Raw genomic sequence first — 55,401 nt, forward strand, 5'->3', positions numbered from 1 at the left:
CCCTCTGCATGGGCGCTTCCTCTGCCATGGCAGTGACCATCACCCCGACCAACACGGCGTTTTCCGCCACCGGTGTGTCGGTGGTCAAGCCGAATGCCTTCCTCCCTGCCGTGACCTGCAACGTGCAATTCATCGGCACCACCAACAACAACAACACCGCCACCATCAACAGCGTGAACATCACCGGTGGCGGCTTCTGCGGCGCCGCAAGTGCGGCGGGCCTGCCCTGGACCCTGAGCGCCACCAGCACCACCACCGGCACCGTCAGCGGTGTGAAGTTCACCGTGGCTGGTGTCAACTGCAGCTCCTCGCCGGTGACCGTGAACGGTGCCTGGAGCAACGCCGCCAACACCCTGACCCTGACTCCCAACCAGAAGGTGGGCACCTGCACCATCCAGAGCCTGTCGGTGAGCCCGAATCCGGCCTTCACCGTGCTGCCCTGATGGCGCCGGCCCTTCCCCTGGCGGGAAGGGCCGTTTCCAGCGATCCAACCCCATAACAATTGCGCGTACCCCGTACGCCCCGAGGCGAGTGCCCCGAACGAACGCCGGCCGATGAGCGGTTGTACGTCGAATGACTCGGAAGTCCGCCATCGGATGCACCAGCGCACAACAATAAGAACCCAGGAGTTGTCATGAAGCCGTCTGTCCCGTCATCCCAACGTAACGCCCCCGTCCTGCGCCGCTCGCTGCTCAGTCTCGCCGTGGTCGGTGTCCTGCTCGGCGTCCAGCAGGCCGAGGCCGGTGCCTTCGCCGTGCCCACCTACGGCACCCCCGGTTGGGGCCGCGCCTTTGCCGGTGGCTCGCTGTGGCACAACGACCCCGCAGCCGCCTACAACAACCCGGCGGCCATGGCCTTCATCGAGCGACCGGTGGGGCAGGTGTCGGCGATCTATGCCGATATCGACATGAAATTCAAAGGCCAGGCCTATGACTACATGGGCAATCCCCGGGTTGACACCCTCGATGCAGGGGCAGGCACGACCCAGGAGCTAGGCGATGGTGGCAATGGCGGATTCAGCAAGTGGCTGCCCACCCAGTTTCTGGTGATCCCTCTGGGCGATCGGTTTGCCTTCGGTCTGGGCCAGGTGGTGCCGATGGGGATGCGCAGCACCTGGGACAAGAACTTCAAAGGCAAGGACTTTGCCCTGGACACCAAGATCGAGACGGCTGCCCTGGCTGGCTCGCTGTCCTTCAAGATCGATGACCAATGGGCCGTGGGTGCCGGCGTGGTGATTCAGCGCACTCAGGGCTTCGTCGGCCAGAACATCGACCTGTATGCCGCTGCGGGCGCAGCAGGCGGGGCCATGGCTGGCTCGCCGTCGGGCCTGACCAAGGCTGAGATGAGGGTCAAGGTCGACAACGTCTCGCCCGGCTGGTTCGCCAGCGTGGCGTGGAAGCCGACCGCTGCCGACACCTTGGGCCTGACCTACCACGCCCGGATCAAGAATGAGCTGGACGGCAAGTACAACTTCCACTTCAACGATGCCGATGGACTGGGCGGTTTCGATTCTCCGGCACTGATCGACAGCGGCATCATCGATCTGGCCTACCCCGGCCTGAGCCTGAAAAGTGCCGGCGATCACGCCGAGTCCCGCATGGACATCCCGGCCATGGCGGTCCTCGACTGGGTCCACGACTTCAACGACAGCTTCAGCCTGGGCGCCAGCGTCACCTGGACCCAGTGGTCGTCGTTCGAGTCCCTCAAGCTCAAGTCCCACGGCAACCTGATCGTCGACATTCCCTACAACTACAAGGACACCTGGATGTACTCGCTGGGCGGTGACTACCGCCTCAACGACCAGTTGACCCTGCGGGCGGGCGTGGCGCTGGACCAGACGCCGACCCGCAACTCCACCCGCGATGCGCGCATCCCGGATGGCGACCGGACCTTCGTTTCCCTTGGTGGTAGCTACCGCTTCGGCTTCGACCCGAACCTCAGCGTGGACATGGCGTACTCCCGCCAGTTCGTCGACGAGGGCCGCCTGCGCACCGTCAACCAGCCGCGCCTCGGTGGCGGCCGCATGGACGGCAAGGTCGACGCCAAGGGCCAGGTCTTCAGCGTTTCGGCCACCTACCTGTTCTAAGTCGCGGTCCCCCCGCGTCATACCCCTCACGGCCCGGTTCCCGGGGCATCGGGCCGATCCGGAACAGTAAGTGGACGTTTGGGCAGGCCGATCACCCGTGTCCTCACCACGGGTGGGCCTGCCTTTTTTTACGTTCCGGGCTTCCCATGCTGCAGCCGAAGCCCGGCGGGGACGGATCCTCGCCCTCAGGGGCGCTGCGGATGCACCGACTGGCCGAACTGATTGCCCATGCGCACCGACGTCGCCGCCGGCGTGGCCAGGCCCATCTGGCCGGGCGCGCTGCGCTCCAGGGGTGAGCGCTGCATCGCGGCATTGCGCCGGGCGGCTTCTTCGCCCTCGGGGTTGGCCAACCTTTCGGTCAGGCATTCGTAGGACAGCGCCTTGTAGCCGTTGACTTCCACGTCCACGCAGCCGCCGTTGCGCGGGGCGTCGTCGGCCAGGGCCGGGACGGCGACCAGCAGGGCCAGGGTGCAGAACAGGGTACGCATGTGAACCTCCGGGAAAGGGGTATGGCAGCGACTCTACGCAAATCCCCGGGCCGCGCCAGCGATGGTTTTCTTGCAGGTTCCATCACACAAATGACATGAACGGCCGTCAGCATGACCCGCTAATCGGGACGACAGTGCCCGGACGTTCAGCGTGGGTCGTTCACCCTATGTCTAACCGGGTCATGGCCGGGTTTTGCCTGCTGGCGGCGTGCTGGATGCTGGTGGCCAGCACCCTGTGCCGGGCCGAGGCGCCGGAGCGCCAGGTGGACTTCGACATCCCGGCCCAGCCGTTGGCGGCGGCGCTGGATCGCTATGGCACCGCCACCGGCCTGGCCGTGCTGGTCGACCGGGAGCTGACACGGGGGCGTCGTTCGGCGCCGCTGAGGGGCCGCTATGGCCTTCGCCAGGGATTGGAGCGGCTGTTGGCGGGCACCGGGCTGATGGCACTGCACGCCGGGAACGAGGGGTTCACCCTGGCACCGGCCCGCCTGGCGTCGACGGCTGCGTCACGCACGGCCCAGGCCCCGCGCGGCGTGGGCAGCTTCGCCCGGGTGCTGCAGACGGCCCTGGGCCGGGCACTGTGCACCGAGCCGCTGACCCGGCCCGGCCACTACCGCGCTGCGCTGCAGCTGTGGATCGGACGGGGCGGGCGGGTCGAGCACAGCCGCCTGCTGGCCAGCACCGGTGACCTGATGCGTGATGCGGCGCTGGTGGAGCGCCTGAGGGACATGAGGACAGACAGGGCGCCGCCCTCGTCGCTGCCGCAGCCGATCACGGTGCTGGTGGTGCCGGAGTCGGCCGCCGGCATGGAGTGCGAAACGTGGATGAACGCGGCGGGAACATGAACGACAAGACCCCCGGCCGGCTGCTGCGGGTCTTCCTGGCCTCGTACGAGCAGTTCCGGGTGCGCCTGCGTCGCCGCCTGGGGTCCGACGACCTGGCTGGCGACGTGCTCCACGAGACCTACCTGCGGGTCGGGCGCATGGACGAGCCCGAGGACCTGCAACGCCCCGACGCCTACCTCTACCGCATGGCGCTCAACGTGGCGGCCGACCGCCGCGCCCAGGACGCGCGACTGCTGACCGGCGCCGAGGTGCAAGTGCTGCTGGAAAGCGTCGAAGAGCCCCGCGACCCGGCAGCGATCGTCGGCGGCCAGGTGGAAATCCTCGCCCTGGTCGAGGCGCTGGCCGAACTCAGCCCGCGCCGCCGGCAGATCCTGGTGGCCTCGCGCATGGAGGAGGTCCCGCACCAGGAGCTGGCCCGGCGCTTCAACATCTCCACCCGCACGGTGGAGAAGGAACTGAAGGCCGCCCTGGCGCATTGCGCCGGCCGGCTGGAAAGAAAAGTGGTGCAGCGGTTCGGTCCCGGCGCCGGAAAACAGTCCTAGGAACAGGCACGCGCCGAATCGATTACCCAACCCGAGTCCCCGCGCTTGAACGACGACCTCCAGCCCCTGACCGACTCCGACGGCCGCCACCCCCTGCGGGACGAAGCCCATGCCTGGTTGCTGCGCCTCACCTCGGGCGAAGCCACCGGGCGCGATGCCGAGGCCTTTCGCCAGTGGTGCGCGCGCAGCACCGCTCATGCAGCCGCGTTCCGCCAGGTCCATGGCCTGTGGCAGGCCCTGGGGCCGGCGGTCGAGCGCCTGGCCTCGCCAGCCGCGCCGGTGATTCCGCTGCCATCCCGTCGCATTGGTCGACGCGCTTTCCTCGGGGGCGCCATCGCGGCCTCGGTGGCGCTGGTCATGCTGCGGCCTGCCTTGCACGACCGAGGTGACTACAGCACCGCCGTGGGTGAGCAGCGCCGCATCGAAGCGGGCGAGGGGCTGGTGCTGGAGCTGAACACCGACACCCGCATCAAGCGGCAGGCGACGGGTGCCGGCCGGGTGAACCTGGAAGTGCTCGAAGGCGAAGTGGACGTACTGGCCCGCGTGCCGGTGCGGATCCTCGCTGCCGGCGGCACGGTGGATGCCCAGGGCGCGCGCTTCAACCTGCGTGCGCGGGAAGGCCAGGTGTGCGTCACCTGCCTGGCAGGCGACCTCTCACTGGTGCTGCAGGGCCACGCCCTGGTGCTCCCGGCGGGGCGCCAGCTGCGTTACGACCCGCAGCAGCGGGGCGAGCCGCAGCCCTTCGACGCGGAGCAGGTCACCGCCTGGCGACGGCAGATGCTGGTGTTCGACGACACCCCGCTGGCCGAGGTGATCGACGAGATCAACCGCTACCGACCCGGGATGATCCTGCTGCTCAATGCCCAGCTCGGCCAGCGCCGGGTGCAGGCCCGCTTCCGCCTTGATCAGTTGGCCCAGGTGGCGGGGTTGATCCGCGATGCCTACGGCGCCCGGGTGGCCGAGCTGCCGGGTGGGGTGTTGCTGGTCGGCTAGCGCTTCAGCGTGGCGTGAGCAGTGCCTTGATGTGCCCGTCCAGTTGCTTCTGCTGGCTGATCCGCTGGTCGGCCTCACGAAGGATGGCGACGGCAGCGGCTGTGGCCTCCGGGTGGTGGCGCAGCGACAGGCAGGTCACGTCCATCCAGATGCAGTCGCCATCGGCCTTGCGCACCTGGACGTAGCCGACTTTTTTCGTGCGAGGTCTCCCAGCAGGCATGCACTGCCGGCCATCTCCTCGGGTGAGGCCAGCAGCAGGCTGCAGTGGCGACCGAGCACCTCGTCCGGCCCATAGCCCAGCAACTCCAGCAGGGGTGGGTTGGCAGAAGCGATCAGACCGTTGGCCTGGGTGTAGAGCAACGGCAGTTGCAGGCGCAGGGCGTCTGCCAACTGGGTGTCCGGTGGGGTGGCTGGTTTGTTCGGGTCGTCCACGTCGTTCTCCCCTCGGGTGTGCTTGCAGGGCGCCTGGCCCGGTTCAACGGGCCTGCAGGGTGCTGGTGAAGCGCTGGATGGTGTCGACCACCCGCTGGGCGCCGTCCTGGATGCTCTGGATGGCTCGGCCTGCTTCGTGGGCCAGCTGCACGCCCTGGTCCACCTTGTCGCAGCTCTCGCGCATGCTGCTGACGGCTTCCTGGGCCAGCTCATGGTTGCGCTTGACCACTTCGACGATCTCCTCGGTGGCCCGTGCGGTGCGGGCTGCGAGGTTGCGCACCTCGTCGGCCACCACCGCAAAGCCCCGGCCCTGTTCGCCGGCGCGTGCTGCTTCGATGGCGGCATTGAGGGCCAGCAGGTTGGTCTGGTCGGCGATGCCACGGATGGACTGCACGATGCTGTTGATCACGTCGGACTGCTGGCTCACCGCGCCGATGCGTTCGGCGGCATGGTTCAGTTCGCCGGCGATGCCCTGGACCAGCGCCACGGTGCGGTTCACCACCTCCGCGCCGCCCTGGGCCTCGGCATCGGTCTGTCGCGCGGTGTCGTACGCCACATGGGCAGCTTCTGATTCGGCTTGCTGCTCCAGCACCTCGGCGGTGATGTCGGAGGCGAACTTGACGATCTTGTACAGCTTGCCCCGGGTGTCGAAGACCGGGTTGTAGCTGGCCTCCAGCCAGATCACATTGCCGTGGCGATTGCGCCGTTCGAAGCGCCCGCTGACGTATTCCCCCCGATTCAACCGCTGCCAGAACTGCTGGTAGGCCGGACTGCCGGACTCTTCATGGGAGCAGAAGATCCGATGGTGCTGGCCGACCACCTCCTGTTTGCGGTAGCCGGTAACGGCGAGGAAGTTCTCGTTGGCGGCGACCACCTCGCCAGCCGGGTTGAACTCGATCACCGCCATGGAGCGGTTGATGGCGTTGATGATCGCGTCCTCCTCGTGCTCATGCAGGAGGTTGGCGCTGATGTCGGTGGCCAGCTTGATCACCTTGGTGACCCGCCCGGAAGCATCGCGCACCGGGTTGTAGGTGGCCTCCAGCCACACATCGCGCCCTTGCTTGTCCAGCCGCAGGAAGCGTTCGCGGATGAACTCGCCCTGGGCCAACCGCTCCCAGAAGCGCCGGTATTCGACGCTGTTAGCCAGTTCCGGCTCGCAGAACATGCGGTGGTGCCGGCCGACGATCTCGTCCAGGCGGTAGCCCATGGTGCGCAGGAAGTTGTCGTTGGCCTTGACGATGGTGCCGTCGGGCAGGAACTCGATGATGGCCTGCGATCGCTCCAGTGCTTCGCGAAGGGCCTGGGCTTCTGCCAGCTCCTCCTGGCATCGGACCAGTTCTTGCTTGATGGCTGCACTGAACAGAATCATCTTGTTTGCTCCAGACGGGACGCCGGGTATGCGGGGGCACACCGATCGATTCAAAAGGGCCCACCGGCACCGGCGACGGAGTGGGGAAGTCGCCGACGACGTGTCGATGGGCCGCGAACTCAGGGGCGGTCGCCCCTCAGGATGTAGGCCGGGATCTGCTCCAGGGGGATTTCCCGGTGCACCGCGTCCAGCTTGCGGGCCTCCTTGGGCATGCCGTAGACCACGCAGGTGGCTTCGTCCTGCCCGAGGGTGTAGGCCCCGGCCTCGTACATTTCCCGCAGCCCGCGGGCACCGTCGTCGCCCATGCCGGTCATGATGATGCCGGTGGCGTTGGCCCCCGCCGCGCGGGCGGCTGAGCGGAACAGCACGTCCACCGAAGGCTTGTGCCGGGACACCGGCGGGCCGTCGACGATGTCCACCACGTATTGCGCACCGTTGCGCTTGAGCAGCATGTGGCGGCCACCGGGGGCGATCAGCGCACGGCCCGGAATCACCCGGTCGCCATGGCGCGCCTCGCGCACCTCGATCTGGCACAGGGCGTCCAGTCTCGCGGCGAAGGCCGCGGTGAACTTCTCTGGCATGTGCTGGACGATGACGATGCCCGGGCAGACCCGGGGCAGGGCGGTGAGCACCTGCTCCAGGGCCTGGGTGCCGCCGGTGGAGGTGCCCAGGGCGACGATGCGTTCGGTGGTGCGGGTCATGGCGGCTGGCCCGCCAGCCGGCAGGATGGCGTCGGCGGTGAGCTTGGGCGCCAGGGCGGGTGCAGGGGCCGATGCGCTGCCGGGCATGCGCTTGAGGCGGGCCTGCGATGCAGCCTTGATGGCGCTCACCAGCTCTTCGGTGGCCTCGACGAGGAACTGGCGCAGGTTGCCCTGGGGCTTGGTGACGATGGCCACGGCACCGGCGGCCAGGGCCTCCATGGTGGTGGCCGCGCCTTTCTCGGTCAGGGTCGAGCAGATCACCACCGGTGTGGGGTGCTCGGCCATCAGCTTTTTCAGGAAGGAGATGCCGTCCATGCGCGGCATCTCCACGTCCAGCACGATCACGTCCGGCCAGTTGCGGTTCATCCGCTCCAGGGCGAACAGCGGGTCGGCGGCTGCGCCGATCACCTCGATGCCACTGTGGCCGGACAGGCTGCCGGTCAGTACCTGTCTCACGACTGCGGAGTCGTCGACGATCATCACCTTGATCTTGTTCATGGCGAGCAGGCCTCGTAGCGCCGACTGGCAAGTTGTTGCGGATTGGGGTGGCGGAGCGCGATGTTGCCGCTCCACACGTCGAAGATCAGGTTGCGGTAGCCCTCGCCGCCCACATGGCGGGCGTGGCAGGTGAGGCCATGGGCGGCCAGCAGGGCCAGGCCGGCCTCGATGTTCTGCTGGCCGATGTGCCGGCGCTCGCGGGCGCCGAGCATGTTGCCGCCGCCGAACAGGCTGATGCGGTAGTCCTTGGCGCGGGTGCCGCTGTTGTGGATCTCCTGCAGCAGCTGGTGCAGGGCGGCATCGGCGTAGCGCCCGTCCGGTTCCACCCCGGGGTGGCGGCAGGCCGGCAGCATGTAGTGGCACATGCCCCCCAGGAGCGCCTCGCGGTGCCAGAGCACGATGGAGACGCAGGAGCCCAGCAGCGTGCGCAGGCGGGTGTAGCGGTCGCCGAAGTACAACTCGCCCGGTTGCAGGAACACCTCGATGACGCCCTTGGGCTTACGCATGGGGCCTCCGGTAGATCGAAGGGCGTACGGATTGCAGCTCTTCGCTGATGCCGTTGAGGCTTTCCGAATGGCTGACCAGGAAATAGCCCCCCGGACGCAGGCGCGCGCACAGCCGTTGCACCACCTGGCGCTTGGTGTCGGCGTCGAAGTAGATCATCACGTTGCGCAGGAAAATCACGTCGAACACGCCCACGTCCGGCAGCGTGTTGTTGAGGTTGATCTGGCGAAACTGCACACGGCGCTTGAGGGCCGGGTCCAGGGTGAACAGCCCCTCGTTGCTGCCGGTGCCCCGCAGGCAGAAGCGCTGGCGCAGGTTGCCGGGGATGCCTTCGGCGTCCTCCAGCGGGTAGAGCCCGGCCCGGGCCTTGTCGAGGATGCGCGTGCTTATGTCCGAGGCGAGGATCTCCCAGGGGCGGCTTGCAACGGCATCGGCCAGCAGCAGGGCCAGGGTGTAGGGCTCCTCGCCGCTGGAGCAGGCAGCGCTCCAGATGCGCAGCGGGCCGCTGCCGCTGCGCAGCTCGGTGCCCAGCTTCTCGCGCAGGAACTCGAAGTGCTTGGGCTCGCGGAAGAAGTAGGTCTCGTTGGTGGTGAGCAGGTCGACGGCGATCTGCAGCTCCTCCTTGTCCTTCATCAGCAACTGGTAGTAGTCGCCGTAGCTGTCCAGGCCGAAATGGCGCAGGCGCTTGTTCAGCCGGCCGGCGATGAGCTGGCGCTTGGCCTCCGACATGGCGATGCCGGCGATCTCGTGGATCATTCCGCGGAACTGCTGGAACTCGCGGTTGGAGAGGCTGAGATCGGTCATGGCGGGCTCCTGTTCAGGCCGACTGTTGCAGGTCACTGGCGTTGCCGACGTCGGCCAGGCGTTGCAGATCATCCAGGGACAGCGCCTGGCCGATGTTCAACAGCACCACCAGGTGGCCGTCGAGCTTGGCCATGCCGTGGATGAAGTCGGTGCGGATGCGGGCACCGAAGCGGGGGGCCGGCTCGATGTCCTGGGCGGCGATCTCGATCACGGCGTTAACCGCTTCGACGACGATGCCCATCACCTGGCGCAGCTCATCACGCTCCACTTCCAGGATGACGATGCAGCTGCGGCGGCCGATGACGGTCTGACCGGCGCCGAAGCGCTGGCGCAGGTCCATGATCGGGACGACCCCACCGCGCAGGTTGATCACCCCCAGCACGCAGGACGGCATCATCGGCACCGGGGTCAGGTGGCCGTATTCGATGATCTCGCGGACGCTGCGGGTGCCGACGGCGAACACTTCGTCGGCCAGGGTGAAGGTCAGGTACTGCTGGGGCGCATCCGGCTGGGTAGCGTCGCCGGGGCGGCTGAAGAAGCTGGACATGCTTCGCTCCTGGGGGCACCGGTGGGTGCCCCGGTCACGGTATCGAGAGGTCGGGTCAGTGCTGGAAGCGGACGAAGCCAGCCGGTACCGCGTCGTCGAAGTCACTGTCGCTTTCGTCAACGACCGGGCGGGAGACCTTGCGCGCCGCACTCGCCTTGCCCTTGGCGCCGACATCACGGCCGCCCTTGCCACCGTTGTTGACCTTGAAGAAGTCCATCAGCTGTTGCAGCTGCTCGGCCTGGCCGCTCATTTCCTCGGCGGTGGCGGCCAGCTCCTCGGCGGAGGAGGCGGACTGCTGGGTGATCTCGCTGAGCTGGCTCATCGCCGTGTTGATCTGGCTGACGCCGGTGGTCTGCTCTTCCGAGGCGGCGGCGATCTCCTGTACCAGGTCGGAGGTCTTGGCGATGGAGGGCACCATCTGGTCCAGCAGGGTGCCGGCGCGTTCGGCGAGGGACACGCTGCTCTTGGCCACTTCGCTGATCTCCTGGGCGGCCACCTGGCTGCGTTCGGCCAGCTTGCGCACCTCGGCGGCCACTACCGCGAAGCCCTTGCCGTGTTCACCGGCCCGTGCGGCCTCGATGGCGGCGTTGAGCGCCAGCAGGTTGGTCTGGTAGGCGATGTCGTCGACGATGCTGATCTTCTCGGCGATGGTCTTCATGGCCGACACGGTGTCGCGCACGGCCTGGCCACCTTCGTTGGCCTCGCGGGCGGCCTTGCCGGCCATGCCGTCGGTGACCTTGGCGTTCTCGGTGTTCTGCGCGATGGAGGCGGACATCTGCTCCATCGAGGCACTGGTTTCTTCCACCGAAGCTGCTTGCTCCGAGGCGCCCTGGCTCATGCTCTGGGCGGTGGCGGAGATTTCCTCCGAGGCGCTGCTCAGGGAGTCGGCGTTGCTGCGTACTTCACCGATGATCTGGCCGAGCTTCTCCACCATGGTCTTGATTGCGGCGAGCATGCTGCTGGTATCGCCAGGCTTGGTGTCCACGGTGGTGGTCAGGTCGCCGGCGGCGATGCGGCTGACCACATCGGCGGCGTAGGCCGGTTCACCACCCAGTTGGCGCAGCAGGTTGCGGGTGATCAGGCCGCCTATCAGCCCGATCACGATCAGGGTGATGACGGACACGGTGATGGAGATCAGCGTGGCCTGCTGGCGAGTGGCCTCGGCGCTGAGACCCGCGTCATTGGCCATCTTCACGTTGTAGTCACGGTGCTTGTTCAGTGTGTCTCGCAGCGGATTGATGACGTTCAGGGTGAGGTGGATCATCCCGTCACGGGCTTGCTCGTTCTGGTTGGTACGCGACAGCACCAGGACCGCCTCGGCGCCTTGCAGGAACTCGCTGATGCCCTTGCGATCAGCGTCCAGCAGTTGCCGGTCCTCATCATCGGCGAGCAACTTGGCGTAGTCGTCGATGGCGACCTGGATGTCATCGCGGTTGGTTTTGATGGTGGCGTCGATCTCCGCCATGGTCTTGTCGTCAGTGGTGAGGATGTGGGTGTAGACCAGTTGGACCTGGGTGTTGACCGCATTACGCAGCTTGTTCAAGGCCACGATGCTCGGGACCGAGTTGACGTTGGCGAAGTTGGCTGCGGTGTAGACCTGGTTCATCTGCTGGTAGGCGATCCCGGAGAGCAGGATGATGCCGAGCAGGGCGGACATCACCAGGAGGATCATTTTTTTGCTGATGGTCATTTTCAGGACTCCTGTGCGCGTCTGCGCAATCAGACGAGGGACAGTCGGGGGGTGTTGCGCTGGCCGGCCAGGGCGGCGATCTGGTCGACGTTCAGCACCTGCTCCATGCGCAGCAGGGTGAGAAAGCGTTCGTCCACACGGGCGAGGTCTTCGATGTATTCCGGGGGTACGCGGCTGCCGAAGGCCGGGGCCTGGCGCAGGGCGGGCGGCTCGATCTCGGCGACGGCGGTGACGGCATCCACCAGGGCGCCCATCAACTGGGCCTCTTCGCCGTCCTGCAGTTCGATGATGACGATGCAGGTGCGCGGGCCCAGTTCGGTGCTGCCGAGGCCGAAGCGCTCGGCGAGGTCGATGATCGGCACCACGGCGCCGCGCAGATTGATCACCCCGCGCACCAGCGGCGGCATCATCGGCACCTGGGTGATGGCGTGGAATTCGAGGATCTCCCGCACGTAGCGGGTGGCGACACCGAACAGGTCACGGCCGACCCGGAAGGTCAGGTACTGGCGTTGTTCTTCGCCTGATTGCAATGCGAGGTCGAGGTTCATGGTGTTCAGCTCCTGAAGCGGATGAAACCGCCTTCCTGTTCATCACCCTGGAGCGACGAGTTGCTGCGGTGAGAAGGCGATACCGAGTACGAAGACCGGGAAGCGCTGGCTGATCCATTTGAAGTGTTCAACTGGAAGAACCGCATCAGGTCCTGCAGGTTGGTGGACTGCACGGTCATCTCTTCGGAGGTGGCTGCAAGCTGTTCCGAGGCGGCGGCGTTCTGCTGGGTGATGTCACTGAGCTGTGTCATGGCGTCACTGATCTGGTTGACGCCAGTGGTTTGCTCTTCCGAGGCAGCAGAGATTTCCTGGACCAAGTCGGAGGTCTTGGTGATCGAGGGCAGCATCTGGTCGAGCAGGGTGCCGGCGCGTTCGGCCAGGGAGACGCTGCTCTTGGCCACTTCGCTGATCTCCTGGGCGGCCACCTGGCTGCGTTCGGCCAGCTTGCGCACCTCGGCGGCGACCACCGCGAAGCCTTTGCCGTGTTCGCCTGCTCGGGCAGCCTCGATGGCGGCGTTGAGGGCCAGCAGGTTGGTCTGGTAGGCGATGTCGTCGACGATGCTGATCTTGTCGGCGATGGTCTTCATGGCTGACACGGTGTCGCGTACGGCCTGGCCACCTTCGTTGGCTTCCCGAGCAGCCTTGCCGGCCATGCCGTCGGTGATCTTGGCGTTCTCGGTGTTCTGGCTGATGGAGGCGGACATCTGTTCCATGGCGGCGCTGGTCTCTTCCACCGAGGCGGCCTGGCTGGAAGCGGCTTGGCTCAGGTTCTGTGCCGTAGCGGAGATTTCTTCAGCGGCGCTGCTGAGCATGCTGGTGGACTGGTGTACCTGGCCGATCACGTCGGCGAGCTTGCGCACCGTGGTATTGAGTGACTGCTGCAGTTCGTCGAGGTGACCGTTGTAGCGTCCGCTCATGGTGCGGGTCAGGTCGCCATCGGCCAGCCCCTCGATGACGCTCATGGCTTCACGCAGTGGGGCAATGATGGCCTCCAGTGTGTCGTTGATACCGTTGACGATGCGGCGGAAGTCCCCCTGGTGCCGGCCGGCGTCGGCACGCACATCGAGGCGGCCGTCCAGGGCGGCCTGGCTGAGCATCTGGGTGTCTTCGATCAGCGCCCGGATGTTGCCGCGCAGGGTCTCGATGGTGTCGTTGATGAAGGCTTTCTTGCCCGGGAACTGCTCCAGCGGTGCGGTGAGGTCGCCTTCGCCGAAGGACTTGACGCAGGCCATGGCCTTCTTCTTCACGCTGATATGCCCGGCGACCATCGCGTTGATACCGCGGGCGATCTCGGCGTAACTGCCCTGGAAGCGTGCAGCGTCGATCACCACATCGATGTCACCCTTGTCGTGCTCGTCGGACATGTGGCGCATTTCGCTCATCAGGCCGGTGATGTTGCGGCGCAAGGTCTCGATGTTGTCGTTGATGAAGGCCTTCTTGCCGGGGAAGGATTCCAAAGGAGCGCTCAGGTCGCCTTCGGCGATGGAGCGGACGCAGGCCATGGCCTTCTTCTTCACCTCGATGTGGCTGGCCACCAGTGCATTGATGCCTTGGGAAACCTCACCGTAGAGGCCGGGAAGCCGGGTGTTCAGGATGACGTCGATATCCCCGCGTGCATGCTCGTCGCAGACGTGCCGGAGGTCCTGGGCAAGCCCATCAATCTGGGTTCCGATCTGGTGCAGGTGGTCGCGCAGAGATCCGCTGGTGGCTGGACTAGCGGGTCTTGCAATGGTCTCTCCGCGTGACAGCTGCTCGGCGAGTGCCAGCAAAGCCTGGGGTTCGTCACCCAGCTTGCGAGCCAGTGTGCCGTGCAGATACAGCCCCTGAACGCCTACGGCAACGGCTGCCAGAATGGCCAGCGGCACAGCGGTGCTGGAGGCCAGGCCCGAAGCCAGGGCGAGTAACGCGAGTACGGCGGTTGTGGTCAGGGCCAGGATGCGGAGAGAGAGGTTCATTGCAGGGCACTCCTCGGTTGGTTGGGCTGGCTGGCGCCGGGGCGGCCAGGCTGCGCGAACTGGGCGAGCAGGCCGGGGATGTCGAGGATCAGCGCCACCGCGCCGCTGCCGAGGATGGTGAAGCCGGACAGCGACGGGACCTGTCCGAAGACCTTGCCGAGGGGCTTGATGACGGTCTGGAACTCGCCGTGGAGCTGGTCCACCACCAGGCCGGCGCGGACCCCGGCGTAGCTGACCACCACCACGTTCTCCCGGCGGGGCCGCAGGCTGGCTTCCTCGAACAGGTTGCGCAGGCGGATGAAGGGCAGCACGTCGCCGCGCAGGTCCAACTGGTCGAGGTCGTCCAGGTCGCTGCTGGGCAGCTCGATGCATTCCTCCACCATGTCCAGGGGCACCACGTAGCTGGAGCTGCCGACGCCGATCAGGAAGCCGTCGATGATGGCCAGGGTCAGCGGCAGGCGGATGCGTACGCAGGTGCCGGCGCCCAGTTGGCTGTCCAGCTCCACCGTGCCGCGCAGGGCGGTGATGTTGCGCTTGACCACGTCCATGCCGACGCCGCGGCCGGAGAGGTTGCTGATCTGGTCGGCGGTGGAGAAGCCGGGCTCGAAGATCAGGTTGAAGGTGTCCTTGTCCGAGAGCTGCTGGCCTTCGGTGATCAGGCCGCGCTGCACGGCCTTGGCGAGGATCTTCTGCGGGTTGAGGCCGCCGCCGTCGTCGCTCACTTCGATGACGATGCCGCCGGCCTCGTGGTAGGCGTTCAGGCGCACCACGCCCTGCAGGGGCTTGCCGCTGGCGCGACGCTGCTCGGCCGGCTCGATGCCGTGGTCCATGGCGTTGCGCACCAGGTGGGTGAGGGGATCGCCGATCTTCTCCACCACCGTCTTGTCCAGCTCGGTGTCGCCACCGCTGATGTGCAGGACGATGTCCTTGCCCAGCTCCTTGGAGACGTCGCGCACCACCCGCTGGAAGCGGTTGAAGGTGGCGCCGATCTGCACCATGCGCAGGGTCAGGGCGGAGTCGCGGACTTCCTCCACCAGGCGCGAGAGGGTCTCGGCGGACTCGCTCATGTTCACCAGGCCGCAGCCCTGGGCGAGCATGCGGGTGTTGGCGCCGGCGATGATCAGCTCGCCCACCAGGTTGATCAGCTGGTCCAGCTTGCCGGCGTCGACGCGGATCAGGTTGGCGTCGCCGCTGGCGCGGGCGGTTTCCTTGAGGGCCTTGCCGACGGCGGCGGTCTCGCCCGGTTCTGCGGCGGCCGCCGGTGCCTCGGGGCTGGAGGCGGCCTGGGCGTCATTGGCCGGCGGGGCATCGAGGCTGGCCAGTTCGGCTTCGCTCAGGGTGCCGCAACGCAGCAGGCGCTGGCGCTGGGCCTCGCCTTCATCGGCCTGCTCGGCCAGCAGCTCGGCGTAGCGGGCAAGGGGCGCGCCGGGCGGCAGGATGCGGATGCGGCCCTCTGCGCGGACGAAGTCGAAGGCGCCTTCGATCACCGCCTGGTCGGCCTCGGTGGTGAAGGCCACTTCCAGGCCCAGGTAGCAGGCTTCGGGATCGAGGGCCTCGAAGCTGGGCAGGTGGTCGAGCACCGGTTCGATGTGCAGCAGGTCGCCGAAGGTGACGAGGTAGCGCAGGAAGGACACCGGGTCCATGCCATCGCGCAGGCTGTCGGCACCGAAGCGCAGGGACAGGTGCCAGTGCTGGCTGGCGACGCCATCGCGGGGGGCGGCTGCGCATTCGGAAGCCGTTTCGGCGGTGGCGGCCGGGGTGCTGTTCAGGTACTGGCTGAGGCGTTGCACCAGTTCGGCTTCGTGGATGCCCATCACCTCCGGCAGCTCGGCCAGGTCGCGGCCCTCGGCGAGGTGGTTGACCAGGCCGGCCAGGTGGTCGCCCACCAGCAGCATCAAGGCGCTGAGGTCGGCGCTGAACGGCAGTTCGCCGGCGCGGACGCGATCCAGCACGCTCTCGGCCACGTGGGTGAAGGCGACGATGGAGTCGAAGCCGAACAGCCCGGAGGAGCCCTTGATGGTGTGGGCGGCGCGGAAGATGGCGTTGATCAGTTCGGGATCTTCCGGGGATTGCTCGATCTGCAGCAGGGCGTCTTCCATCTGCTGCAGCAGTTCCCGGCTTTCGGCGATGAAGGTGCCGATCACGCTGTCGAGGTTCATCAGTTCAGCCCTCCGATGGGGAGCAGGTCACGCAGGCCGCTCAGTTGCAGGATCTCGGTCATGGCCGGGCTGGCCCCTTCGAGGCTGAGGTTGACGTGTTGGCGCCGAGCCTCCTGGCAGGCCGCCAGCAGCAGCTGCAGGCCGGCGCAATCCACTTCCTCGATGGCGCTGAGGTCCAGGTGCAGGGCCACGGCGCCTTGCAGGGCGTTGGCCAGCAGCAGCTTGGTGTCGGCGGCGGTGTAGATGGTCAGCGCGCTGTCCAGGGCCAGGCGGCGGCTGCCATCGGGGGATTCCAGGGTGCTCATGGCAGTCTCCCGATCACGGCAGGATCAGCTTGGAAACGGCCGTCAGCATCTGGGCCGGCTGGAAGGGCTTGACCACCCAGGCCTTGGCCCCGGCGGCCTGGCCTTCGGACTTCATGGCGTCGCCGGCCTCGGTGGTGAGCATGATCACGGGGGTGAACTTGTAGGCCGCCAGTTGCTTGACGTTCCTCAGGAAGGTGAGGCCGTCCATGTTCGGCATGTTCACGTCGCTGATGATCAGGTGGACCTTGCGGCCGTCCAGCTTGGTCAGCGCGTCCTTGCCGTCGACGCCTTCGAGCACGTCGTAGCCGGCGTTTTTCAAGGTCATGCCCACCACCTGGCGGATGGAGGCGGAGTCGTCGACGATGAGAATGGTCTTGGCCATGATCTGTCCTCAGAAGAAGGTGATGTCGGAAGCGGAGTCGCTGGCGCCACTGGTGGTGCTCTGGCTGCTCTTGCGGCCTTGGTGGATGGCGTGCTGTTCGGGGGTGGTGTAGGTGCGGGAGAGCTCGTCGAGCCAGGAGCGGGCGTCCACGTGGCGGGCGTCGTCCTCCTCCAGGTGCTGGGCCAGGCGGCTGATGTCGTCGCGCATGTGGCCGAGCATCTGGCTGACCCGGTCCTGGAACTGCAGGGCCACCAGCACCTCGGAGATTTCCTCGCCGACCACGGCGTTGTCGTTGCGCAGGGCGTTGCCCTGTTCCACCAGGCGGGTGGCGCCGGAGCGGAACTGGGCGATCACCTGGCGGATCACCTGGCTGGCGTTCTCCAGGGTTCCGGCATCGCGGGTGGCGTGTTCGTTGGAGACCTGCAGGGTGCGCTCGATGGCGCCACTGACGGTCTCGATGGTGTCGCCGATGCGCTTGCCGGTTTCCTCGGAGAGGGTGGAGAGCTTGCGCACTTCGTCGGCGACCACGGCGAAGCCGCGTCCGGCTTCACCGGCGCGGGCAGCTTCGATGGCGGCGTTGAGGGCCAGCAGGTTGGTCTGCTTGGCCACGTCGCCCACTTCCTTGGCCATGGTGCGCAGCTGGGCGGTGTAGCTGTTCAGCCGCTCCACCTCCTGCAGCAGGCTCTCCTTGCTGGAGAGCGCCAGGCGCAGCTGGCTGACGATGTCTTCCAGCTCCACTTCGCTCTGGGCCAGCAGGGTGACCAGGGCATCGCTGTCGGCCTGCATGCCGCTGGAGACGGCGTCGCTGATGCGGCCGGCGAGGCGGGCGAAGCGCTCGGCGAGGGCTTCGATGGCGGTCTGGGTCTGGTGGCGGGCGGATTCGATCTGGGCCGACCAGATGGGGGCGATGCGAGTGCACAGCTCCGGCAGCCCCTGTACATGGCGCTCGGCCTCCTGGCGGGCACCTTCGGCCAGGGCCTCGTCATGGGTGCGGTGCAGGGCCTGCTGGTGGGCGCCGTCACGCTGGGCGATGACGACCCACAGCAGCAGCGTGGGCGCCACGGCCGCCAGGGCCCAGGCCGGGGAGGGGAACTGGCTGGCCGTCCAGAACAGCACCGCGCAACCGGCACCGCAGAGTGCGATGGGCAGCCAGGGGACGCTGGAAGTAGGGTTCGGGCTCGTCACGGTCGCGCTCCTTGAGGACACGGGGCCCGCAGCGGAGATGCGTTGCGGGGTTGTGTCCAGCATGGGCGCGGGGCGTGATCGGCCCTATCGTCCTATCCCGGTGATGGCCTCGGGACATCCTGCTTTTTTGTAGGGATTTCCCGAGGGGCCGCGTGATGGCGGGCCGTCGGAAGTGGCGGGGCAGTTGGCCCGGTCAGGCCGTCAGGCCGTGGGTCATGGCGTACTTGATGATGTCGGCGTTGCAGGTGAAGCCCATTTTCTCCATCAGCCGGGTCTTGTGGGTGCTGACGGTCTTGTTGCTGATCACCAGCTGGTCGGCGATCTGGTTGACGCTGAGGCCCTGGGCCAGCAGGCGGAGGATCTGGAACTCGCGGTCGGAGAGCTGGGCGGCCGCGTCATCCGTGCGGCTGCTGCTGGCGAAGGCGAGCTGCTCGGCGATGCGCGGGTCGAGGTAGCGGCCGCCGCCGGCCACCCGGTGGATGGCAGCCAGCAGGGTTTCCGGGTTGTGGTCCTTGGTCAGGTAGCCGCTGGCCCCGGCGCGCAGGGCGCGTTGGGCGATCTGCGCCTCGTTGTGCATGCTCAGCACCAGGATCGGCAGGCGCGGGTAGCGGCCGTGCACGCGGCTGATCAGGTCCTCGCCGCTGAGCCCGGGCATGCTCATGTCCAGCAGCAGCAGGTCGAATTCGCCCGCCCGCAGCTGCTCCAGCACCTGAGCGCCGTTCTCCGCTTCCGCCGCCACCTGCAGGCGGGCGTCGAACTCGATCAGCTGCTTGAGGCCGCCGCGCATGATGGCGTGGTCGTCGGCAATGAGGATGCGGGTCATGGGGACTCCGAAGGCTCGTTGACGGGGAAGGTGGCCTGCACCGTGGTGCCCTGGCCCGGGTGGCTGAAGATCACCACCTCGCCGCCCAGGCTGGTGCCGCGCTCGCGCATGCCGGCCAGGCCCAGGGAGCGCTTGCCGACCTTGGTCGGGTCGAAGCCGTGGCCGTTGTCGGTGATGTCCAGCACGTAGCGGTCGTCGAGCCGCTCCAGGCTGATCACCGCGCGGCTGGCGCCGGAATGGCGGGCGATGTTGGTCAGCGCCTCCTGGACGATGCGGAAGGCGGTGGTGGCCTGGCTGTCGTCCAGCGCCGGCGCGCCGCTGTGGGCCACCAGCTCGCAGGCGATCTGCGTGTGGTGGCTGCGGAATTCGTCGATCAGCCATTCCAGTGCGGGGTACAGGCCCATGTTGAGGGCGGCGGGCCGCAGGCTGGTGGCGATGGAGCGAACCACGCCGATGGTGCGGTCGCACAGGGCCATGAGCCGCTCCACGCCCTCGCCGAGCCCCGGTGCCTGCTCGCCGTGCCGCAGGCGCAGCAGGGAGATGCCCATGCGCAGGGCGGTGAGGTGCTGGCCGAGTTCGTCGTGGATTTCCCGGGCGATCAGCTTGCGCTCCTCCTCGCGGGCGCTTTCCCGGCGGCTGGACAGCTCGCGCAGCTGGCGGTTGCTGGCCGCCAGGCGCCGTTCGGCCTTGCGGATGCCGCTGATGTCGCGGGCCACGGAGATGACGCTGGTCACTTCGCCCTCGGCATTGCGCTCCGGCACCAGTTGCATGAGGTAGTGGATCTGCTGGTCGCTCGGGCCCTCGATACCGTGGATCAGCTCCTCCTCCATGGATTCGCCGGTGGCGGCCACCTCGCGCACCAGGTCGGCCATGATGTCGACCTGCGAGTTGTCGCCGAAGGCTTCCCGTGCCGGGCGGCCGCGGGCTTCCACCAGGGGCAGGCGGCACAGCGCCTCCAGGGCCGGGTTGGCGTAGATGAGGCGGAAGTCGGGGGTCAGCCGGCCGATGGCGTCGGGGGTGTTCTCGATCAGCGCGCGGAACTGCCGCTCGTTGCGCAGCAGGGCGTCGGCGATGCGCCGCTGCTCGGTGAAGTCGTGGATCAGCGCCAGGCTGTAGGGGCGCTGGTTGTAGTGGAAGTGGCTGAACTGGAGGGTGACGTAGCGCGGCGAGTCCTCGCCGGGCACTTGCAGTTCGCAGCTGAGGATGCGCTGGCTCTCCACTGCCTCCTGCAGGCTCTCGTCGTCGGCCAGCAGGTCCGCCAGCTTGCCGGCCAGCGGCGCGAGGACCTGGGACAGGGACTGGCCCAGCAAGCGGTGGCGTGGCTGCCCGGTGAGGCGGCAGGCCGCCTCGTTGAGGTAGCGGATGTGCCGTTCGCCATCCAGCAGCAGCACCCCGTCGGCGGTGTAGTCCAGGGCGTAGCTCAGCAGGTACATCTGTTCGGCACGCTGGCGATGCCCCAGGGGCAGTTGCAGGCGCACCAGGTAATGGGTGGGCTGGCCATGGTCGTCCTCGACCATGCGCAGGCCCAGGTGCAGCCATTGGGGTGTGGCTGCCGAGGTGGCCAAGCGCACCTCGCCGCATTCCAGGTCCTCATGCTGGCGCTGCGCCCGGTCGAAGGCGCGGAGGACCGCATGGCGGTCGCGCGGGTGCAGCAGGGCGTCCAGTGAGGTGCCGAGCAGGTCGGCTGCGGGTTGCCCGAGCATCTCCACCAGAGTCCGGTTGATGTGCTGGATGCGGCCGTCCAGCCCCAGCAGGGCCAAGCCTACCGAGGACGACTCGAATGCACGGCGATAGATGCTTTCGTCTGCATGGTTGCCCATGAATCCCCCGATCACGTGCGATGCGACCGAAGGAGTATGGATCAGTGGCGAAGTACTGGCAGGTTTTTGCTCAGGCCAGCCATTCCCGCAGCAGCGACAGCGTCTGCTCCGGCGCCTCCAGGGGCGGCAGATGGCCGCACTCGGGGATGACTGCGAGGCGCGAGCCGGGAATGGCGGCGTGCATCAGGCGCGCTTCGGCGGGCGGGGTGATCAGGTCGTCGGCGCCCACCAGGATCAGCGTGGGGAGCGTCAGCCGTGGCAGCAGGTCGAGGGCGTCCTGGCGGTGGATGATCGCCTGTTGCTGGCGGATGAAGCCTTCCCGCCCTACATCACGGGCCATGGCGCGCACGGTGTCGGCAACCGGGGTGCCCAGGTGGCGGGGGTGGATCAGCCGGCGCAGCAACTGCGGGCTGACACCGACGAAGCGGCCGTGGCGCGCCAGCTCCAGCAGGCCCTTGCGGTTGGCCGCACGCTCGGGGCTGTCCGGGCTGGCCATGGTGTCCACCAAGGCCAGGCGGGTCACCCGCTCCGGCGCCTGGCGGAGGATCTCGAAGGCCACGTAGCCGCCCATGGAGAGGGCGCCCAGGGCGAAGCGCGGCGGGGCCTCGGCCAGTACCCGGCGGGCCATGGCGGGAATGCTGTCGTCACGGGTCAGGTCGGCGACGTGCACCGGCCGCTCCGCGTGCAGGGCGTCGGCCTGGTGGGCCCACAGGCGCGAGTCGTTGAGCAGGCCCGGCAGCAGGAGCAGGGCATCGGGTGAAGGGGGCATGCGGTACTCGATACGGCGGCCCGGCGGGGCCGGGCATCGATGGGTTCAGGGGGTGGGCGGTTCGACGCCTTGTTCGCGGTAGATGGACACCACGTCGCCGTTGCGGCGCATGGCGTCCAACTCGCGGGCGAGGCGATCGTAGAGCGCCGCGCGACTGCTGTCATACAGCTTCTGGGAGGCGGCGAAGCGGTTTTCGATGCGGATCGGCTCGCGCAACCCGGCGTAGGCGTAGTCGCTGAAGCGGATGTTCTCGAAGGCGGCGTCGATGGCGGCCTTGTCCAGCACGGCGATGGCGTCGATACGGCCGGCGCGGAACATCCGCACCAGGATGTCGTCGTCCACCGCCGGCTGCTTGTTCAGGGCGGTGTCGGCGTCGAAGCGCGGGAAGTACAGGCTGCTGCGCTTTACACCGATGCGCAGGGGCGCCAGGTCTTCGTAGCGCTCCACCTGCCGGGTGGGGCGGATGGCGAAGAGGATGTCCTTGTCCTGGGTGCCGATGCTCGGCAGGTAGTGCAGGTAGCGGTCGCGCTCGGGATCGGGCAGCACCCGGGGCACCAGGTCGATGCGGCCTTCGCGCAGGTCCGCCAGGCTGCGGGCGAAGGGCGCATAGCGCCACTCCAGGTGCAGGCCGGCGCGCTCGGCGGCCACTTCCAGCACCTTGACCAGGGGGCCGGTGGGGCGCCCGTCGATGCTCCACATCTCGGGTGGTCGGTCGCGCAGGTCCACGCGCAGGGTGTCGGCTCCGGCCAGTGCAAGCGCCGGGAACAGCAGGATCAGTAAGGCAGAAAGGAATCGCATGGGAGGTTCTTCTGTTATGGCCCGCGCCCGTCGAGGGGCGTGGATGCCGGAACTGTGGAGCCGAAACCGCAGGGGTGCAACCCGACTCCCGTAGGGGGGAGACCGCCCTCGGCGGCCCCGGGTCACACCGGGGGGCTGCCGGCCAGTTGCTCGCGCATCAGCGCCAGGTAGCGTCGGGCGCTGAGGCCGGTCGGGTTCGCCTTCAGCCAGACGATGTCGACGCCGATGCGCAGGTGGCTGCTCATGTTGTCGAAGCGCAGCGTTTCCATCGATCCACCGGCCACCAGCGGCGCCACCAGGGGTTCGGGCAGGTAGGCCCAGCCGACGCCGGCCTGCACCAGCTCCAGCGCCGCCAGGTGGCTGTCGCAGAGCCAGACGCGGTGGGCCAGGACGATCTGCGGGTCCGAGGCCGTGGGCGCGCCGCTGGCGACGATGATCTGCCGCCGCGTAGCCATCTCCCGCTCGTCCAGGGGGCCGGGGGCGAAGTCCGGGGCCGCCACGGCCACCAGCACCTGGCTGCCGGCTTCCTGGAAGGCCTCGCGCTCGTCGATGCCCGGCCGTTCGAACACCAGCGCCAGTTGCACTTCGCCGGCATGCAACAGGCGGATGGCTTCGGCCTGGGGCGCCGAGCGGACTTCCACCTCCAGGGCCGGGAACTCCCGTGCCAGGCTGGCCAGCGGGCGGCTCCAGGGGCCGCTCTGCAGCTCCGGCGCCATGGCCAGGCTGAGCCGTCGCTCCAGCCCCTGGTGCAGTTGCAGGGCATGGGCGTCCAGCAGGTTGAGCTGGCTGGCGGCCTGGCGGGCCTGGGGTTCCAGGGCCAGTGCCGCCGGGGTGGGCAGGGCCTTGCGGGTGGAGCGGTCGAACAGCACCAGGTCCAGCTCCGCCTCCAGCTGCGAAACGGCCATGCTCACCGCCGAGGGCACACGCCCGAGCTGGCGCGCGGCGGCGGAGAAAGAGCCGTGGTCGAGCACGGCGAGGAAGGTGCGCAGGGTGTCGCGGCTGAAGGCCATGGTTGTCAGTTCGGCTGATGACGGTCGTCTTTTTCTATCAGCGAAAGGGGCCTAATTTCCAGCGCCATCACAAACCAGCAGGAACAGGACCATGACAACCACAGGGTGGCAGGGGCAGGTGGCGCTGATCAGCGGCGCCGGAAGCGAGGCGGGCATCGGCATGGCCATTGCCCGGCGGCTGGGCCAGGCGGGCGCACGCCTGGTGATCACCGCCAGCAGCGAGCGCATCGCCCAGCGGGTGGCCGAGCTGCGCGCCGAGGGGTTCGAAGCGGAAGGCCGCCCGGCGGACCTCACCGACGAGGCCCAGGTGGCGGAACTGGCGAGCTGGGCCGAAGCCCGCTGGGGCCGCATCGACGTCCTCGTCAACAACGCCGGCATGGCCATGCAGGGCAGCCCGGAGCCCTTCGCCGAGGTCGCGGAGATGGACCTGGCGACCTGGAACCTGTCCCTGGCGCGCAACCTCACCACCGCCTTCCTGCTCACCCGTGCCGTGCTGCCGGGCATGCAGGCACGGGGCTACGGGCGCATCGTGCAGATCAGCTCCACCACCGGTACCCGTGGCAGCAACCCCGGCGAGGCGGCCTACAGCGCCGCCAAGGCCGCCATGGTGGGAATGAACATGGGGCTGGCGCTGGAAGTGGCGCGCCACGGCATCACCGTCAACAGCGTGGCCCCGGGCTGGATCGCCACTGCCTCCAGCACCGACGAGGAGCGCCATGCCGCTAGCTACGTGCCGGTGGGGCGCGCCGGCCGGCCGGAGGAGGTGGCGGCGGCGGTGGCCTTCCTGGCCTCACCCGAAGCCAGCTACATCACCGGCGAACTGCTGGTGGTGGATGGCGGCAACTGCCTGATCGAAAACAAGGCCCCCTGAGGAGCACCGCATGAACAGCATCATCATCACCGGTGCCGCCGGAGGCCTGGGGCGCAGCCTGGTGAAGCGCTTCCACCAGGCCGGCTGGAACGTACTGGCCACCGACGTGGACGCCGCCGGCCTGGAGCAGGTGCGCGAGGCGTTCCCCGGGTGCGCCATCGCCGCCGCCGACATCCGTCGCCCGGACAACTGCGAGGCAGTGGTCGCGGCCGCGGTCAGCGCCTTTGGCCGGCTGGACGCGCTGGTCAACGCCGCCGGCATCTGGCGCGAAGGCCCGGTGGAGCACTTCAGCGAGGAGGACTTCGACCTGGTGCTGGGGGTGAACCTCAAGGCCGTGTTCTTCATGTGCAAGGCGGCCATCCCGCACCTGCGCGCCACCCAGGGTAGCATCGTCAACATCTCCAGCGATGCGGGGCGCCAGGGCAACCGCAACGCCGCCGCCTACTGCGCCAGCAAGGGCGGGGTGGCACTGCTGACCAAGACCCTGGCCCTGGACCTGGCGCCGGACGGCGTGCGCTGCAACGCGGTGTCCCCGGGGGACATCGTCACCCCGATGCTGAGTTTCCAGGCCGAGCGCTACGGCAACGGCGACCCCGACGGCTACTACCGCGAGCTGCTGGCCAAGTACCCCCAGGGCGAACAGGCGCGCTTCATCCAGCCGGAGGAAGTGGCCGAGCTGTGCCACTTCCTCTGCCAGCCCCTGGCGCGCTCCATCACCGGGGCGGACCTGGCCATCGACTGCGGGCTGTCGGCCGGTAACTGACCCGGGCACCGCCAAGCCGCCCGGGTCGTCCTGCTAGAGGTCCAGCACCAGGCAGGCGGAGCGGGCCCGCGAACAGCAGGGGGTGAACTGGTCGTTGCGGGCCCGCTCCGCGTCGGTGAGGAAGCTGTCGCGGTGCTCGGGTTCGCCGTCCAACACCCGGGTCAGGCAGGTACCGCAGATGCCCTGTTCGCAGGCCAGCGGGATGCACACCCCGGCGTCGTCCAGCACCTGGGCGACGCTGCGTTCGGCCGGCACCTGCAAGGTCAGGCCGCTGCGCGCCAGGCGCACCTCGAAGGCGCGCGCGTCCCCGGCAGGCTGCACGGGGGCGGCGAAGTATTCGCGGTGCAGGCGCGTTTCGTCCCAGCCGGCGCTGCGGGCACAGCCCAGCACGTGCTCCATGAAGCCGCCCGGCCCGCACACGTAGAGGTGGGCGTCGCCGGCGTCCCGCAGCAGCGCGGGGGCGTCGAAGGGCGTGGGGCCGTCGTCGGCGTGCAGGTGGACGTGCGCGGCGAAGGGGCTGGACTCCAGCCAGTCGATGAAGGCCGCGAGCTTGCGCGAGCGCACGCAGTAATGCAGCTCGAATGCCTCGCCCCGGGCCGCCAGCGCCTGGGCCATGGCGAGGATCGGGGTGATGCCGATGCCGCCGGCGAACAGCAGGCTGCGGCTACTTTCGGCCACCAGGGGGAAGAGGTTGCGCGGTGCGCTGGTAGTCAGGCGCTGGCCGACCCGCAGCTGTTCGTGCACGGCGCGGGAGCCACCCCGGGACGCCGGGTCCAGCAGCACGGCGAGGCAGTAGCGGTGCGTCTCGCCGGGGGCGTTGCACAGGCTGTAGGGGCGCACCAGGCCGCCGGGCAGGTGCAGGTCCAGGTGCGCGCCGGCCTCGAAGGCGGGCAGGGGCGCGCCGTCGGCAGCCACCAGCTCCAGGCCGAGGATGCCCGGCGCCTCCAGGCGCAGGCCACGGATCATCAGGTCGAGCATCAGGCTTGCCTCCCGATCAGTTGGGCCTCGGCGGCGCGTTCGGCGTTGACCAGGCGCTCAATGATGCGCCGGGACTGCACGCCGCCAGCATCGATGTTGAGCTTGAGCAGGGGCCGCTCGGGCCAGGCCAGCAGGTTGCGTTGCTGCTGTTCGAGCATCTCCAGGTCCTCGGCGAAGATCGCGCCCTGGCCCTCGCGGATGCGCGCGGTCAGTTCGGCGTCCTCGGGGCGGAAACTGCGCGCCATGCCCCAGAAGTACCAGATGGAGGTGTCCGTCTCGGGGGTGATGAAGTCCACCACGATGCTGCTCGCCTTGCAGTCGGCGGGGGCGTCGTAGCCCCCTCGGCCGGCGTGGGCCACGCCGACTTCGATGAGCACATGGCTGGGCGGGGTGAAGCGGCAGATCTGCCAGCGGTCCACCGGCACGTCGTCGGCCAGGCCATTCCCGCGCAGGGCGGCGCGCCAGAAGGGCGGGGCCAGGATGCCTTCCATGAAGCGGCTGGTGATGACGCTGTCGCCTTCCACGCGGGTGGAGACCGGTGCCTCGTCGATCTCCTTCTGGCCGATGCTGGAGGCGTGGACGTAGGTCTCGTGGGTCAGGTCCATGAGGTTGTCGATCATCAGCCGGTAGTCGCAGGCGATGTGGTAGAGCCCGCCACCGTAGGCCCAGGCCGGGTTCTCGGCCCACTCCAGCTGGGGGATCAGGGCCGGGTCGGCGAGGGCGGCGTCACCGGGCCAGACCCAGATGAAGCCGTGGCGCTCCTGGACCGGGAACGCGCGGATGCAGGGAAACGCCTGCACCCGCTGGGCCGGCATGGAGGCGGTACGGCCGTCGCAGTCCATCACCAGGCCGTGGTAGCCGCACACCAGCTTGCCGTCCTGAATGGATCCAAGGGACAGCGGCGCGCCGCGGTGGGGGCAGAAGTCCTCCAGGGCCGCGACACGTTGGCCGGCCCCCCGGTAGATCACCATCCGTTCGTTGCAGATCATGCGGCCCAAGGGCTTGCCGTCGATTTCATCCGGGGTGCAGGCGACGTACCAGGCATTCTTCGGGAACATGGGGCGGTCCTCGTTGTTGTTGTATTGGATCCAATGCTGGCGCTTCGGGCGGGTGGAATCCATGATTTACGGCTGTTTGGATCCAATAACCGTGCGATCAGCGAACGCTGAGACAAGGAACGCCTGCGTCCGGCCTCTGGCAGGGGGCTGGGCGGCTGGCTAGAGTACGGGCCTTCGTGAAATTGGATCCCAAGGGGCGCGCATGAGTGGAGCGGGGCAACGGGTGCTGAACCGCCTGCGGCAGATGATCGTTGACGGCGAGATACCCGCCGGTGAGCGCATCGCCGAGATACCCACGGCCGAACGCCTGGGGGTGTCGCGCATGCCGGTACGCATGGCCTTCCGCGCCCTGGAGCAGGAGGGGTTGCTGATTCGCCAGGGCGCACGCGGCTTCGCCGTGCGCCAGGTGACCTTCGACGACCTGGCCGGTGCCGTGGAAGTGCGCGGTGTGCTGGAAGGGCTGGCGGCGCGCCAGGCGGCCGAGCGGGGTGTGTCGGAGGCGGCACGGGCCGTGCTGCTGGCGTGCCTGGCCGACGGCGACCGGCTGTTCGAGAAGGGCCACGTCAGCGAAGACGACCTGGCCGAGTACCACGACATCAACAAGCGCTTCCACCAGGTGATCATCGAGGCCAGCGGCAACCCGGCCATCGCCGATGCCCTGGCGCGCAACGAGCACCTGCCGTTCGCCTCGGTCAGCTCCCTGGCGGTGGATCGCAACGACCTCGCCCGTGAGTTCCGCCGCTTCAACTTCGCCCACCTGCAGCACCACACGGTGGTGGACGCGCTGCTGGCCGGGCAGGGCGCCCGGGCCGAGGCGATCATGCGTGAGCACGCCAACGCGACGCTGCGCTATGCCCGCCTGTTCGGTGGCCAGGACGGCCCGGTGGAGGGCCTGAAGATCCTCTCCTGAGGTGACTCAGTCGCGCGACGGCAGGGCGCGCATGCCGTCGAAGATCAGCTGGGTGGTGCGGCGGACCTGCTCGCGGTGGGCGGCCAGGTCCGGCTCGTCGGTGCTGGTCAGGCGTAGCAACTGCAGGTGGGAGTAGTCGTTGAGCAGGAAGGCGGCCAGCTCCACGTCCAGGTCGGCGCGCAGCCTGCCGCGTTGCTGCAGGGCGCGCAGCACCCCGGCGATTTCCCGTTGCAGGTTGCTGTTCAACTGGCGGTAGGCCTCCGGCAGGCCGTCGCTGCCGCCGATGAGCACCAGCGGCAGCAGCTCGCGCCACAGCGCCGCCGGCAGCATGGTCAGGGCATAGCCGACGATGCGCTGCTCCAGCTGGCAGAGCACGTCCACCGGCTCGCCGTCCATCGGCAGTTCGTGGCTGTCGAGGATGGCGCGGCGGTCGGCCTCCTTGAGCATCTCCAGGATGATTTCCTGCTTGCTGCCGAAGTACTTGAACACCGTGGGCACCGAGACGCCGGCCTGGCGTGCGATCTGCTCGACGGTGGTGTTGCCGTACCCCTGGCTCTTGAACAGGGCGACGGCGCTCTCGGCGATGGCCTGGCGGCGCAGTTCCTTCTGACGTTCTCGTAGTCCGCTCACTGAATTCCTCGGCTCGGGTGCATGTGGCGGCGATGATAGACGGAGTGCGTTGACCGGCACAAAAACTTTATTGACTTAAATAAATAATCGGATTAATCATTTCTGGGCATCTGCTCCACACGCAGAGTCACCTGTCCAGGAATGCCGAGATGAGTCACCCCAACGCCCACCCCCTTGTTCCGCTGTATGAGCACGCCCGTCGCCTTGTCCAGGCCGGAGAGCCCGAAACGCCGCTGATGCAGGGCTTCCCCGCCGCACCCGAACAGCGGGTGACCTGGGGCAATTGGATGAGCCCGCCTTACAACCGCTGGGGCTTCCGCTCCCTGGCGCGGCTGCGTCCGAGCATCGACGTGGAGGCGGGCCCCGGCCCGGCCAGCGTGTTCCCGGCGGCCACGCGCAGCCTGGAAGGCCTGCACTTCGAAAGCGTAAGCGGCGCATCGGTATCGGTGCAGGAGCACCTGCAGGCCAGCCACACCGACGCCTTCCTGGTGCTCAAGGCCGGTGAGGTGGTGTGCGAGCGCTATTTCGGCGGCCAGCGCCCGCAGGACCGCCACATCATGTTCTCGGTCACCAAGTCGCTGATCGGCACGCTCGGCGAGCAACTGGTCAGCGATGGTGTGCTGGACCCGGCCTTGCCGGCCGCCCACTACGTGCCGGAACTCGCCGGCAGTGCCTTCGGCGATGCCAGCGTGCGCCAGCTGTTCGACATGGCCGTGGGCATCGACTACAGCGAGGTCTACGACGACCCCGACTCGGAAAGCTCCCAGTACGGCTACGCCTGTGGCTTCCAGCCGGCGCCCGCGGCCTACGCGCGATACGCCTCGCTCTACGAGTACCTGCCGTCGCTGCAGAAGAAGGGCGAGCACGGCGGCTTCTTCCACTACGTCACCGCCACCACCGAGGCCCTCGCCTGGGTGATGGAGCGCGCCAGCGGCGAGAGTTGCCCGGTGATGCTGCAACGGGTCTGGCAGGAGCTGGGCTGCGAGCGTGACGGCTACTTCATGGCCGACCCCTGGGGTCGGGGTGTGGCCGGTGCCGGCTTCAGCGCCACCCTGCGTGACATGGGGCGCTTCGGCCTGCTGCTGGCCAATGGTGGACGTCACCAGGGCCGCCAACTGCTGGGCGCGGACACCATCGAGCGCATCGCCGCCGGCGCCGATCCGGCGATCTACGCGGCCAACGCCGACTTCTCCGAGTGGACCCCCGGCGCCTCGTACCGCAGCCAGTGGTACGTGTTCAACGACCACAGCCTGGCGCTCATGGCCGGCGGCATCCATGGCCAGTACCTGTTCATCGACTGGCCGTCGCGGGTGGTGATCGTCAAGCAGTCCTCGTTGCCCGAGGCCGTCACCGACCTCGACGCCGACAGCGTCCGCATGCTGAGGGCCATCGCCGCACACCTGAAGGCCTGACCTGATTCCAACACGGAACACCGATTCCGGATTCGCCCGCCCCGGCGGGCGTTCGGCGGCCCAGCCGCCCACTTCCACTGCCCTGTAACACAAGAACAAATGCACAGGAGCTCACCATGTACCGCACCCTGCGTTTCCAGCGGGCGCTGACCGCGCTCGTCCTCCCGCTGGCCAGCCAGGCCGCACTGGCCGGCTACACCTTCGAAGAGGGTGACCTCTCCGGCGAGGCGACCCTCACGGCAGGCGCCTCCACCGTCATGACCCGCAACGTCAACTTCGGCGCCGGCCGCGTCGACCAGCGCAACGGCCGCAACGGCGGCACCCGCGTCGACTGGCAGGAGATGTACCTGAAGCCGGGCGTGACCCTGAAGTACGGGGTCACACCGGACTTCGACCTGATCGCCGGTGGCTCGGTGGTCGCCTCCAAGACCCTGGGCGACGGCGATGCCGGCGGCTTCACCCGCAGCTCCGATGGCCAGGTCTCCACCGAGGAGCTGTACGCAGGGTTCCGTGCCGGCGAGTGGACCTTCACCGCCGGCCGGCAGAACTACAAGGTGGGCACCGGCTTCATCGTCATGGACGGCAACCTCGACGCCCTGGATGACGGCGCCTACTGGCTCGGCCCGCGCACCGCCTTCCGGGACTCCGGGCTCCTCGCCTGGGACCACGGCGCCTTGAAGGTCCAGGCCTTCAGCCTGCGCACCGACACCCAACTGGGCGACTACCGCCTCAACGGCGCCAACCTCGACTACGACCTCGACGGCCAGGTCACCCTGGGCGCCATGGCGATGAACGTGGATTCGCTGACCCGCCACTACAGCACGCCGATCCGCCGCGACGGCATGCACGTCTACAACCTGCGTGCACTGAACGGCAAGCTGCCAGGCCTGGATGCGCTGACCCTGAACGGTGAATATGCCGTGCAGCGCGGCAGCGGCGACGGTGTCGACTACGACGCCAAGGCCTGGTACGCCCAGGCCGACTACGCCTTCGAGACGCTGCCGCTGACCCCGGTGCTGGGCTATCGCTACGCGGTGTTCTCTGGCGATGACGACGTCACCGACACCACCCAGAAATCCTGGGACCCGCTGGCCAAGGGATTCGTCGACTGGAGCACCTGGCTGGTGGGCGACGTGATGGGCAACTACGTGCTCTTCAACAGCAACGAGCGGGTGCAGCAGTTCTCGGTGAAGACCCGGCTGAGCCAGACCCTGGCCCTGGGGGCCATCCACTACCAGTTCTGGCTGGACGAGAAGAACTACCAGGGCGTGGCCGTCGATGACCGTCGCTTTGCCGACGAGAGCGTGGTGTACCTCGACTGGACACCCACCGAGCGGCTGTACACCTCTCTGTCGTACAACTGGGTGGACCCGAAGGCGGCCGCCAAGCAGGTGTTCGGCAACGACGACCGCTTCAGCGCCCTCGAACTCTATTTCACCTACCGTTACTGATCGCGCCAGGAGACCTCGCCATGAAACCCTTCCGCATCGCGGCCGCCCTGGCCCTGGCGCTTGCCACCCTGGCCGGCGCCCACGCCGACGAGCGCACCGTGCGCATCTACAACTGGATCGAGTACCTGCCGCCCGACGTGCTCAAGGACTTCCAGAAGGAGACCGGCATCCGCCCGGTGTACGACGTGTTCGACAGCGTCGAGACCCTGGAGTCAAAGCTGCTCACCGGCAACTCCGGCTATGACGTGGTGTTCCCCAGCAGCGCCAACATCGGCAAGCTCATCACCGCCGGCGCCTTCGAACCGCTGGACCGCGCCAAGCTGCCCAACTGGCAGCACCTGGACCCCACCTTCATGACCAGCCTCGAAGCGGTGGGCGATGCCGGCAACCGCTTCACCGTGCCCTACCTCTGGGGCACCACCCTGATCGGCTACAACGTCGACAAGGTGCAGGCGGCCCTGGGGCCGAACGTGGCGATGAACACCTGGGACATCATCTTCAAGCCCGAGAACCTCTCGAAGCTCGCCAGCTGCGGGGTCGGCTTCCTCGATGCCGGCAACGAAATCCTACCCATCGCCTTGCACTACCAAGGGCTGCCGCCCAACAGCGAGGACCGCGGCGACTACAAGAGGGCTGCCGAGGCGCTGCAGGCGATCCGCCCCTACGTCACCTACTTCAACTCCTCGCGCTACGGCATGGACCTGGCCAACGACGAGATCTGCGTCGCCGTCGGCTGGTCCGGCGGGGTGGCGCTGGCGCGCAAGCTGGCCAACGCCGCCGGCAAGGGCGTGAAGGTGACCATGGCGATGCCGAAGGAGGGCGCGCCGATGTGGTCCGACGTGATGGCCGTGGCGGCCAAGGCCCCGCACCCTGATGAGGCCCACGCCTTCATCAATTACATCCTGCGGCCCGAGGTGATCGCCCGCATCAGCGATGCCATCGGCTACCCCAACCCCAACAAGGACGCCACCGCCCTGGTGTCGCCGGAGATCCGCAACGACCCGAACATGTACGTCTCCGACGAGGTGCGCCGGACGCTGTTCCCGCTGGAACCGGTGTCCTCCGCCACCGAGCGGGTGCGTACCCGCACCTGGACGACCGTGAAGACCTCCCACTGACCCCGCCGGCCCGGGGCGACCCGGGCCCCTTGCGAGGAGCGACCCATGCAAGACGACATGAGCGTGCCGGCACCGGCGCTGGAGTGGGTGATGACCCTGGACGTGGCCATCGGCGAACCCCAGACCCTGGGGGAGGCCATCGACGGGCGTCGTGCCAACTACCCGATCCTCGGCGGACATTTCGTCGGCCCGGGCCTGCAGGGCGACGTGCTGCCCGGTGGCGCCGACTTCTACTGCCTGCGTCCGGATGGGGTCGGCGACCTGGACGCCACCTACAGCCTGCGTACCGACCGGGGCGAGCTGATCAACGTGCACAACCGGGGCTTCCTGGTGCTCAGCGAGGAGGGCCGCCGCCGTGAAGACGAGGGCACTTGGCCGTTGCCGGAACACCTCTATCGCTGCACCTGCAGCCCGCGCTTCCAGGTGGCACGGGGCGCGCTCGGCTGGCTCACCGAGGCCGCCTTCATCGGGCGGGTGACCTACCCCGGCGAGGACCGGGTCGTTATCCGCATCTACCGGCTGGACTGACCCGCCCGGGCCTCGCGCCCGCCTTTCAGGATTCGACACCATGATCACGCATCACTCGCGAGCCGCCCGCGCGGCCTGCATCTTCGTGGCCGCCATCGCCATCCTGGTGGTGGGCATCCAGCCGGTCTTCATCGGCCTGATGGCCGAACGCCTCGGCCTCTCGCTGCCCCAGCAGGGCACCCTGATCGCCGTGGAAATGTGTGGCTCGGTAATCGGCACGCTGCTGGTTCCGCTGTTTGCCGCGCGCCTGGGCAATCGCCTGGCTTGCCAGTCCATGGCGGCTGCCCTGGTGCTGTTCAACGCCGCTGCCTGCCTGGCCAACGCCCTGGGGCCGCTGCTGGCGCTGCGGTTGCTGGCCGGAATGGCTTCCGGTGCGCTCTATGCACAGGCGGTGTTCGCCCTGGGGCAGATGCCGGGGCCGGACCGCTCCTTCGGCCTGCTGCTGTTGACGCAGACCCTGGTCTTCGCGCTGATGGCGGCCGTCGTTCCGCAGCTGGCCGAGCACCTCGGAGGCGGGGTTGCCTTGGGGGTGATCACCGGCTGGTTCGCGCTGGCGTGGTGGGCGTGTGGCGTGCTGCCGCGCCAGCTGGAGGTTGGCGAGGCGGTGCTGAGCGGCCCTGCTGCCTGCGGCTCGGCAGCTGTCGGCATCGCCGCGCTGCTGGGCATGCTCTGCCTGCAGTTTTCCATCTACGCGGTGTGGGGATTCGTCGACGGGCTGGCCGGTGAACAGGGGCTGGATGCCGCCCAGGTAGGCTGGGCCGTCAGCCTCGGGCTGCTGGGCGGGCTGCCCGGTGCCGGCCTGCCGAGCCTGCTTGGCCGGCGGGTCGGGCGCTTGCCGATGATCCTCGTCGGCAGCCTCTGCGTTGCGCTGTCCGTGGTGCTGCTGGCCCGTGGCGTCGAACACGCCGCCGGGCTGGCGGGCGTGGTGTTCCTGATGAATTTCGGCTGGGTCCTGGCGCTGACCTACTACATGGCGGCCGTGGTCACCCATGACCCGGACGGGCGCCTGGCGCGCCTGGTCAGCGTGGTGCAGGTGAGTTCGGCTGCCAGCGCACCCACCTTGCTGAGCCTGGCGATGGGCAGCGACGGCCAGGGGCTGATCTTCACCTTCTCCCTGGTGGCGGTGCTGTTCGGCGGTGTGCTGCAGCTGCTCGCGCGCATGGCCCAGCGCCGACCCGCCGGGCGCTTTCTTGCGGATTGATCGGCATGCCGTGCGCCTTGCTGCCAATGCCGCGCCTGGCCGACAGAGGTGCGGCCGCGCCGAGAGCGGGGCAGGGCGCAGGACCGTCGCGGACCGTTGCCGCGACGGTCGGTTGCCGGCGGCTACCAGATCGGCAGCGTGTAGGTCACCAGGAAGCGGGCCTGGTTCTCGTCGCGGAAGGCGGCACCGGTGGGGAAGTCGTTGCGGTAGAAGGACTGCCGCACGCGGAAGCCGACGTTGCGCAGCGGCCCCTCCTGGATCACGTAGCCGGCCTCCCACTGCAGCTCGCGCTCCTTGCGGTCATCGGCGCGCAGGGCCGCCAGCTCGATGTGGTCCCCGCGCACGTAGCGCAACCGTGCGGTCAGCCCCGGCACGCCGGACGCCGCGAAGTCGTAGTCCCAGATCGCCTGCCACATGCGCTCCCGGGCGTTGAAGTAGTCCGAGCTCATGGTCATCTCGCTGATGCCCATCAGCTCGGTGCCGGAGAGGTAGGGCGTGGCGGTGTCGCCGGACTGGTGCGCATAGCCCAGGGTCCAGCGGTGCCCGCCCAGGCCGTAGGCGAACTGCAGGGAGAGGTGGCGGTTGTCCACCTTGCCGGCTTCGGCGCGGCCGTTGTCGTCGCTGAAGAAGGCGCGCACGTCGGTACTCAGGTTGCCGGGGCCCAGGGGCAGCTTGTGCAGCAGGCCGAGGTAGGCCTGGTCGTAGAGGTCGGGGGCTTCCAGGTAATGAGCCTTGAGCGTGAGCGCCGGGCTGACGGCGTAGTCGGCCCCCAGCAGGTTCACGTGGGACGTGGTGGCGCGCCCGTTGAAGCGCCCGTTGGGCGAGGCGATGGACATGGCCTCGTAGTCGGTGGAGTTGCGCTTGGCGATGCGGTCCAGGTAGCCGGCATGCAGGGTCAGGCCCTCCACCTGGCCGGAGGTCAGGTACGCCCCGCGAAAGGTCTGCGGCAGCAGGCGCGAGGGGCTGGAGAGCGCCGAGGGCAGGGCCAGGTTGAGGTCACCGGCCTGCAGCAGGCTCTTGTCGACCTTCACCTTGCCGGTCAGCCCCAGGCGTGCGTACTCGTCGGCGGCGCGGCCGCTGCTGGGGGACACCGGCAGCAGCTCGGTGCCGCTGCGCGAGGGCGAGGAGTCGAGCTTGACCCCCAGCAGCCCGGTGGCATCCAGGCCGAAGCCCACCGGGCCGGGGGTGAAGCCGGACTGGAACTTGAGGATGAAGCCCTGGGCCCACTCGCGGGCTTCGGACTTGGCGCCATCGTCCTGGTAGTCACGGTCCAGGTAGTAGTTGCGCAGGGTCAGGCTGGCGTGGCTGTCGTCGACGAAGCCGTCCGCCAGGGCGGTTCCGGTGGCCAGGCTGAGCAGCAGCGGCGAAAGGTGGCAAAGCGGGTGCGGGCGCTGGGCGCGACCAGGGCGTGCAGGCATGTGCGGAGTCCTTTTGTTGTTCTTGTGGGCATGCGACGGCGCAGGGCCGATCGCGACCGCAGGATGGAAGTGCCGATCCGGCTTATCAATTGGGAGTGGCCGTTAATCGAACATTAAAAAGATTAACTTGTTTGCCTGATTCGTGGTGGCAGGACGCCAAGTCCTTGTCACAAAAGGAAGATCCGTTGCCAGTGGCAGGCGAAGGCTGGGGGCTGTTTTTTTAGTTTTGTTTGTTAATCTTCTGAAGCCGGACGACGGCCTGTCGTCCCTTCACAAGAACAATAAAAGCGAGGCCTTCCATGCACGCCACTACCGGCCGCTCGCGGCTGACTATCCTGCTGTGCTTCATCGTCGCCCTGATCGAAGGGCTTGACCTGCAATCCGCCGGCATCGCCGCTGCCGGCATCCGCGCCGCCTTCAACCTGGACCCGAAAATGATGGGCTGGATGTTCAGCGCCAGCATCATCGGCCTGCTGCCCGGGGCCTTCCTCGGTGGCTGCATCGCCGACCGCATCGGCCGCAAGAAGGTGCTGGTGGCGGCGGTGGTGCTGTTCGGCATCTTCTCCCTGTGGACCGCCTACGCCGGCAGCCTGACCGGACTCCTGGCGGCGCGCTTCCTGACCGGGCTGGGCCTGGGCGCGGCGCTGCCGAACCTGATCGCGCTGTGCGCCGAAGCCGTAGAGGAGCGCCAGCGCAGCACCGCCATCAGCATCATGTACTGCGGCGTGCCCCTGGGCGGGGCGGTTGCGGCCCTGGTGGGCATGCTGGCCGGCGAAGCCTGGCAGTGGGTGTTCATCGTCGGGGGCGTCGCGCCCCTGGTCATCGCCCCGCTGATGCTGCTGATGCTGCCCGAGTCCGCCGCCTTCCATCAGCAGCGCGACCAGGGCGGCGCGGTGCGGCCGTCCACCGTCGAGGCGCTCTGCGGCGACGGTCGCACGCGCATCACCCTGTCCCTCTGGGTCAGCTACTTCTTCACCCTCACGGTGATGTACATGCTGCTCAACTGGCTGCCTTCGCTGCTGCTGGAGCTTGGCTTCAGCAAGCCCCAGGCAGGCATGGTGCAGATGGTCTTCAACGTCGGCGGGGCCCTGGGCTCGCTGATGGGCGGCGTGCTGCTGGACCGCTTCCGCCGCACGCCGGTGGTGCTGTCCATCTACACCGGCCTGTTGCTGGCCCTGGCCGGCATCGGCTTCTCCGGCAGCGTCGCGAGCATGGCGGCGGCAGGCTTCGCCGCAGGTGTCTTCGTGATGGCTGCGCAGCTGGTGCTCTACGCCCTGGCGCCGGCCTACTACCCGACCCAGGTCCGGGCCACCGGGGTCGGGGCGGCGGTGGCCATCGGCCGGCTGGGCTCGGTAAGCGGGCCCCTGGCCGCCGGGCAGATCCTCGCCGCCGGCGCCGGTACGGCCGGCGTACTGATGGCCGCAGCGCCCGGCTTGCTGGTGGCGGCGCTGGTGGTGGTGGCCCTTGGCAGCCGTGCCGGAAGGCCGCTGGCTTCGGCTTGAATTCGTGTGTTCTGGGCTGGTTTGGTTACGCAGGCTAATCAGTGGTCGGGTGCCGACCCGCTCTGGTTCGCTGATCGCACAGTGCGAATTAATCGTTAATTGACATAACTAAATTGCCGGCATACCTTGAGGCCATTCCAAAACAAGAGCAGGTACGCGACATGAGCAACTACGAGAACCGCTGGCAGACCGTGAAAGTCGACGTGGAGGAGGGCATCGGCTGGGTGACCCTCAACCGCCCCGAGAAGCGCAACGCGATGAGCCCGACGCTGAACCGCGAGATGGTCGACGTGCTCGAAACCCTGGAGCAGGACCCGGACGTGGGCGTGCTGGTGCTGACCGGCGCGGGCGAGTCCTGGACGGCCGGCATGGACCTGAAGGAATACTTCCGCGAAGTGGACGCCGGCCCCGAGATCCTCCAGGAGAAGATCCGCCGCGAAGCCTCGCAATGGCAGTGGAAGCTGCTGCGCATGTACGCCAAGCCCACCATCGCCATGGTCAACGGCTGGTGCTTCGGCGGTGGCTTCAGCCCGCTGGTGGCCTGCGACCTGGCCATCTGCGCCGACGAGGCGACCTTCGGCCTGTCGGAAATCAACTGGGGCATCCCCCCGGGCAACCTGGTGAGCAAGGCCATGGCCGACACCGTGGGCCACCGCCAGTCGCTGTACTACATCATGACCGGCAAGACCTTCGATGGCCGCAAGGCCGCCGAGATGGGCCTGGTGAACGAGAGCGTGCCGCTGGCCCAGCTGCGCGAGACCACCATCGAGCTGGCGCGCAACCTGCTGGACAAGAACCCGGTGGTGATGCGTGCCGCAAAGAATGGCTTCAAGCGTTGCCGCGAGCTGACCTGGGAGCAGAACGAGGATTACCTCTACGCCAAGCTCGACCAGTCCCGCCTGCTGGACAAGGAAGGCGGCCGCGAGCAGGGCATGAAGCAGTTCCTCGACGACAAGAGCATCAAGCCCGGCCTGCAAGCCTACAAGCGCTGACAGCGCGCGCTCCGGGGGCGTTCGCCTGGTTCGCCAGGCACCGTCCCCGCAGAACAATCACAACAGGAGCAGATCATGTTCGACGTGCCTTTGCTGATCGCCGGCCGTACCCGTCCTGCCGCCACCGGCGCGGTGTTCGAGCGCCACAGTCCCTTCACCGGTGAAGTCGTCAGCCGCGTGGCCGCCGCCACCCTGGAAGACGCCGATGCCGCCGTGGCCGCCGCCCAGGCTGCCTTCCCGGCCTGGGCCGCCCTCGGTCCCGCCGAGCGCCGGGCGCGCCTGCTGGAGGCGGCCCGCCTGCTGGAGGCCAACCGCGAGCGCTTCATGGCGATGGCCGTGGAAACCGGCGCCACCGCCGACTGGTACGGCTTCAACGTGAAGCTGGCCGCCAACATGCTGCGCGATGCCGCCGGCATGACCACCCAGATCAAGGGCGAAGTGATCCCCTCCGACGTACCGGGCAGCTTCGCCATGGCCCTGCGCCAACCCTGCGGCGTGGTGCTGGGCATCGCGCCCTGGAACGCGCCGATCATCCTCGCCACCCGTGCCCTGGCCATGCCCCTGGCCTGTGGCAACACCGTGGTGCTCAAGGCCTCGGAGAACAGCCCGGCGGTGCACGCACTGATCGGCGAGGTGCTGCAGCAGGCAGGCCTGGGCGATGGCGTGGTCAACGTCATCAGCAATGCCCCGGCAGACGCTGCCGCCATCGTCGAGCGGCTGGTGGCCAACCCGGCGGTGCGCCGCGTCAACTTCACCGGCTCCACCCATGTCGGCCGCATCATCGGCCAGCTCGCCGCGCGCCACCTGAAGCCGGCGGTGCTGGAACTGGGCGGCAAGGCACCGCTGCTGGTGCTGGACGACGCGGACCTGGACCAGGCCGTGGCCGCCTCGGCCTTCGGCGCCTACTTCAACCAGGGGCAGATCTGCATGTCCACCGAGCGGCTGGTGGTGGACGCGCGCATTGCCGACGACTTCGCCGCGCGCCTGGCGAGCAAGGTCGGCACCCTCAAGGCCGGCTTGCCCGGCGAGGCGGTGCTCGGCTCGCTGATCGATGCTCAGGCGGGCGCACGCATCATGGCCCTGGTGCGGGACGCCCTCGACAAGGGTGCGGTCCTGCTGGCCGGTGGCGAATGCAGCGGCAGCGTGATGCAGCCGGTGCTGCTGGACCGGGTCACCCCGGCCATGCGCCTGTACCGCGAGGAATCCTTCGGCCCGGTGGCGGTGATCCTGCGCGGGCAGGGTGACGAGGAGCTGCTGCGCCTGGCCAATGACTCGGAGTTCGGCCTGTCGGCGGCGATCTTCAGTCGCGATGTGTCCCGTGCCCTGGCGCTGGCCCAGCGCGTGGAGTCGGGCATCTGCCACATCAACGGCCCGACCGTGCATGACGAGGCGCCCATGCCCTTCGGCGGGGTGAAGTCCAGCGGCTACGGCAGCTTCGGTTCCAGCGCGAGCATCGAGCAGTTCACCCAGTTGCGCTGGGTGACGGTGCAGAACGGCCCGCGCCACTACCCCATCTGAGCGGCACGAACTGAATACGCCGGGCCCTGCCCGGTATCGCACCGCGCCCGCCGTCCGGGCGCGGTCGGAGGTGATAACAGTGAACAATGAATCCTCCGTCCAGCCCGCCGCCCGCTACCGGCCGGTGTCCCTGGGCATGCCCGACGTGCGCATCGAGGCGCGCGCCGGCAACCTCTACCTCAACCCCCGCGAAGCGCTGCAGCCGCTCCCCGGGCGCCTGCTGGACCGCCTGCTGCACTGGGCCGAAGTGCGCGGCGAGCAGACCTTCGTGGCCCGCCGCGACGCCCAGGGCGCCTGGCAGGCCATCAGCTACCGCGACATGCTCGGGCGCATCCGCCGCATCGCCGCGCACCTGCTGGACTACGGGCTGAGCCCGGCGCGGCCGCTGGTGATCCTCTCCGGCAACGACCTGGAGCACCTGCAGCTGGCCCTGGCGGCCTACTACATCGGCGTGCCGTACTGCCCTGTGTCGCCGGCCTATTCGCTGGTAGCCCGTGATTTCGCCAAGCTGCAGCACATCGTCGACCTGCTGCAGCCCGGCCTGGTGATGGCGGCGGATGGCGACGCCTTCGCCCGCGCCATCGAGGCGGTGGTGCCGGCCGAGGTGCCCCTGCTGCTGGTGCAGGGCGACGTGGCGGGGCGCCCGCAGCAGCGCTTCGATGCGTTGCTGGCCCCCCGCGACCCGGCGGCTGCCGACGCCGCCTTCGCCCGCACCGGGCCCGACACCATCGCCAAGTTCCTCTTCACCAGCGGCTCCACCAAGCTGCCCAAGGCCGTGGTCACCACCCAGCGCATGCTCTGCGCCAACCAGCAGATGCTGCTGCAGACCTTCCCGGTGTTCGGCGAGGCACCGCCGGTGCTGGTGGACTGGCTGCCGTGGAACCACACCTTCGGCGGCAGCCACAACGTCGGCATCGTCCTCTACAACGGCGGCAGCCTGTACCTGGACGACGGCCGCCCGACGCCCCAGCTGTTCGGCGAGACCCTGCGCAACCTGCGGGAAATCTCCCCCACCGCCTACCTCACCGTGCCCAAGGGCTGGGAAGAGCTGGTGGAGGCCTTGGAGCGGGACGCCGAGCTGCGCGAGCGCTTCTTCGCCCGCATCACGCTGTTCTTCTTCGCTGGTGCCGGCCTCAGCCAGCCGGTGTGGAACCGCCTGGACCGCATCGCCGAGCAGCACTGCGGCGAGCGTATCCGCATGATGGCCGGCCTGGGCATGACCGAGACCGCGCCGTCCTGCACCTTCACCACCGGGCCGCTGTCCCTGGCCGGCTACGTCGGCCTGCCGGCGCCGGGCTGCGAAGTGAAGCTGGCGCCGGTGGACGGCAAGCTGGAGGCGCGCTTCCGTGGCCCCCACGTGATGCCCGGCTACTGGCGCCAGGACGAGCTGAATCAAGAGGCTTTCGACGAGGAGGGCTTCTACCGCTCCGGCGATGCCCTGCGCTTCGCCGACGCCGAGCGACCGGAGTGGGGGCTGATGTTCGATGGCCGCATCGCCGAGGACTTCAAGCTCAGCACCGGCGTCTTCGTCAGCGTCGGGCCGCTGCGCACCCGCGTCATCCTCCAGGGCGCGCCCTACGTGCAGGACGTGGTGGTCACCGGGCCGGACCGCCAGCGCATCGGCCTGCTGGTGTTCCCCAACCTGCCGGCCTGCCGCGAACTGGCCGGGCTCGGGCCCGAGGCCAGCGTCGAGGCGGTGCTGGCCGCGCCTGCGCTGAAGGCCTGGCTGGCCGGCTTGCTGGCTGCCCTCAACCGCGAGGCCACCGGCCTGGCGTCGCACATCGCCTGGGCCTGCCCGATGGTGGAGCCGCCGAGCCTGGATGCCGGGGAGATCACCGACAAGGGCTCGCTCAACCAGCGGGCCGTGCTCGGCCGCCGCGCCGAGCTGATCGACCGGCTCTACGACGATCCCGCGCGCCACTGCGTGCTGGCGGAGGCGGGCGCATGAAAGGCCAGTTCGAGCTGTTCCGCGAAGTGGCGCTGCTGGCCGGCGCCCGCACGCCCTGGGTCGACTATTGCGGGCCGCTGGCCCAGGTTTCGCCCATCGACCTCGGTATCCACGTCGCCCGTGCCGTATTGGCGCGGGCCGGCGTGGCGGGCGGGCAGGTGGACAGTGTGCTGGCCGGCAGCATGGCCCAGGCCAGCTTCGACGCCTACATGCTGCCCCGGCACATCGGGCTCTATGCCGGCGTGCCGTTGGAGGTGCCGGCCCTGGCGGTGCAGCGGATCTGCGGGACCGGCCTGGAGCTGCTGCGTCAGGCCGGCAACCAGCTGGAGCGCGACAGCGCACGGCTGGCGTTGTGCGTGGCCACCGAGTCCATGTCGCGCAACCCCATTGCCAGCTACGAGCACCGGGGCGGATTTCGCCTCGGCGCACCGGTGGGCTTCAGGGATTTCCTCTGGGAAGCGCTGCTGGACCCGGCCATCGGCCAGACCATGATCGACACCGCGCAGAACCTCGCCCAGCGCTACGGCCTGCGCCGTGAAGAGGTGGACGCCTTCGCCCTCGGCAGCTTCCGCAAGGCCCTGGCGGCCCAGGCAAGCGGCTGGTTCGACGCCGAGATCGCCCCCGTCGAGCGGGCCCGTTTCGAGCTGCCGGGCTATCAACCCCGCGCCCTGGACCTGCCGCGCAAGGTCACCCGGCTCAGTCACGACAGCCACCCCCGCGAGACCAGCCTGGACGCCCTCGCGGCACTCTCGCCGGTCAGCCCCGGATCGGTACAGACCGCCGGCAACAGCTGTGCCCTGGTGGACGGTGCCGCCGCCATGCTGGTGGGTGACGCCCGGGGTGCCAAGGCGCCATTGGCGTTGCTGCGGGCCAGCGCCGTGGTCGGGGTGCCGCCGGAGATCATGGGCATCGGCCCCGCGCCGGCCATCCGCCTGCTGCTGGAGGGGGCCGGCCTGACGCTGGACGCCATCGACAGCCTGGAGATCAACGAAGCCCAGGGCGCCCAGGTGCTGGCCGTGCAGCGCGAGCTGGAGCTGGACCCGGAGCGCCTCAACCGCCACGGCGGCGCCATCGCCCTGGGGCACCCCCTGGCCGCCACCGGCCTGCGCCTGGCCCACAGCGTCGCCCGCCAACTGGCCGTGCGCGGTACCCGCTACGGCATCGCCGCCGCCTGCATCGGCGGCGGACAGGGCATGGCCCTGCTGCTGGAAAACCCCGCCCCTCGCTGAAGGATTCGCCCATGACGCACTACCGTGCCCCGCTGGATGACATGCAATTCGTCATCGAACACTGGCTGGACGCCGAACAGGACTGGGCACGGCTGCCGGCCTTCGCCGAGCTGGACCATGCCCTGGCCGCCCAGGTGCTGGAGCAGGCCGCGCGCTTTGCCGAGGACCGCCTGGCACCGCTGAACACCCCCGGCGATCGTCAGGGATGCCGGCTGGAGAACGGCCGGGTGCTCACCCCGGACGGCTTCGCCGACGCCTACCGCGCCTTCGTCGAGGGCGGCTGGCCATCGCTCGCCTGCGACCCGGAATGGGGCGGGCAGGGCCTGCCGCAGCTGCTCAACGTCGGCCTGCTGGAGATGCTCTACGCCACCAACCACGCCTGGGCGATGTACCCGGGCATCGCCCACGGCGCCTACGAAGTGCTGCGGCGCTTCGCCAGCGCGGAACTCCAGGCCGCCTGGCTGCCGGCCCTGGTGAGCGGCCGTTGCGTGCCCACCATGTGCCTCACCGAGCCCCAGGCCGGCAGCGACGTGGGGCTGCTGCGTTGCCGTGCCGAACCGGCGGAGGCAGGCAGCTACCGCCTGCATGGCAGCAAGCTGTTCATTTCCGGGGGCGATCACGACCTGGGCGACGCCATCCTCCACCTGGTGCTGGCGCGCCTGCCCGATGCGCCCGCCGGCACCCGCGGCATCTCGCTGTTCCTGGTGCCCCGGGAGCTGGACGGGCAGGCCAATGGCGTGTGCTGCGACGGCCTCGAACACAAGCTCGGCATCCGTGGCAGTGCCACCTGCAGCCTGCGTTTCGACGGTGCCCGGGGGTGGTTGCTGGGCGAGCCGAACCAGGGGCTGGCGGCGATGTTCGTGATGATGAATGGCGCGCGGCTGCACGTGGGGTTGCAGGGGCTCGGGCATGCCGAGTTCGCCCGCCAGCAGGCCGGCGCCTATGCCGCCGAGCGCCGGCAGATGCGCGCGGTGCCGCGCCCGCCCGGAGCCAGCGGCGAGGCCGATCCCATTGCCGCACACCCGGCCATGCAGCGCATCCTCCGGACCCTGGAGGCGCACAGCCAGGGCATGCGCATGCTGGGCTACTGGGCGGCACATCTGCTGGACATCGCCGAGCAGGCGCCGGAGGCCTCCCGCCGGGCGGAGGCCCACGCCCTGGCATCCCTGCTGACGCCGGTGGTCAAGGCCTGGTTCACCGAGCAGGGCTTCCAGCTTGCCAGCCAGGCGTTGCAAGTGTTCGGCGGCTACGGTTACTGCACCGAATACCCCATCGAGCAGACCCTGCGGGACAGCCGCATTGCGCTGATCTACGAGGGCACCAACGAGATCCAGGCCAACGACCTGCTGCTGCGCAAGCTGCTGCCGGACGATGCGCCAGGCCTGGCTGTGCTGGTGGCCTGCATCCGCGCAGAGTGCCAGCGGGCCGAAGGCACCGCCCTGCACGATGAAGGGATGGCGGTGGCGCAACTGATGGCCGGCTGGCAGGCCGCGCTGGCCACATTGCGCGAGGCCCAGGCGAGTGAGCCGCAGCGCCCCTACGAGGCCGCCACCGACCTGCTGCAGGTGACCGCCTTGCTGCTGCTGGGCCATGCCTGGCTGCGTGCCGCACGGGTCAGCCGCGAGCGCAGCCTCGGGACTGCGCGGGAAGCCACCGCGCGCTTCTTCTTCCGTCGCCTGTTCCCCGAGGCGCAGTACCGGTTGCGCCTGGCCCTCGCTTGATCGCGCGCCCTGGCCTTCGGGCTGGGGCTTCGCTTCAGGTGACGATCAGCGGCAACGTGTGCATGCCCCGGCGAGCAATGGCTCGCCTGCTGTGCGTTGAGAAAGTTCCTACCGTTCATCTCCTATTTTCTACCGATTGTCGGGTCTTTCGCCATCAAGGTGCTACCAGTTGGCAGAGGGCTTCCTACACTTTTTTTCAATCAGAACGCGGACTTGGCACCTACTTTCCGATGCCTTGGAAAAGCGTCAAACAACCGTATGACGAGGGCCAGGAGGGATTGCTCGATTCTTGAAGTGAACTAAAACTCCAAAATGACAATTCGTACAGTTCGGCGCGTAAATCGACGTCGGACATTAACCAGTTGGCTGGGAGAAGAATCGTGGCGATCGACAAGCAAGACGAGGAGCAGGAGGAGGGGGGAGTTTCCCGGCGGCTGTTCCTGGGCATGGCGGGGGTGACCCTGGCAGCCTCGGTGCTGCCCAACGCGGCACAGGCCGCCAGCACCCCAGCGCCTGGCGCGAAGGCGGCAGCGGTGGGCAAGCGTGCCGGTAGCCCGAACGTGCTGTTCATCTTCACCGACCAGGAGCGCTTCTCCCGCACGCTGCACGAAGACCTGGCCCTCAGCGGCCATCAGCGCCTGATGGATAGCGGCACCACCTTCCACAACCACTACAGCTCGGCGGTGATGTGCACCAGCTCGCGCGCGGTGCTGATGACCGGCCTGCAGACCGCCGACAACGGCATGTTCGAGAACGTCGACATGCCCTACGTGAAGTCGCTCTCCACCGGCATCCCGACCATCGGCCACATGCTGCGCAAGCACGGCTACTACACGGCCTACAAAGGCAAGTGGCACCTCAATTCCGCCTTCGACCCGGAGACCCCGGAGCGCCTGTTCACCCCCGAGATGGATGCCTACGGCTTCTCCGACTACGCCTGGCCCGGCGACGTGCTGACCCACACCCTGGGCGGCTACCAGAACGACCACATGATCGCCGGCAGCGCCATCTCCTGGCTGCGTGGCACCGGCAAGGCGCTGGCCGACGAGGGCAAGCCCTGGTCGCTGTTCGTCAGCCTGGTGAACCCCCACGACATCATGTACTTCAACACCGACCACGGCGCCGAGCAGGTGCAGGACAACGGCAAGCTGTTGATGCCGGCGGCCCGCGCCCCGAAGCACCCGGCATACGAGAAGCGCTGGTCCCTGCCGCTGGCCGCTACCCGCTACCAGAGCCTGACCGAGGCCGGCCGGCCCAAGGCCCATGGCGAGTTCGACCGCGCCTGGGGCTACACCCTGGGCCACATCCCCAGCGAGGACGCCCGCTGGCGGCGCTTCAACGACTTCTACTACAACTCCCTGGTGTCGGTGGACAGCCAGCTCAACCGCCTGCTCGACGAGCTGGACCAGTTGGGCCTGGACCAGAACACCCTCGTCATCTTCACCTCCGACCACGGCGAAATGGGCGGCGCCCATGGCCTGCGTGGAAAGGGCCCGTTCGCCTACGAGGAGTCCGTCCACGTCCCGATGATCGTCCGCCACCCGGATGTGCGGGGCGGGCAGCGCTGCCTGTCGCTGACCAGCCACCTCGACCTGGTGCCTTCGGTGCTCTCACTGTGTGGGGTCGAGGCGGGCAAGGTGGCCGACGTCGCCGGTCGCGACCTGCCGGGGCGCGACATTTCCCGCGCGCTGAACAACGTCCAGGCGAGCGGGCTGCACACCGTGCGTGAGCAGATCCTCTTCACCTACAGCGGCATCGCCACCAACGACAGCGAGCTGATCCGCATCGTCTCCGAGGGCCGCACACGGGGTGTGCCGCCCAACGTGGCGATGCAAGAGGCCGGCTACCGCCCCGACATGAAGAAGCGCGGCAGCCTGCGCACGGTGTTCGACGGGCGCCACAAGTTCACCCGCTACTTCGCGCCGGTGGAGCGCAACACGCCCACCACACTGGAGGCCCTGCGGCGCTGGAACGAGCTGGAGCTGTTCGACCTCGCGGCCGACCCGCTGGAGAAGACCAACCTCGCCGCCTCGGCGGACAGCGCACTGCTGATGTCGCTCAACGCCAAGCTCAACACCGTGATGGCGGCCGAATTCGGCGCCGACGACGGCCGCGAGATGCCCGACTTCAAGGGCATCGACTGGGCCATCTCCAGCATCGACCTCTGACCGCCAGGAGCCTGCAGATGGACGCACGCCATGTTTTCGCCCTCGCCACCCTGCTGCTGGGTGGCGCGATCACCAGCGTTCCCACCCAGGCGGCCGACCGCGCTGATCCCGATGCCTGGGCGGTGAAGATCAACCCCTATCTCTGGGCCACCCGCATGCACGGCAGCACCCGGATCCGCGACCTGCCCGAGGCCCAGGTGGACATGAGCTTCTCCGACATCCTCAACACCCTGGATGCCGGCTTCATGGGGGCCATGGAGTTCCAGAAGGGGCGCTGGGGCATCCTCGTCGACAGCCTGTACATGAAGACCTCCGACTCGGTGGGCGTCGCCTCACCCGGCGGGCGCGCCAGGGTGGATGCCGACATGACCACCAGCCAGCTGATGCTCTCTAGTGCGCTGGCCTACAGATGGCTAGACTCGCCAGTCGTTTCGGACGGCTTCGTCGGCATTCGCTACAACCGCATCAAGGCGTCCCTCGACCTGGATGCCTCGGTCTTCGGTGCCACGGCCGAGCTGGACCACACCCAAAGCGTCGACTGGGTCGAGCCCTTCATCGGCCTGCGCGGGCGCGTTCCGCTCACCCGCGAGGTGGCGGTGGTGGCCAGTGGCGATGTCGGCGGGTTCGGGCTCGGGTCGGACCTCACCACCCAGGCATCGCTGGGGCTGTCCTGGATGCTGAGCGACCAGTTCGAGGCGGAAATGGGGTTCCGCTACATGAAGGTCGACTACGACAAGGGCGATTTCGTCTACGACATGGAGAACGAGGGCCCCTACCTCGGGATGTCCTATCACTTCTAGGAGGCTTTGATGCATCAGGTGGCACGTGCCTGATCACCGCACCAAGGTGGGCGCCGAGCGCCGCCAGCGTACCCGTCGCAAGTTGGTCATCACGGCGTTCCGCCTGCTGGCGGAGCGGGGCGTCGACGAGCCGATCATCGACCTGGTGATCCGCCAGGCGGAACTGTCGAGAGGCACCTTCTACAACCACTTCCGCTCGGAGCGGGAGCTGTTCCTGGCGGTGGCGGCAGAGGTGAGCGTGGAGATCATCGGCTCGGTCGACCCGATCGTGCTCCGCCACGACAACCCGGCTGTGCGCGTGGCCTGTGGCGTGACCTTGTGCGTGAAGCTGGCGCGGCGCTACCCGGTCATTGCCGCGTTCCTCGCCAAGGGTGGTGCCCAGGCGGTGTTCGCCGGTGGCAGTGCCATGGCGGTGATCGGGCGCGAAGTGCTCAGCGGTCGCGAGCAGGGGTTGTTCACGGTGCAGGAGACGTCGCTGGCGATCGACCTGGTGCTCGGTCCGGTGCTCTGCACCTTTGGCACGTTGCTGCAGCGGGAGATCGACGAGGCCTACATCCGGGCGCTGGCCAGAAGCATTCTCCTGGCGCTGGGGCTGGAGCCGCAGCTGGCCGAACAGGCCAGTGGGATCGACTTCGGTGAGCCCGAGCCCGCAGCGGATTCGATTTTCCGGGAGCTGTAGTCGGTTCCCGGCTGTTCTTGACGCAGGTTTCAACGATTTGGGGCCCGGCCATGGCAAGGGTGCCGGCATCCGTACGCCCCGAGAACGATGATTTCACCCCTGGAGGAACACCCGCATGAACCCGATCCGCACGCTGCTCCCCGTTGTCCTCGCCGTGGGTGTCGCCCTCGGTGGCTGCACCAGCAAGACCGTGAGCCAGGACCAGTATTCCGGCTTCCTCTCCAGCTACGAAGGCCTTGAGCCGACCCGCTCCGCCTCCGGTGTGCCGGTGATGCGCTGGGTGGACCCCGGCTTCGACCTGTCCCGCTACGACAGCCTGGTGCTGCAACCGCTGGGCTTCTACCCGCAACCCAAGCCCGATGCCCGCATCGACCAGGCCACCCTGGATGCCGTGCTGGCCCGTGCCAACCAGCAGATGGCCGCCGTCCTGGGTCAGCGCCTGCGCCTGGTCCGCCCCGAGCAGGCCGGCCCGCGCACCCTGGTGTTCCGTGGCGCCATCACCGGCGTCGCCGCCGCGAACCAGGGCCTGCGCCCCTACGAGGTGCTGCCGATCGCCCTGGTGCTGGGCGGCGCCATGGCCGCCACCGGCGAGCGCGACCAGAACACCGAGCTGTACCTGGAAGGCGAGCTGGTGGAGAACACCACCGGCAAGTCGGTGCTGCGGGTGGTGCGCAAGGGCTTCGGCAAGACCCTGAGCAACGACCGGCAGAGGGTCACCGCCGCCGACCTGGCCCCGGTGATCGACCAGCTCACCCGCGACGCCCTGCAGTTCCAGACGGCCAAGGCCGCGCCGTAAGGCTGTATGCCTGCCGGTTTCCCAGCGGTGCCGGCAGGCTGCTCAGCGCCTCAATCCGCGACGCCGGCCGCAGCCTCCAGGCGCGCCAGCAGCCAGTCGCAGAAGCTGCGGGTGAGGGCATCGCCCTCGCTGTCGCGATGCACCAGCCAGCTCCAGTTCGGGCCGCGTACTTCACGCGCCGACAGCGCCACCAGCAGGCCCTGTTCGCGCACCCGGGCCGACAGCAGCCGGCTCACCAGGGCAATGCCCAGGCCCTGGCTGGCCGCGTCCAGCAGCAGGCCGGGGTCGGAGAAGTTCAGGCCCTGGCTCTGTTGCCCCACGTCCTCACCGCCTTGTACCTGCCAGTGACTCCAATCCATTTCCCGTTCGCCGTGCAGGGTGGTGCGTGCGGCTGCGGGCGTGGCCAGCAGTTCGGGGTGGCAGGCCGGCTGCAAGCGGTCTTCCAGCAGTACGCGGAAGCTGCATTCGGCCTGGGCGCTGAGGTCGTCGCGCACGGCGATGTCGATGGTCTGGGTGGCCATGTCCGGGGTTTCGTCGGTGGTCAGCAGCCAGAGGTCCACCTCGGGGTGGTTTCGGTGGAAGTCCGCCAGGTTCGGTACCAGCCAATGGCGGGCGAAGGCCGGCGTGGTGTTCACCACCAGCTGGTTGGGCTTGCGGTACTGGTCCAGCCGGCGGATGCCCACGGCCAGTTGCTGAAGCATCGACTGGGTGGTGCTGAGCAGGTCCAGGCCGGCATCGGTGAGGGCCACGCTGCGCCCGTTGCGGAAGAACAGCGGCTGCTCCAGGTAGCTTTCCAGGCTGCGGATCTGCTGGCTGATGGCCGACTGGGTCAGGTGCAACTCATCCGCCGCCTTGTGGAAGCTGCCCAGCCGCGCGGCGGCTTCGAAACCCCGCAGGGCGTTCAGGGGAGGCCAGTGCTTGAGCATGATTGATAAGCCTGTCTAATCAGAAATACGGAAAAAGCATCGTTTGTTGGCCCGAATCATCGGGCCTAGCATGCAGCCCATCACCGCGGCCACGGTTTTCAGTGATAACAAATCTTTAACTGAAGGCACTTTGTATGCAAATCGACGATGCACGCGACGGCTGGTTCATGCCGGCGGAATGGGCGCCCCACGCCGCCACCTGGATGGCGTTTCCCCACAACCAGGCGCTCTGGGAGCACGGCTGGGGCGTGACCCTGGCGGACGTCCAGGATGACTTCGTCCGGGTGGCCAACGCCATTGCCCGCTTCGAACCGGTGAAGCTGGTGGTGGACCCGTCCGCCGTGGAGCGGGCGCGGGCGTTGTGCGGGCCGAATGTGGAGCTGGTGGTGATGGCCATCGACGACAGCTGGTGCCGCGATTCCGGCCCGAGCTTCGTGCTGCACCCGCGCCTGGGCGCCGCCGGCGTCAGCTGGCGCTTCAATGCCTGGGGCGGCAAGTCGGCCCATGGCCTGGACGCCACCCTGGGGGCGCGCATCCTGGCGGACCTGGGCCTGGACTGCCTCCATGCGCCGCTGGTGAACGAAGGCGGTGCGATCCATGTGGACGGGCAGGGCACGCTGATCACCACCGAGTCGGTGCTGCTCAACGCCAACCGCAACCCCGGCGTGAGCAAGGCCGAGATGGAGGCGCTGTTCGCCCGCCTGCTGGGGGTGCGCAAGACCATCTGGCTGCCGGGCGACCCGGACCACGTCACCGGCGACATGACCGACGGCCACGTGGACGGCGTCTGTGCCTTCGCCAGGCCCGGCGCGCTGCTGGTGGACGCCACCCGCGACAGCGGCTCGGTGTACGCCGACGTGGTGCGGGAGAACCGCCGTGCGCTGGAGCTGGCCACCGATGCCCGGGGCCGTCGTTTCGAGATGCTGGAGCTTTTCGAGGCCACCGATGCGGTGGACACCGAGGCCGAGGTGTTCTGCGCCTCCTACACCAACTTCTACATCGCCAACGGCGCCATCATCATGCCGGCCTACGGCATTGCTGCAGACGACGAAGCGGCCGCCACGCTGCGCCTGGCGTTCCCCGGCCGCGAAGTGGTGCCGGTGCGCATCAACCACTTGGCCCATGGCGGCGGCGGTGTGCACTGCATCACCCAGCAGCAGCCGGCCTGGCCGTTGGAGGGTTGAGCCGATGAGTCTTCTCACCGTCGCCACCACCCAGTTCGCCTGCAGCTGGGACCTGGCGCGCAACCTGGACCGGGCCGAAGCGCTGGTGCGCGAAGCGGCCGCCCAGGGCGCCCGGCTGATCCTGCTGCAGGAGCTGTTCGCCACCCCGTACTTCTGCATCGAGCAGGACCACCGCCACCTGGCCCTGGCCCAGGAATACGGACGCAGCCCGATCCTCGCGCGCTTCGCCGACCTTGCCCGGGAGCTGGGCGTGGTGCTGCCGCTGAGCTGGTTCGAGCGGGCCGGCAACGCCTACTTCAACGCCCTCAGCGTGGCCGATGCCGACGGCCGCCTGCTGGGCGTCTACCGCAAGACCCATATCCCCAACGCCATCGGCTACCAGGAGAAGGAGTACTTCAGCCCCGGCGACACGGGCTTCCGCGTCTGGGATACCGCCTATGGGCGCATCGGCACCGGCATCTGCTGGGACCAGTGGTTCCCCGAGACCGCGCGCTGCCTGGCGCTGATGGGCGCCGAGGTGCTGCTGTTCCCCACTGCCATCGGCTCCGAGCCGGGGGCGGCCGGGCTGGACTCCCGCGACCACTGGCAGCTGACCCAGCGTGGCCACGCAGCCGCCAACATCCTCCCGGTGATCGCCGCCAACCGCGTCGGCGAGGAAGTGGCCGGCAGCGACGCCGACCTGCGCATGCGGTTCTACGGCTCGTCCTTCATCACCGACCACAAGGGCCGCCTGCTGGCCGAGGCAGACCGTGAATCCGAAGGCGTGTGGGTGCAGGCGCTGGACCTCCCGGCCATGGCCGAGGAGCGCCTCACCTGGGGCGTCTACCGCGACCGCCGGCCGGAGATGTACCGCCCGCTGCTGGGGCTGGACGGGCGTCACACCCACTGCCACTGGCACCCCACGGAGGCCGGCCGATGAACATGGGCAGATCCCTGCTGGTCCTGGCCCTCGGGCTCGGCCTGGGCAGCGCGCACGCCGAGGAGAAGCTGCTGCGCCTCTACAACTGGGCGGACTACTTCGCCCCCGACACCCTGGAGGCCTTCACCCGCGAGACCGGCATCCGCGTCATCTACGACGTGATGGACAGCAGCGAGACGCTGGAAGCCAAGATGATGTCCGGCCACAGCGGCTACGACCTGATCTTCCCCGGCGACACCGTGGCCGAGCGGTTGATGCGCGCCGGTGCGCTGCAGCCGCTGGACCCGGCCAGGCTGGAGCACCTGGACGAGATCGAGCCCGGCCTGAAGACGTTGCAGACCCGCTACCCGTACTCGCGCCACGCCACCGTGCCCTACACCTGGGGCACCATCGGCCTCACCTACAACCAGGCGCAGATCGATGCGCGCCTGCCCGGTGCGCCGGTCAACAGCCTGGACATGCTGTTCAAGCCCGAGCTGGCCGCGCGCTTCGCCGATTGCGGCATCTCCCTCATCGACTCCCCCGACGAGGTGCTGGCGGTGGTGCTCAACTACCTGGGGCATGACCCGCGCAGCGCCCGGCCGGAGGACCTGGCCGAGGCCGTGACGCTGCTCAAGGGCATCAAGCCCTACATCCGCAAGTTCCAGTCGCAGCCGGTCACCCAGCTGGTCAACGGCGATATCTGCCTGTCCCTCGGCTACAGCGGCGACATGACCCAGGCCCAGCGCAGCGCCGACGAAGCCGGCAAGGCCGTGCGCTTCCAGTACCGGGTGCCCCGCGAAGGCACCACGGTGTGGATGGACACCATGGCCATTCCCGCCGACGCCGTGCACCCGGAGTACGCCTACGCGCTGATCAACTTCCTCATGCGTCCCGAGCGCATGGCGGCCATCAGCAACGCCACCGGCTACCCGACCTCCAGCGCGGCGGCGCGGCCGCTGGTGGCCGAGGACATGCGCAACAACCCGGACATCTACGTCGACGCGGCCACCTACGAGCGGCTGATTCCCGGCAAGGACATCCCCCAGCGGGACATGCGCGCGCGGATGCGTGCCTGGACCACCTTCAAGACCGCCCGGTCCCAGTGACCGCCCGTTGAACGGAGCACGTGCAATGACGACACGACGCGATTTCATGAAACACATTATGGTGGCCAGCGGGCTCGGTGCCGCGGCCACCCTGGGCCTGGGGCTCGGCGCGGCGCGGGTGCCGGCGGCGCTGGCCGCCAGCTGGTACATGCCCGGCGAGCACCACCGCCAGGAGCGGGTGATCATCGCCTACGCCGCATCCTCCGCCATCTGGGAGGACTGGGCCGGCGCGGTGAACGCCACCCTGGGCAAGCTGGCCCGCACCATTGCCAAGTACCAGCCGGTCACCGTGCTGCATCGCCCCGGCCAACTGGCCCAGGCGCGCAGTGCCTGCGGCACGGTCAACGTCGAGTACCTGCCGGTGGCACTGGATGACGTGTGGGTGCGCGACTACGGCGGTTGCTTCGTAACGGACGGCGCCGGCGGCCTGGGGCTGGTGGACTTCAACTTCAACGGCTGGGGGCGCAAGCAGGCGGCCGGCAACGACACCCGCGTCGCCGACCTTCTCAGCGAGGAGATGGAGGCCAGCTACCTGCGCAGCGCGCTGGTGGGCGAGGGCGGCGGTATCGAAGTGGACGGCGCCGGCACGGCGATCCTCACCGAGAGCTGCTGGATCAACGGCAACCGCAACCCGGGGCTGGGCAAGGCACAGATCGAAGCGGAGCTGAAGGCCAACCTCGGGCTGCGCAAGATCATCTGGCTGCCCGGCATCAAGGACAAGGACATCACCGACGCCCACGTGGACTTCTACGCGCGCTTCGTGGAGCCGGGCGTGGTCATCGCCAACCTGGACAACGACCCGAAGTCCTACGACTACGCGGTGACCCGCCGCCACCTGGAGATCCTCAAGGCGGCCACCGACGCCGATGGCCGTCGCCTGGTGGTGCACACGCTGCCGCCGCCGCTGAAGGTGCGCAGCAATGTGTACACCCAGGGCAACCCGGACTTCGCCCCCGGCTACATCAACTTCCTGCTGCTCAACGGCGCGGTGATCGCCCCGCAGTTCGGCGATGCGGCGGCGGACGCCTACTGCAAGTCGCTGCTGACCCGGCTCTACCCGGGGCGGGTGGTGGAGCAGTTGAACATCGACCCGATCGCCGCCGGGGGCGGTGGCATCCACTGCGTGACCAAGCATCTGCCGCAGGTCTGAGGACAGGTGCAACCCGGCGTGATGGCCGGGTGCTACCCACAGAAACGGTGGATGACTCTGTGGATAAGCAGTTGACCGACGACCTCGGCGCCCGGCAGGCGGGGCCTGTGCCGGGCTGGTGGTTTTCTGAACGGTGGATGTGCACAACGTTACGGGGCGGGGAGCCCGTGCGCGCCGGGTTGCACCGGCGCGCACGGTGTTTCAGCGCCTGCGCCGCCGTGGGCGCAGGCGGCGCCAACCGATCACCACGCCGCTGAGGCAGATCGCCAGGCCACCGAGGCTGAAGCCGATCACCAGCGCCTCGCGCAGCAGGGGACGCTCCAGCAGCGGGGACCAGTCCCAGCTGTGCAGCAGGTTGAACAGCCAGCGGCCGGCCCGGCGGTTGCCGTCCAGCACGTCCAGCACCGCGCCGGTGTGCGGGTCCAGGTGGACCCAGCTGTGGCCGTCGTCCTCGAACCGGAGCCGCAGCATCGGCAGGCGGCGGGGTTGGCCGCCGTACATGCTGGCGTTGCCCCGGGCGTAGTAGTACGCGTCGTAGTGCTGCAGCCATTCGGTGTGGGCCACCGGGATCGGTGCAGCCGCTTCCAGGGTCGCCTGGGGCAGCCGTTCCAGCGCCGGACCGGTGCCGTCCAGCGGCAGCACGCGGCTGTTGCCCTGGGCATCCAGCGCGCTGAGGTAGGCATGCCCGCCGAGCATCCGCCATTCCAGCTCCACCGGTGCGAGGCCCGATTGCTCCAGGCGCTGCAGGGCGCTCGCCAGGTCGCCATGCAGTGTCGCCGCGCTGAGCGGGGCGCCCTGGAAGACTGCCGGCGTCAAGGTCGAGCGGCCTTCGGTGAGGTGCCAGGGGCGCATGGACATCAGCCCGCTGAAGATCCACAGCACCAGCAGGGTGCCGAACAGCAGCCCGCTGATGTGGTGCCAGCGGCCGAACCCCGAGGGGTAGGGCGAGCGCGAGCCGCTGCGGTAGGGCTTGGAGAAGCGCCAGCGCAGCAACCCGACCACCATGCCCAGCAGGGCCATCAGCGTGGCGGCGAGGGCGAGGTAGATGACGATGTTCGACCAGGCGCCATCCAGCCATCCACCGCGCAGCGGGTACAGCCAGTGCAGCCAGGCCCCGAGCAGGTTCCAGGCGCGCTCGTGGGCGCTGGCGTCGCGCACTACTTCACCGGTGCGCGAGGACAGGTAGAGCT

At 68.5% G+C, this 55,401-nt stretch carries 53 protein-coding genes and 1 pseudogene (2 of these 54 cut by a window edge); 27 read left to right on the forward strand and 27 right to left on the reverse strand.

The window, feature by feature from the left end:
- Both praB and RTK35_RS10695 read left to right on the forward strand, forming a co-directional pair.
- Positions 1-443, forward strand: partial view of an alkane oxidation protein activator PraB gene (gene praB, locus RTK35_RS10690; RefSeq protein ID WP_107329776.1) — the 3' portion only. 40 nt of this gene lie to the left of the window's left edge; the window shows 443 of its 483 coding nt (coding positions 41-483); the start codon falls outside the window, past its left edge; the stop codon is at positions 441-443.
- Between the two features lie 191 nt (positions 444-634).
- Positions 635-2,086, forward strand: coding sequence for an outer membrane protein transport protein (locus RTK35_RS10695; protein ID WP_316907967.1), 1,452 nt, complete (start codon positions 635-637; stop codon positions 2,084-2,086).
- Positions 2,087-2,271: 185 nt separating this feature from the next.
- Here RTK35_RS10695 and RTK35_RS10700 read toward each other — a convergent pair whose 3' ends face one another.
- Positions 2,272-2,574, reverse strand: a complete 303-nt coding sequence (locus tag RTK35_RS10700) for a hypothetical protein (protein ID WP_107329774.1) — start codon at positions 2,572-2,574, stop codon at positions 2,272-2,274.
- Positions 2,575-2,756: 182 nt separating this feature from the next.
- Between RTK35_RS10700 and RTK35_RS10705 the strand changes: the two genes are divergently transcribed.
- From RTK35_RS10705 to RTK35_RS10715, 3 genes are read left to right on the forward strand one after another with little or no spacing between them, the layout of a single operon-like run.
- A complete protein-coding gene (locus RTK35_RS10705) occupies positions 2,757-3,419 on the forward strand; it encodes a TonB-dependent outer membrane receptor (protein ID WP_236214669.1) in 663 nt (220 codons plus the stop codon).
- Positions 3,416-3,961, forward strand: a complete 546-nt coding sequence (locus RTK35_RS10710; RefSeq protein WP_044404636.1) for an RNA polymerase sigma factor — start codon at positions 3,416-3,418, stop codon at positions 3,959-3,961. The genes RTK35_RS10705 and RTK35_RS10710 overlap by 4 nt, the downstream gene beginning before the upstream one ends.
- A gap of 45 nt (positions 3,962-4,006) precedes the next feature.
- Positions 4,007-4,954 (forward strand): FecR family protein, encoded by a 948-nt coding sequence (locus tag RTK35_RS10715; protein ID WP_316907968.1) that lies wholly within the window; start codon positions 4,007-4,009, stop codon positions 4,952-4,954.
- Between the two features lie 4 nt (positions 4,955-4,958).
- On the opposite strand, the gene RTK35_RS10720 is transcribed toward RTK35_RS10715, so the two are convergent.
- The 20 genes and pseudogenes from RTK35_RS10720 to RTK35_RS10810 form a co-directional block, all read right to left on the reverse strand.
- Positions 4,959-5,099 carry a hypothetical protein gene (locus tag RTK35_RS10720; RefSeq protein WP_160158561.1) on the reverse strand — a complete coding sequence of 47 codons (141 nt, stop codon included), beginning with the start codon at positions 5,097-5,099 and terminating at the stop codon, positions 4,959-4,961.
- Positions 5,090-5,386, reverse strand: coding sequence for a PAS domain-containing protein (locus tag RTK35_RS10725; RefSeq protein ID WP_074971794.1), 297 nt, complete (start codon positions 5,384-5,386; stop codon positions 5,090-5,092). The genes RTK35_RS10720 and RTK35_RS10725 overlap by 10 nt, the downstream gene beginning before the upstream one ends.
- A gap of 43 nt (positions 5,387-5,429) precedes the next feature.
- Entirely contained in the window at positions 5,430-5,978 is a 549-nt protein-coding gene (locus tag RTK35_RS30530) for a methyl-accepting chemotaxis protein (protein WP_253543859.1), read from the reverse strand.
- Positions 5,976-6,755, reverse strand: a pseudogene (locus RTK35_RS30535) (PAS domain-containing protein); the annotation flags it as partial. The pseudogene RTK35_RS30535 and the gene RTK35_RS30530, both read right to left, overlap by 3 nt.
- A gap of 119 nt (positions 6,756-6,874) precedes the next feature.
- Positions 6,875-7,954, reverse strand: coding sequence for a chemotaxis response regulator protein-glutamate methylesterase (locus tag RTK35_RS10735; RefSeq protein WP_074971793.1), 1,080 nt, complete (start codon positions 7,952-7,954; stop codon positions 6,875-6,877).
- Positions 7,951-8,460, reverse strand: a complete 510-nt coding sequence (locus RTK35_RS10740; RefSeq protein WP_316907970.1) for a chemotaxis protein CheD — start codon at positions 8,458-8,460, stop codon at positions 7,951-7,953. The genes RTK35_RS10735 and RTK35_RS10740 overlap by 4 nt, the downstream gene beginning before the upstream one ends.
- Positions 8,453-9,262 (reverse strand): protein-glutamate O-methyltransferase CheR, encoded by an 810-nt coding sequence (locus RTK35_RS10745; RefSeq protein ID WP_316907971.1) that lies wholly within the window; start codon positions 9,260-9,262, stop codon positions 8,453-8,455. Before RTK35_RS10745 ends, RTK35_RS10740 begins: the two co-directional genes overlap by 8 nt.
- Before the next feature lie 13 nt (positions 9,263-9,275).
- On the reverse strand, positions 9,276-9,809 hold the full coding sequence (locus RTK35_RS10750) for a chemotaxis protein CheW (RefSeq protein ID WP_074971790.1): 534 nt from the start codon (positions 9,807-9,809) through the stop codon (positions 9,276-9,278).
- A gap of 55 nt (positions 9,810-9,864) precedes the next feature.
- Positions 9,865-11,499, reverse strand: coding sequence for a methyl-accepting chemotaxis protein (locus RTK35_RS10755; RefSeq protein ID WP_044404621.1), 1,635 nt, complete (start codon positions 11,497-11,499; stop codon positions 9,865-9,867).
- A gap of 29 nt (positions 11,500-11,528) precedes the next feature.
- The gene (locus RTK35_RS10760; RefSeq protein WP_074971788.1) at positions 11,529-12,047 is read right to left on the reverse strand and encodes a chemotaxis protein CheW; all 519 of its coding nucleotides are present in this window, start codon (positions 12,045-12,047) and stop codon (positions 11,529-11,531) included.
- A gap of 5 nt (positions 12,048-12,052) precedes the next feature.
- Positions 12,053-14,002, reverse strand: a complete 1,950-nt coding sequence (locus RTK35_RS10765) for a methyl-accepting chemotaxis protein (protein ID WP_074971787.1) — start codon at positions 14,000-14,002, stop codon at positions 12,053-12,055.
- The gene (locus RTK35_RS10770; protein ID WP_316907972.1) at positions 13,999-16,161 is read right to left on the reverse strand and encodes a chemotaxis protein CheA; all 2,163 of its coding nucleotides are present in this window, start codon (positions 16,159-16,161) and stop codon (positions 13,999-14,001) included. The genes RTK35_RS10765 and RTK35_RS10770 overlap by 4 nt, the downstream gene beginning before the upstream one ends.
- The gene (locus RTK35_RS10775) at positions 16,161-16,466 is read right to left on the reverse strand and encodes a lipid asymmetry maintenance protein MlaB (protein ID WP_208275756.1); all 306 of its coding nucleotides are present in this window, start codon (positions 16,464-16,466) and stop codon (positions 16,161-16,163) included. Before RTK35_RS10775 ends, RTK35_RS10770 begins: the two co-directional genes overlap by 1 nt.
- A 13-nt stretch (positions 16,467-16,479) precedes the next feature.
- The gene (locus tag RTK35_RS10780) at positions 16,480-16,848 is read right to left on the reverse strand and encodes a response regulator (RefSeq protein ID WP_074971784.1); all 369 of its coding nucleotides are present in this window, start codon (positions 16,846-16,848) and stop codon (positions 16,480-16,482) included.
- A 9-nt stretch (positions 16,849-16,857) separates the two neighbouring features.
- A complete protein-coding gene (locus RTK35_RS10785) occupies positions 16,858-18,096 on the reverse strand; it encodes a methyl-accepting chemotaxis protein (RefSeq protein ID WP_410478649.1) in 1,239 nt (412 codons plus the stop codon).
- A gap of 130 nt (positions 18,097-18,226) precedes the next feature.
- Positions 18,227-18,856, reverse strand: a complete 630-nt coding sequence (locus RTK35_RS10790) for a response regulator transcription factor (RefSeq protein ID WP_316907973.1) — start codon at positions 18,854-18,856, stop codon at positions 18,227-18,229.
- Positions 18,853-20,676, reverse strand: coding sequence for a PAS domain-containing protein (locus RTK35_RS10795; RefSeq protein WP_142008922.1), 1,824 nt, complete (start codon positions 20,674-20,676; stop codon positions 18,853-18,855). The genes RTK35_RS10790 and RTK35_RS10795 overlap by 4 nt, the downstream gene beginning before the upstream one ends.
- Before the next feature lie 70 nt (positions 20,677-20,746).
- Entirely contained in the window at positions 20,747-21,445 is a 699-nt protein-coding gene (locus RTK35_RS10800; protein WP_316907974.1) for an alpha/beta fold hydrolase, read from the reverse strand.
- 45 nt (positions 21,446-21,490) lie between these two features.
- Positions 21,491-22,243: a substrate-binding periplasmic protein gene (locus tag RTK35_RS10805; protein ID WP_316907975.1), complete on the reverse strand. Its 753-nt coding sequence runs from the start codon at positions 22,241-22,243 to the stop codon at positions 21,491-21,493.
- Positions 22,244-22,365: 122 nt separating this feature from the next.
- Positions 22,366-23,253, reverse strand: a complete 888-nt coding sequence (locus RTK35_RS10810; protein ID WP_316907976.1) for a LysR family transcriptional regulator — start codon at positions 23,251-23,253, stop codon at positions 22,366-22,368.
- A 91-nt stretch (positions 23,254-23,344) separates the two neighbouring features.
- On the opposite strand from RTK35_RS10810, the gene RTK35_RS10815 reads away from it, so the two are divergent.
- Positions 23,345-24,124, forward strand: coding sequence for an SDR family NAD(P)-dependent oxidoreductase (locus RTK35_RS10815; RefSeq protein WP_316907977.1), 780 nt, complete (start codon positions 23,345-23,347; stop codon positions 24,122-24,124).
- A gap of 10 nt (positions 24,125-24,134) precedes the next feature.
- Positions 24,135-24,887 carry an SDR family NAD(P)-dependent oxidoreductase gene (locus RTK35_RS10820; RefSeq protein ID WP_160481565.1) on the forward strand — a complete coding sequence of 251 codons (753 nt, stop codon included), beginning with the start codon at positions 24,135-24,137 and terminating at the stop codon, positions 24,885-24,887.
- Between the two features lie 33 nt (positions 24,888-24,920).
- Here the strand turns inward: RTK35_RS10820 and RTK35_RS10825 are convergent, their stop codons facing one another.
- Positions 24,921-25,865: a PDR/VanB family oxidoreductase gene (locus RTK35_RS10825; protein WP_316907978.1), complete on the reverse strand. Its 945-nt coding sequence runs from the start codon at positions 25,863-25,865 to the stop codon at positions 24,921-24,923.
- Positions 25,865-26,923, reverse strand: coding sequence for an aromatic ring-hydroxylating oxygenase subunit alpha (locus RTK35_RS10830; RefSeq protein WP_074971823.1), 1,059 nt, complete (start codon positions 26,921-26,923; stop codon positions 25,865-25,867). Before RTK35_RS10830 ends, RTK35_RS10825 begins: the two co-directional genes overlap by 1 nt.
- A gap of 202 nt (positions 26,924-27,125) precedes the next feature.
- Between RTK35_RS10830 and RTK35_RS10835 the strand changes: the two genes are divergently transcribed.
- Entirely contained in the window at positions 27,126-27,833 is a 708-nt protein-coding gene (locus tag RTK35_RS10835; protein WP_160481563.1) for a GntR family transcriptional regulator, read from the forward strand.
- A gap of 6 nt (positions 27,834-27,839) precedes the next feature.
- On the opposite strand, the gene RTK35_RS10840 is transcribed toward RTK35_RS10835, so the two are convergent.
- A complete protein-coding gene (locus RTK35_RS10840; RefSeq protein ID WP_316907979.1) occupies positions 27,840-28,463 on the reverse strand; it encodes a TetR/AcrR family transcriptional regulator in 624 nt (207 codons plus the stop codon).
- A gap of 236 nt (positions 28,464-28,699) precedes the next feature.
- Here RTK35_RS10840 and RTK35_RS10845 point away from each other — a divergent pair, with 236 nt between their 5' ends.
- From RTK35_RS10845 to RTK35_RS10865, 5 genes are all read left to right on the forward strand, one after another.
- Positions 28,700-29,875: a serine hydrolase domain-containing protein gene (locus tag RTK35_RS10845; protein WP_316908052.1), complete on the forward strand. Its 1,176-nt coding sequence runs from the start codon at positions 28,700-28,702 to the stop codon at positions 29,873-29,875.
- A 116-nt stretch (positions 29,876-29,991) separates the two neighbouring features.
- Positions 29,992-31,326: an alginate export family protein gene (locus RTK35_RS10850; RefSeq protein ID WP_316907980.1), complete on the forward strand. Its 1,335-nt coding sequence runs from the start codon at positions 29,992-29,994 to the stop codon at positions 31,324-31,326.
- Positions 31,327-31,346: 20 nt separating this feature from the next.
- A complete protein-coding gene (locus tag RTK35_RS10855) occupies positions 31,347-32,444 on the forward strand; it encodes a polyamine ABC transporter substrate-binding protein (protein WP_316907981.1) in 1,098 nt (365 codons plus the stop codon).
- 45 nt (positions 32,445-32,489) lie between these two features.
- Positions 32,490-32,972, forward strand: a complete 483-nt coding sequence (locus tag RTK35_RS10860; protein WP_044404573.1) for a DUF3237 domain-containing protein — start codon at positions 32,490-32,492, stop codon at positions 32,970-32,972.
- Between the two features lie 40 nt (positions 32,973-33,012).
- Positions 33,013-34,173: an MFS transporter gene (locus RTK35_RS10865; RefSeq protein ID WP_316907982.1), complete on the forward strand. Its 1,161-nt coding sequence runs from the start codon at positions 33,013-33,015 to the stop codon at positions 34,171-34,173.
- A gap of 122 nt (positions 34,174-34,295) precedes the next feature.
- Here RTK35_RS10865 and RTK35_RS10870 read toward each other — a convergent pair whose 3' ends face one another.
- Positions 34,296-35,591: an OprD family porin gene (locus RTK35_RS10870; protein ID WP_316907983.1), complete on the reverse strand. Its 1,296-nt coding sequence runs from the start codon at positions 35,589-35,591 to the stop codon at positions 34,296-34,298.
- A 299-nt stretch (positions 35,592-35,890) separates the two neighbouring features.
- On the opposite strand from RTK35_RS10870, the gene mhpT reads away from it, so the two are divergent.
- The 10 genes from mhpT to RTK35_RS10920 all read left to right on the forward strand — a co-directional run bounded on the left by mhpT (position 35,891) and on the right by RTK35_RS10920 (position 48,944).
- Positions 35,891-37,093, forward strand: coding sequence for a 3-(3-hydroxy-phenyl)propionate transporter MhpT (mhpT, locus tag RTK35_RS10875; protein ID WP_316907984.1), 1,203 nt, complete (start codon positions 35,891-35,893; stop codon positions 37,091-37,093).
- 161 nt (positions 37,094-37,254) lie between these two features.
- Positions 37,255-38,085 (forward strand): p-hydroxycinnamoyl CoA hydratase/lyase, encoded by an 831-nt coding sequence (locus RTK35_RS10880; RefSeq protein WP_074971767.1) that lies wholly within the window; start codon positions 37,255-37,257, stop codon positions 38,083-38,085.
- Positions 38,086-38,160: 75 nt separating this feature from the next.
- Positions 38,161-39,603 carry an aldehyde dehydrogenase gene (locus tag RTK35_RS10885; protein WP_236210098.1) on the forward strand — a complete coding sequence of 481 codons (1,443 nt, stop codon included), beginning with the start codon at positions 38,161-38,163 and terminating at the stop codon, positions 39,601-39,603.
- Positions 39,604-39,739: 136 nt separating this feature from the next.
- Positions 39,740-41,551 (forward strand): feruloyl-CoA synthase, encoded by a 1,812-nt coding sequence (locus tag RTK35_RS10890; protein ID WP_282887757.1) that lies wholly within the window; start codon positions 39,740-39,742, stop codon positions 41,549-41,551.
- Entirely contained in the window at positions 41,548-42,780 is a 1,233-nt protein-coding gene (locus RTK35_RS10895; protein WP_074971764.1) for a thiolase family protein, read from the forward strand. Before RTK35_RS10890 ends, RTK35_RS10895 begins: the two co-directional genes overlap by 4 nt.
- An 11-nt stretch (positions 42,781-42,791) precedes the next feature.
- Entirely contained in the window at positions 42,792-44,501 is a 1,710-nt protein-coding gene (locus tag RTK35_RS10900; protein ID WP_316907985.1) for an acyl-CoA dehydrogenase, read from the forward strand.
- A 380-nt stretch (positions 44,502-44,881) separates the two neighbouring features.
- On the forward strand, positions 44,882-46,669 hold the full coding sequence (locus tag RTK35_RS10905) for a sulfatase-like hydrolase/transferase (protein WP_316907986.1): 1,788 nt from the start codon (positions 44,882-44,884) through the stop codon (positions 46,667-46,669).
- Positions 46,670-46,686: 17 nt separating this feature from the next.
- Positions 46,687-47,469, forward strand: coding sequence for a hypothetical protein (locus RTK35_RS10910; protein ID WP_172433749.1), 783 nt, complete (start codon positions 46,687-46,689; stop codon positions 47,467-47,469).
- Between the two features lie 25 nt (positions 47,470-47,494).
- Positions 47,495-48,148 carry a TetR/AcrR family transcriptional regulator gene (locus tag RTK35_RS10915; protein ID WP_316907987.1) on the forward strand — a complete coding sequence of 218 codons (654 nt, stop codon included), beginning with the start codon at positions 47,495-47,497 and terminating at the stop codon, positions 48,146-48,148.
- Between the two features lie 115 nt (positions 48,149-48,263).
- Positions 48,264-48,944: a DUF3313 domain-containing protein gene (locus RTK35_RS10920; RefSeq protein WP_316907988.1), complete on the forward strand. Its 681-nt coding sequence runs from the start codon at positions 48,264-48,266 to the stop codon at positions 48,942-48,944.
- 50 nt (positions 48,945-48,994) lie between these two features.
- Here the strand turns inward: RTK35_RS10920 and RTK35_RS10925 are convergent, their stop codons facing one another.
- A complete protein-coding gene (locus RTK35_RS10925; RefSeq protein ID WP_316907989.1) occupies positions 48,995-49,870 on the reverse strand; it encodes a LysR substrate-binding domain-containing protein in 876 nt (291 codons plus the stop codon).
- 134 nt (positions 49,871-50,004) lie between these two features.
- Here RTK35_RS10925 and RTK35_RS10930 point away from each other — a divergent pair, with 134 nt between their 5' ends.
- From RTK35_RS10930 to RTK35_RS10945, 4 genes are read left to right on the forward strand one after another with little or no spacing between them, the layout of a single operon-like run.
- A complete protein-coding gene (locus RTK35_RS10930; protein ID WP_236214652.1) occupies positions 50,005-51,054 on the forward strand; it encodes an agmatine/peptidylarginine deiminase in 1,050 nt (349 codons plus the stop codon).
- A gap of 4 nt (positions 51,055-51,058) precedes the next feature.
- A complete protein-coding gene (gene aguB, locus RTK35_RS10935; RefSeq protein ID WP_172433745.1) occupies positions 51,059-51,973 on the forward strand; it encodes an N-carbamoylputrescine amidase in 915 nt (304 codons plus the stop codon).
- Positions 51,970-53,061: an extracellular solute-binding protein gene (locus RTK35_RS10940; RefSeq protein ID WP_316907990.1), complete on the forward strand. Its 1,092-nt coding sequence runs from the start codon at positions 51,970-51,972 to the stop codon at positions 53,059-53,061. The genes aguB and RTK35_RS10940 overlap by 4 nt, the downstream gene beginning before the upstream one ends.
- Positions 53,062-53,086: 25 nt before the next feature.
- The gene (locus tag RTK35_RS10945; protein WP_316907991.1) at positions 53,087-54,211 is read left to right on the forward strand and encodes an agmatine deiminase family protein; all 1,125 of its coding nucleotides are present in this window, start codon (positions 53,087-53,089) and stop codon (positions 54,209-54,211) included.
- A gap of 201 nt (positions 54,212-54,412) precedes the next feature.
- Here RTK35_RS10945 and RTK35_RS10950 read toward each other — a convergent pair whose 3' ends face one another.
- Positions 54,413-55,401, reverse strand: partial view of a PepSY-associated TM helix domain-containing protein gene (locus RTK35_RS10950; protein WP_316907992.1) — the 3' portion only. Its footprint extends 472 nt past the window's final position; the window shows 989 of its 1,461 coding nt (coding positions 473-1,461); its start codon lies off the right edge, out of view; the stop codon is at positions 54,413-54,415.

It is taken from the genome of Pseudomonas sp. zfem003, assembly GCF_032621675.1.
In the GTDB taxonomy this organism is placed as follows: Bacteria; Pseudomonadota; Gammaproteobacteria; order Pseudomonadales; family Pseudomonadaceae; genus Metapseudomonas; species Metapseudomonas otitidis.

What these genes read in the sequence shown, in the direction of transcription:
- RTK35_RS10695 (WP_316907967.1), top strand. Translation starts at nt 635, where the DNA reads ATGAAGCCGTCTGTCCCGTCATCCCAACGTAACGCCCCCGTCCTGCGC.
- RTK35_RS10700 (WP_107329774.1), bottom strand. Translation starts at nt 2,574, where the DNA reads ATGCGTACCCTGTTCTGCACCCTGGCCCTGCTGGTCGCCGTCCCGGCC.
- RTK35_RS10705 (WP_236214669.1), top strand. Translation starts at nt 2,757, where the DNA reads ATGGCCGGGTTTTGCCTGCTGGCGGCGTGCTGGATGCTGGTGGCCAGC.
- RTK35_RS10710 (WP_044404636.1), top strand. Translation starts at nt 3,416, where the DNA reads ATGAACGACAAGACCCCCGGCCGGCTGCTGCGGGTCTTCCTGGCCTCG.
- RTK35_RS10720 (WP_160158561.1), bottom strand. Translation starts at nt 5,099, where the DNA reads ATGGACGTGACCTGCCTGTCGCTGCGCCACCACCCGGAGGCCACAGCC.
- RTK35_RS10735 (WP_074971793.1), bottom strand. Translation starts at nt 7,954, where the DNA reads ATGAACAAGATCAAGGTGATGATCGTCGACGACTCCGCAGTCGTGAGA.
- RTK35_RS10740 (WP_316907970.1), bottom strand. Translation starts at nt 8,460, where the DNA reads ATGCGTAAGCCCAAGGGCGTCATCGAGGTGTTCCTGCAACCGGGCGAG.
- RTK35_RS10745 (WP_316907971.1), bottom strand. Translation starts at nt 9,262, where the DNA reads ATGACCGATCTCAGCCTCTCCAACCGCGAGTTCCAGCAGTTCCGCGGA.
- RTK35_RS10750 (WP_074971790.1), bottom strand. Translation starts at nt 9,809, where the DNA reads ATGTCCAGCTTCTTCAGCCGCCCCGGCGACGCTACCCAGCCGGATGCG.
- RTK35_RS10755 (WP_044404621.1), bottom strand. Translation starts at nt 11,499, where the DNA reads ATGACCATCAGCAAAAAAATGATCCTCCTGGTGATGTCCGCCCTGCTC.
- RTK35_RS10760 (WP_074971788.1), bottom strand. Translation starts at nt 12,047, where the DNA reads ATGAACCTCGACCTCGCATTGCAATCAGGCGAAGAACAACGCCAGTAC.
- RTK35_RS10765 (WP_074971787.1), bottom strand. Translation starts at nt 14,002, where the DNA reads ATGAACCTCTCTCTCCGCATCCTGGCCCTGACCACAACCGCCGTACTC.
- RTK35_RS10770 (WP_316907972.1), bottom strand. Translation starts at nt 16,161, where the DNA reads ATGAACCTCGACAGCGTGATCGGCACCTTCATCGCCGAAAGCCGGGAA.
- RTK35_RS10775 (WP_208275756.1), bottom strand. Translation starts at nt 16,466, where the DNA reads ATGAGCACCCTGGAATCCCCCGATGGCAGCCGCCGCCTGGCCCTGGAC.
- RTK35_RS10780 (WP_074971784.1), bottom strand. Translation starts at nt 16,848, where the DNA reads ATGGCCAAGACCATTCTCATCGTCGACGACTCCGCCTCCATCCGCCAG.
- RTK35_RS10785 (WP_410478649.1), bottom strand. Translation starts at nt 18,096, where the DNA reads ATGCTGGACACAACCCCGCAACGCATCTCCGCTGCGGGCCCCGTGTCC.
- RTK35_RS10790 (WP_316907973.1), bottom strand. Translation starts at nt 18,856, where the DNA reads ATGACCCGCATCCTCATTGCCGACGACCACGCCATCATGCGCGGCGGC.
- RTK35_RS10795 (WP_142008922.1), bottom strand. Translation starts at nt 20,676, where the DNA reads ATGGGCAACCATGCAGACGAAAGCATCTATCGCCGTGCATTCGAGTCG.
- RTK35_RS10800 (WP_316907974.1), bottom strand. Translation starts at nt 21,445, where the DNA reads ATGCCCCCTTCACCCGATGCCCTGCTCCTGCTGCCGGGCCTGCTCAAC.
- RTK35_RS10805 (WP_316907975.1), bottom strand. Translation starts at nt 22,243, where the DNA reads ATGCGATTCCTTTCTGCCTTACTGATCCTGCTGTTCCCGGCGCTTGCA.
- RTK35_RS10810 (WP_316907976.1), bottom strand. Translation starts at nt 23,253, where the DNA reads ATGGCCTTCAGCCGCGACACCCTGCGCACCTTCCTCGCCGTGCTCGAC.
- RTK35_RS10815 (WP_316907977.1), top strand. Translation starts at nt 23,345, where the DNA reads ATGACAACCACAGGGTGGCAGGGGCAGGTGGCGCTGATCAGCGGCGCC.
- RTK35_RS10820 (WP_160481565.1), top strand. Translation starts at nt 24,135, where the DNA reads ATGAACAGCATCATCATCACCGGTGCCGCCGGAGGCCTGGGGCGCAGC.
- RTK35_RS10825 (WP_316907978.1), bottom strand. Translation starts at nt 25,865, where the DNA reads ATGCTCGACCTGATGATCCGTGGCCTGCGCCTGGAGGCGCCGGGCATC.
- RTK35_RS10830 (WP_074971823.1), bottom strand. Translation starts at nt 26,923, where the DNA reads ATGTTCCCGAAGAATGCCTGGTACGTCGCCTGCACCCCGGATGAAATC.
- RTK35_RS10835 (WP_160481563.1), top strand. Translation starts at nt 27,126, where the DNA reads ATGAGTGGAGCGGGGCAACGGGTGCTGAACCGCCTGCGGCAGATGATC.
- RTK35_RS10845 (WP_316908052.1), top strand. Translation starts at nt 28,700, where the DNA reads ATGCAGGGCTTCCCCGCCGCACCCGAACAGCGGGTGACCTGGGGCAAT.
- RTK35_RS10850 (WP_316907980.1), top strand. Translation starts at nt 29,992, where the DNA reads ATGTACCGCACCCTGCGTTTCCAGCGGGCGCTGACCGCGCTCGTCCTC.
- RTK35_RS10855 (WP_316907981.1), top strand. Translation starts at nt 31,347, where the DNA reads ATGAAACCCTTCCGCATCGCGGCCGCCCTGGCCCTGGCGCTTGCCACC.
- RTK35_RS10860 (WP_044404573.1), top strand. Translation starts at nt 32,490, where the DNA reads ATGCAAGACGACATGAGCGTGCCGGCACCGGCGCTGGAGTGGGTGATG.
- RTK35_RS10865 (WP_316907982.1), top strand. Translation starts at nt 33,013, where the DNA reads ATGATCACGCATCACTCGCGAGCCGCCCGCGCGGCCTGCATCTTCGTG.
- RTK35_RS10870 (WP_316907983.1), bottom strand. Translation starts at nt 35,591, where the DNA reads ATGCCTGCACGCCCTGGTCGCGCCCAGCGCCCGCACCCGCTTTGCCAC.
- mhpT (WP_316907984.1), top strand. Translation starts at nt 35,891, where the DNA reads ATGCACGCCACTACCGGCCGCTCGCGGCTGACTATCCTGCTGTGCTTC.
- RTK35_RS10880 (WP_074971767.1), top strand. Translation starts at nt 37,255, where the DNA reads ATGAGCAACTACGAGAACCGCTGGCAGACCGTGAAAGTCGACGTGGAG.
- RTK35_RS10885 (WP_236210098.1), top strand. Translation starts at nt 38,161, where the DNA reads ATGTTCGACGTGCCTTTGCTGATCGCCGGCCGTACCCGTCCTGCCGCC.
- RTK35_RS10890 (WP_282887757.1), top strand. Translation starts at nt 39,740, where the DNA reads ATGCCCGACGTGCGCATCGAGGCGCGCGCCGGCAACCTCTACCTCAAC.
- RTK35_RS10895 (WP_074971764.1), top strand. Translation starts at nt 41,548, where the DNA reads ATGAAAGGCCAGTTCGAGCTGTTCCGCGAAGTGGCGCTGCTGGCCGGC.
- RTK35_RS10900 (WP_316907985.1), top strand. Translation starts at nt 42,792, where the DNA reads ATGACGCACTACCGTGCCCCGCTGGATGACATGCAATTCGTCATCGAA.
- RTK35_RS10910 (WP_172433749.1), top strand. Translation starts at nt 46,687, where the DNA reads ATGGACGCACGCCATGTTTTCGCCCTCGCCACCCTGCTGCTGGGTGGC.
- RTK35_RS10920 (WP_316907988.1), top strand. Translation starts at nt 48,264, where the DNA reads ATGAACCCGATCCGCACGCTGCTCCCCGTTGTCCTCGCCGTGGGTGTC.
- RTK35_RS10925 (WP_316907989.1), bottom strand. Translation starts at nt 49,870, where the DNA reads ATGCTCAAGCACTGGCCTCCCCTGAACGCCCTGCGGGGTTTCGAAGCC.
- RTK35_RS10930 (WP_236214652.1), top strand. Translation starts at nt 50,005, where the DNA reads ATGCAAATCGACGATGCACGCGACGGCTGGTTCATGCCGGCGGAATGG.
- aguB (WP_172433745.1), top strand. Translation starts at nt 51,059, where the DNA reads ATGAGTCTTCTCACCGTCGCCACCACCCAGTTCGCCTGCAGCTGGGAC.
- RTK35_RS10940 (WP_316907990.1), top strand. Translation starts at nt 51,970, where the DNA reads ATGAACATGGGCAGATCCCTGCTGGTCCTGGCCCTCGGGCTCGGCCTG.
- RTK35_RS10945 (WP_316907991.1), top strand. Translation starts at nt 53,087, where the DNA reads ATGACGACACGACGCGATTTCATGAAACACATTATGGTGGCCAGCGGG.